Source organism: Methylobacter sp. Wu1 (assembly GCF_036553575.1).
Classification (GTDB): domain Bacteria; phylum Pseudomonadota; class Gammaproteobacteria; order Methylococcales; family Methylomonadaceae; genus Methylobacter.
In genome coordinates, this window is the sequence record NZ_JAZHOC010000062.1 from 1 (window position 1) to 57,671 (window position 57,671).

At 46.5% G+C, this 57,671-nt stretch carries 47 protein-coding genes, 1 tRNA gene and 1 pseudogene (1 of these 49 running past the window's edge); 26 read left to right on the top strand and 23 right to left on the bottom strand.

Going from position 1 to position 57,671, the window contains the following annotated elements:
• A pseudogene (locus tag V2P20_RS12745) lies at window positions 1–345 on the top strand (capsular biosynthesis protein CpsI); the annotation flags it as partial.
• A gap of 279 nt (window positions 346–624) precedes the next feature.
• Here the strand turns inward: V2P20_RS12745 and V2P20_RS12750 are convergent.
• From V2P20_RS12750 to V2P20_RS12840, 19 genes are all read right to left on the bottom strand, one after another.
• A complete protein-coding gene (locus V2P20_RS12750) occupies window positions 625–2,889 on the bottom strand; it encodes a polysaccharide biosynthesis tyrosine autokinase (protein WP_331818878.1) in 2,265 nt (754 codons plus the stop codon).
• 243 nt (window positions 2,890–3,132) lie between these two features.
• Complete coding sequence (locus V2P20_RS12755; RefSeq protein ID WP_331818880.1) at window positions 3,133–4,218, bottom strand: polysaccharide export protein; 1,086 nt, start codon at window positions 4,216–4,218, stop codon at window positions 3,133–3,135.
• Between the two features lie 176 nt (window positions 4,219–4,394).
• Complete coding sequence (locus tag V2P20_RS12760) at window positions 4,395–4,835, bottom strand: low molecular weight protein-tyrosine-phosphatase (RefSeq protein ID WP_331818882.1); 441 nt, start codon at window positions 4,833–4,835, stop codon at window positions 4,395–4,397.
• Between the two features lie 1,902 nt (window positions 4,836–6,737).
• The gene (locus tag V2P20_RS12765) at window positions 6,738–7,877 is read right to left on the bottom strand and encodes a glycosyltransferase family 4 protein (RefSeq protein WP_331818884.1); all 1,140 of its coding nucleotides are present in this window, start codon (window positions 7,875–7,877) and stop codon (window positions 6,738–6,740) included.
• A gap of 345 nt (window positions 7,878–8,222) precedes the next feature.
• Window positions 8,223–8,837: an ElyC/SanA/YdcF family protein gene (locus V2P20_RS12770; RefSeq protein WP_331818886.1), complete on the bottom strand. Its 615-nt coding sequence runs from the start codon at window positions 8,835–8,837 to the stop codon at window positions 8,223–8,225.
• A 169-nt stretch (window positions 8,838–9,006) separates the two neighbouring features.
• Window positions 9,007–10,956, bottom strand: a complete 1,950-nt coding sequence (gene asnB / locus V2P20_RS12775; protein WP_331818888.1) for an asparagine synthase (glutamine-hydrolyzing) — start codon at window positions 10,954–10,956, stop codon at window positions 9,007–9,009.
• Window positions 10,957–10,959: 3 nt separating this feature from the next.
• Window positions 10,960–12,060 carry a glycosyltransferase gene (locus V2P20_RS12780; protein ID WP_331818890.1) on the bottom strand — a complete coding sequence of 367 codons (1,101 nt, stop codon included), beginning with the start codon at window positions 12,058–12,060 and terminating at the stop codon, window positions 10,960–10,962.
• A 362-nt stretch (window positions 12,061–12,422) separates the two neighbouring features.
• Complete coding sequence (locus tag V2P20_RS12785) at window positions 12,423–13,319, bottom strand: glycosyltransferase family A protein (RefSeq protein ID WP_331818892.1); 897 nt, start codon at window positions 13,317–13,319, stop codon at window positions 12,423–12,425.
• Window positions 13,319–14,431: an EpsG family protein gene (locus tag V2P20_RS12790; RefSeq protein WP_331818894.1), complete on the bottom strand. Its 1,113-nt coding sequence runs from the start codon at window positions 14,429–14,431 to the stop codon at window positions 13,319–13,321. The genes V2P20_RS12785 and V2P20_RS12790 overlap by 1 nt, the downstream gene beginning before the upstream one ends.
• Window positions 14,416–15,345, bottom strand: a complete 930-nt coding sequence (locus tag V2P20_RS12795) for a glycosyltransferase family 2 protein (RefSeq protein WP_331818896.1) — start codon at window positions 15,343–15,345, stop codon at window positions 14,416–14,418. The genes V2P20_RS12790 and V2P20_RS12795 overlap by 16 nt, the downstream gene beginning before the upstream one ends.
• A complete protein-coding gene (locus tag V2P20_RS12800; RefSeq protein WP_331818897.1) occupies window positions 15,338–16,468 on the bottom strand; it encodes a glycosyltransferase family 4 protein in 1,131 nt (376 codons plus the stop codon). Before V2P20_RS12800 ends, V2P20_RS12795 begins: the two co-directional genes overlap by 8 nt.
• Window positions 16,469–16,610: 142 nt before the next feature.
• Complete coding sequence (locus V2P20_RS12805; RefSeq protein WP_331818899.1) at window positions 16,611–17,951, bottom strand: hypothetical protein; 1,341 nt, start codon at window positions 17,949–17,951, stop codon at window positions 16,611–16,613.
• A 43-nt stretch (window positions 17,952–17,994) separates the two neighbouring features.
• Window positions 17,995–18,966 carry a polysaccharide pyruvyl transferase family protein gene (locus V2P20_RS12810; protein ID WP_331818901.1) on the bottom strand — a complete coding sequence of 324 codons (972 nt, stop codon included), beginning with the start codon at window positions 18,964–18,966 and terminating at the stop codon, window positions 17,995–17,997.
• A 7-nt stretch (window positions 18,967–18,973) separates the two neighbouring features.
• On the bottom strand, window positions 18,974–20,530 hold the full coding sequence (locus tag V2P20_RS12815; protein ID WP_331818903.1) for a lipopolysaccharide biosynthesis protein: 1,557 nt from the start codon (window positions 20,528–20,530) through the stop codon (window positions 18,974–18,976).
• A 5-nt stretch (window positions 20,531–20,535) separates the two neighbouring features.
• Complete coding sequence (locus V2P20_RS12820; protein ID WP_331818905.1) at window positions 20,536–21,684, bottom strand: glycosyltransferase family 4 protein; 1,149 nt, start codon at window positions 21,682–21,684, stop codon at window positions 20,536–20,538.
• A 1-nt stretch (window position 21,685) separates the two neighbouring features.
• Window positions 21,686–22,726, bottom strand: coding sequence for an acyltransferase (locus V2P20_RS12825; protein WP_331818907.1), 1,041 nt, complete (start codon window positions 22,724–22,726; stop codon window positions 21,686–21,688).
• A 589-nt stretch (window positions 22,727–23,315) separates the two neighbouring features.
• Window positions 23,316–24,596: a Vi polysaccharide biosynthesis UDP-N-acetylglucosamine C-6 dehydrogenase TviB gene (gene tviB / locus V2P20_RS12830; RefSeq protein ID WP_331818909.1), complete on the bottom strand. Its 1,281-nt coding sequence runs from the start codon at window positions 24,594–24,596 to the stop codon at window positions 23,316–23,318.
• 51 nt (window positions 24,597–24,647) lie between these two features.
• On the bottom strand, window positions 24,648–25,682 hold the full coding sequence (locus V2P20_RS12835) for a hypothetical protein (RefSeq protein WP_331818910.1): 1,035 nt from the start codon (window positions 25,680–25,682) through the stop codon (window positions 24,648–24,650).
• 1,481 nt (window positions 25,683–27,163) lie between these two features.
• Window positions 27,164–27,847 (bottom strand): response regulator, encoded by a 684-nt coding sequence (locus tag V2P20_RS12840; RefSeq protein ID WP_331818912.1) that lies wholly within the window; start codon window positions 27,845–27,847, stop codon window positions 27,164–27,166.
• Between the two features lie 803 nt (window positions 27,848–28,650).
• On the opposite strand from V2P20_RS12840, the gene V2P20_RS12845 reads away from it, so the two are divergent.
• Window positions 28,651–29,136, top strand: a complete 486-nt coding sequence (locus V2P20_RS12845) for a hypothetical protein (RefSeq protein WP_331818914.1) — start codon at window positions 28,651–28,653, stop codon at window positions 29,134–29,136.
• Between the two features lie 779 nt (window positions 29,137–29,915).
• On the opposite strand, the gene V2P20_RS12850 is transcribed toward V2P20_RS12845, so the two are convergent.
• Both V2P20_RS12850 and V2P20_RS12855 read right to left on the bottom strand, forming a co-directional pair.
• Window positions 29,916–30,044 carry a hypothetical protein gene (locus V2P20_RS12850; RefSeq protein ID WP_331818916.1) on the bottom strand — a complete coding sequence of 43 codons (129 nt, stop codon included), beginning with the start codon at window positions 30,042–30,044 and terminating at the stop codon, window positions 29,916–29,918.
• Window positions 30,045–30,192: 148 nt separating this feature from the next.
• Window positions 30,193–30,279: transfer RNA gene (locus tag V2P20_RS12855), tRNA-Leu, on the bottom strand.
• A gap of 242 nt (window positions 30,280–30,521) precedes the next feature.
• On the opposite strand from V2P20_RS12855, the gene queA reads away from it, so the two are divergent.
• Together queA and mfd are read left to right on the top strand one after the other, a co-directional pair.
• On the top strand, window positions 30,522–31,556 hold the full coding sequence (gene queA, locus V2P20_RS12860) for a tRNA preQ1(34) S-adenosylmethionine ribosyltransferase-isomerase QueA (RefSeq protein WP_331818918.1): 1,035 nt from the start codon (window positions 30,522–30,524) through the stop codon (window positions 31,554–31,556).
• 132 nt (window positions 31,557–31,688) lie between these two features.
• Window positions 31,689–35,147 carry a transcription-repair coupling factor gene (gene mfd / locus V2P20_RS12865; RefSeq protein WP_331818920.1) on the top strand — a complete coding sequence of 1,153 codons (3,459 nt, stop codon included), beginning with the start codon at window positions 31,689–31,691 and terminating at the stop codon, window positions 35,145–35,147.
• Between the two features lie 231 nt (window positions 35,148–35,378).
• Here the strand turns inward: mfd and V2P20_RS12870 are convergent, their stop codons facing one another.
• Entirely contained in the window at window positions 35,379–36,047 is a 669-nt protein-coding gene (locus V2P20_RS12870; protein ID WP_331818922.1) for an NUDIX domain-containing protein, read from the bottom strand.
• 295 nt (window positions 36,048–36,342) lie between these two features.
• Here V2P20_RS12870 and V2P20_RS12875 point away from each other — a divergent pair, with 295 nt between their 5' ends.
• The 17 genes from V2P20_RS12875 to V2P20_RS12955 all read left to right on the top strand — a co-directional run bounded on the left by V2P20_RS12875 (window position 36,343) and on the right by V2P20_RS12955 (window position 51,910).
• A complete protein-coding gene (locus tag V2P20_RS12875) occupies window positions 36,343–37,200 on the top strand; it encodes a hypothetical protein (protein ID WP_331818924.1) in 858 nt (285 codons plus the stop codon).
• 23 nt (window positions 37,201–37,223) lie between these two features.
• Complete coding sequence (pncB, locus tag V2P20_RS12880; RefSeq protein ID WP_331818926.1) at window positions 37,224–38,399, top strand: nicotinate phosphoribosyltransferase; 1,176 nt, start codon at window positions 37,224–37,226, stop codon at window positions 38,397–38,399.
• A 15-nt stretch (window positions 38,400–38,414) separates the two neighbouring features.
• Window positions 38,415–40,094, top strand: a complete 1,680-nt coding sequence (locus V2P20_RS12885; RefSeq protein WP_331818928.1) for an NAD+ synthase — start codon at window positions 38,415–38,417, stop codon at window positions 40,092–40,094.
• Between the two features lie 13 nt (window positions 40,095–40,107).
• Window positions 40,108–41,145, top strand: a complete 1,038-nt coding sequence (locus tag V2P20_RS12890; RefSeq protein WP_331818930.1) for an NUDIX domain-containing protein — start codon at window positions 40,108–40,110, stop codon at window positions 41,143–41,145.
• A gap of 385 nt (window positions 41,146–41,530) precedes the next feature.
• Window positions 41,531–43,627 carry a type VI secretion system tip protein TssI/VgrG gene (gene tssI / locus V2P20_RS12895; protein ID WP_331818932.1) on the top strand — a complete coding sequence of 699 codons (2,097 nt, stop codon included), beginning with the start codon at window positions 41,531–41,533 and terminating at the stop codon, window positions 43,625–43,627.
• A gap of 11 nt (window positions 43,628–43,638) precedes the next feature.
• Window positions 43,639–44,184 (top strand): DUF4123 domain-containing protein, encoded by a 546-nt coding sequence (locus V2P20_RS12900; RefSeq protein WP_331818934.1) that lies wholly within the window; start codon window positions 43,639–43,641, stop codon window positions 44,182–44,184.
• Window positions 44,185–44,199: 15 nt separating this feature from the next.
• Entirely contained in the window at window positions 44,200–44,604 is a 405-nt protein-coding gene (locus tag V2P20_RS12905) for a hypothetical protein (RefSeq protein WP_331818935.1), read from the top strand.
• Between the two features lie 255 nt (window positions 44,605–44,859).
• On the top strand, window positions 44,860–45,888 hold the full coding sequence (locus V2P20_RS12910; RefSeq protein WP_331818937.1) for a pesticin C-terminus-like muramidase: 1,029 nt from the start codon (window positions 44,860–44,862) through the stop codon (window positions 45,886–45,888).
• On the top strand, window positions 45,885–46,511 hold the full coding sequence (locus V2P20_RS12915) for a hypothetical protein (RefSeq protein ID WP_194970120.1): 627 nt from the start codon (window positions 45,885–45,887) through the stop codon (window positions 46,509–46,511). The genes V2P20_RS12910 and V2P20_RS12915 overlap by 4 nt, the downstream gene beginning before the upstream one ends.
• A 177-nt stretch (window positions 46,512–46,688) precedes the next feature.
• A complete protein-coding gene (locus tag V2P20_RS12920; protein ID WP_331818939.1) occupies window positions 46,689–46,976 on the top strand; it encodes a PAAR domain-containing protein in 288 nt (95 codons plus the stop codon).
• A gap of 140 nt (window positions 46,977–47,116) precedes the next feature.
• Complete coding sequence (locus V2P20_RS12925; RefSeq protein ID WP_331818941.1) at window positions 47,117–47,839, top strand: hypothetical protein; 723 nt, start codon at window positions 47,117–47,119, stop codon at window positions 47,837–47,839.
• 28 nt (window positions 47,840–47,867) lie between these two features.
• Window positions 47,868–48,971: a hypothetical protein gene (locus V2P20_RS12930; protein ID WP_331818943.1), complete on the top strand. Its 1,104-nt coding sequence runs from the start codon at window positions 47,868–47,870 to the stop codon at window positions 48,969–48,971.
• A gap of 2 nt (window positions 48,972–48,973) precedes the next feature.
• Window positions 48,974–49,252, top strand: coding sequence for a hypothetical protein (locus V2P20_RS12935; protein WP_331818945.1), 279 nt, complete (start codon window positions 48,974–48,976; stop codon window positions 49,250–49,252).
• A gap of 238 nt (window positions 49,253–49,490) precedes the next feature.
• Window positions 49,491–49,877: a hypothetical protein gene (locus V2P20_RS12940; RefSeq protein ID WP_331818946.1), complete on the top strand. Its 387-nt coding sequence runs from the start codon at window positions 49,491–49,493 to the stop codon at window positions 49,875–49,877.
• Window positions 49,874–50,635: an ankyrin repeat domain-containing protein gene (locus V2P20_RS12945; protein WP_331818948.1), complete on the top strand. Its 762-nt coding sequence runs from the start codon at window positions 49,874–49,876 to the stop codon at window positions 50,633–50,635. The genes V2P20_RS12940 and V2P20_RS12945 overlap by 4 nt, the downstream gene beginning before the upstream one ends.
• Window positions 50,636–50,818: 183 nt before the next feature.
• On the top strand, window positions 50,819–51,445 hold the full coding sequence (locus V2P20_RS12950; RefSeq protein ID WP_331818950.1) for a hypothetical protein: 627 nt from the start codon (window positions 50,819–50,821) through the stop codon (window positions 51,443–51,445).
• Between the two features lie 177 nt (window positions 51,446–51,622).
• Window positions 51,623–51,910, top strand: coding sequence for a PAAR domain-containing protein (locus tag V2P20_RS12955; RefSeq protein ID WP_331818952.1), 288 nt, complete (start codon window positions 51,623–51,625; stop codon window positions 51,908–51,910).
• 366 nt (window positions 51,911–52,276) lie between these two features.
• Here the strand turns inward: V2P20_RS12955 and V2P20_RS12960 are convergent, their stop codons facing one another.
• Window positions 52,277–52,711 (bottom strand): transposase, encoded by a 435-nt coding sequence (locus V2P20_RS12960; protein ID WP_331818954.1) that lies wholly within the window; start codon window positions 52,709–52,711, stop codon window positions 52,277–52,279.
• A gap of 167 nt (window positions 52,712–52,878) precedes the next feature.
• Between V2P20_RS12960 and V2P20_RS12965 the strand changes: the two genes are divergently transcribed.
• The 5 genes from V2P20_RS12965 to grpE form a co-directional block, all read left to right on the top strand.
• Window positions 52,879–53,577, top strand: coding sequence for a hypothetical protein (locus tag V2P20_RS12965; protein ID WP_331818956.1), 699 nt, complete (start codon window positions 52,879–52,881; stop codon window positions 53,575–53,577).
• A gap of 358 nt (window positions 53,578–53,935) precedes the next feature.
• Window positions 53,936–54,361: a hypothetical protein gene (locus tag V2P20_RS12970; RefSeq protein WP_331818958.1), complete on the top strand. Its 426-nt coding sequence runs from the start codon at window positions 53,936–53,938 to the stop codon at window positions 54,359–54,361.
• Window positions 54,362–54,492: 131 nt separating this feature from the next.
• The gene (locus tag V2P20_RS12975; protein WP_331818960.1) at window positions 54,493–57,003 is read left to right on the top strand and encodes a hypothetical protein; all 2,511 of its coding nucleotides are present in this window, start codon (window positions 54,493–54,495) and stop codon (window positions 57,001–57,003) included.
• Entirely contained in the window at window positions 57,000–57,338 is a 339-nt protein-coding gene (locus V2P20_RS12980) for a DnaJ domain-containing protein (protein ID WP_331818966.1), read from the top strand. Before V2P20_RS12975 ends, V2P20_RS12980 begins: the two co-directional genes overlap by 4 nt.
• A protein-coding gene (gene grpE / locus V2P20_RS12985) for a nucleotide exchange factor GrpE (protein WP_331818967.1) crosses the window boundary here: on the top strand, window positions 57,335–57,671 show its 5' portion. The gene runs 320 nt beyond the window's last position; 337 of the gene's 657 nt are visible here — the first part of the coding sequence; its start codon is at window positions 57,335–57,337; its stop codon lies beyond the right edge, outside the window. Before V2P20_RS12980 ends, grpE begins: the two co-directional genes overlap by 4 nt.

A 57,671-nucleotide genomic window follows, 5' to 3' on the forward strand; every position in this document is an offset into this window, starting at 1 on the left:
GTCGAGGGCATCATCAGAACCCTGGACCATCCCGCCCAGCCCAACCCGGAATGGACCGGCAAACGGCCTGATCCGGGCACCAGCAAAGCGCCGTGGCGGGTCTACAATATCGGCAACCAAAATCCGGTCGAGTTATCGGCTTACATAGAAACCCTGGAAAAAGCCTTGGGCAAAACAGCAGAAAAACAGCTGTTGCCATTGCAGCCCGGGGATGTGCCGGATACCTATGCCGATGTGGAAGCTTTGGTGGAAGATGTGGGGTATAAACCGAATACGCCCATCGAGAAAGGCATTGGGAAATTTGTGGACTGGTATCTGAGCTACAACAACATCTCAGTTGATTAACCAGCGTTTCTCTTGCGAAGATGGCAAGCAAGTAGAAGCAAGGCGGGGCACTATTGATTATTGCACTGATAATCAATAGTGCTAAGGATGAGGCGAGAAATAACTTCCTTGAATTTTATAGAACAACAGGTGTGGGGGCGACTTAAGTCGCCCAGGGCGAATGAATTCGCCCCTACAAGGCCGCTGATTTCGTCGACAAACCTTTTAACAAAATCCTGAAAACGCCTGGTTCGTGAAGTCGCCAGGCGCTGCTCAATTTCGCGCTTAACGCCTTCAGGCTTAATTTAAGGCGCGTCCCAGTTTATAGTTATAGTTTTTATAAAAATCTTTCCCATAACCATAGCCATAACCGTAGTTGTTGCCAAGCGCTCTTTCCGGCAGGTCATTGAGCACGATGCCTTTTACCTGTACTCCTGATTGAGCTAATCGTTTAGTACATTGCTCCAGCTCTTGTTTGGAATGTATGCCGGCTTTAAGAGTGAGCAGTGTCACGCTAGCTAGTCTGCCTACTATGGACGCATCCGTTAAAAGCAGTGAAGGCGGCGTATCGATGATTACATGGTCATACCGTTTGCTAAATACTTCCAGCAACTGTCCGAACCGTTCATGCATTAACAGCTCCGAGGGATTAGGCGGAATGTCGCCTGTGGTAATAAAATCGATATTGCTGGCCTCAATATGACGAATTCCTTTACTTGGCGCTATCACGCCGGAAATTAATTCGGATAACCCTTCTTCTCTTTTGATTCCAAAGGCTTTATTAAGCAGACCTTTGCGCATGTCAGCATCTATTAACAAGACTTTTTTTCCGGCATCAGCCAAAACTATTGCCAAATTAAGGGATACGAATGATTTGCCAACGCCAGGCCTGGGGCCGGTAATCATGATTATATTATTTTTAGCTTCCAGAAAAGCGAAGTGTAACGTGGTGCGCAGACTTCTAAGGCTTTCTATCGCCAGATCATCCTTAAAATCCAGAGCCAAAATTTTGGCTGGACCATTTTTTTGCTTGGCAATTTTGGTTTGTTCAGCACTATGCGGAATAGTCACATAAACAGGAATATTGAGATACTTTTCAATTAAATTGGAGCTGTCAATACCTTTGTTAAGGAATTTCCGTACAAATGTCAGGATAACGCCTATTATTAACCCTGCGATTAAGGAAATCGCAACGATCAATATTTTTTTAGGCTTGATTGGTACTGTGGGCAATATAGCTTCATCAATAATCCGAACATCGCCGACCGCGCCGGCTTTCGCAACTTTCAGCGTTTGCGAATTGTTAAGCAGGCTCATGTAAAGTTCGCTATTGACCTGAACATCTTTTGATAATCGCAAAATAGTCTGTTGAGTCTCCGGCAAGCTCTTTACCTCTCTCTCATATTCAGCGATTTGATTTTGCAGAATATCCATTTGTTTTTGCAGAGCAATAACGGCAGGATATGATTCAGTAAACTTCTGCCGAAGCTCCTCATACTTCTGTTGCAGCAGTGTCAATTGGGTTTTTTTCTCAACCACACCGCTTAAGATGCCTTGGGTTTCCATGGTTAAATCAATCGAACCCTTGTGAGCCTGATAGTTGTTTAAATTGGCCGTGGCTTCCTGCAGTTGATCCTTGATGAATTGGGATTGCTTGTCCAAGAACTCTATTCTTTTCTGGGCTTCCTCCGATTTCTGCTCAACATTTAACCGTACGTAAATATTGGCGATTTCATTAACAATCTTTGCGGCCGCTTGTGGGCTCGGAGATTCCAGCGTTAATTCAAGAATTCCTGTATTTTTAATTTTCTCGGTTACCTCGAACCGCTGTTGCAACTGGCCAATTGCGCTCAATTCCGATTGGCGCATGACTATAAATTGGGTATCCGGTCTGGCTTTTAATTGAGAAACAAATATGGAAATGCTGTCTTGAGTTCCTTCTAGCTGCTGCGTCGCAAATTTACCGACCTCGCCTTCAAGAAGGATTTTTTCCTCGTCCATTAATTTGAAGCGGCCATGTTCACCGGCAACTAAGGTCAATTTCTTATTCAACCAGTCTGATGGAATTTTTAAGGTGTCGACCTGGATAATTTCACCCCCCCAGGCATAGTGGGATTGACCTAATAGCGGGCCGGAAATTTGCTCGGCATTGTTTTGCTGAAAATGTCTTGCAATCGCTTCACCGATAAACGGGAAATATTGGGGCTTGGCAATTATTTCAAGATTAAGATTTTTAACGGCTTCCCCTAATATCATCCTGGATTTGATAATTTCAATTTCCGCCATGATGGGCTTTTTGTTCTCTACCAATCCGGATAATGGTTCCAACTCACCGAGAGACGGCGCGTTTTCCACGATCTGCAGCATGGTATTGCTCTTGTACTCAGGCGTATCAAGAAAAGTTTTAGAGATCCCTATCGTTAATGCAAATAATACTGCAGATATAATTAGCCATTTGCTTTCCATCAGCGTGGCTAATAATTCACCCAAATCAATTTCATCGTTTTCTTCTTCACTGAAAAAACTGGCAGGGGAGGAGCTCTTATTAAATGGTATAGTTGACATTAAATTCGTATTTCTATCTTATGATTTCAAAGTCTATTAAACAGGACTTACGCAGTTTACCCGTTTCACCGTCGAAACAAGCGGTTCTAAAACCTGTGGGGGCGACTTCGCCTAGAGCGCCTACTGTTGGTAGTCGCCCATTTCAGGCCCAAGTGGCGACTGAAGTCGCCCCCACAGGTTTGCGTAAGTCCTGTTAAAAATAGTAGCGAGTTATCTAAATGCGCCGAAATAAAGGCTCTATTTTTAAAAAACGCCAGCTATTCCTAACAAGGCAATAGTCGGTGCAATTTGTAAAACAATCTGATTCCACCGGATACCTTCAGCCCGGTCTACGTAAATCACATCGCGAGGCTGCAGAGGGAAACGATCCGCGAGCAATAACGCATCCGGCGACTTTGCATCTAAATGAAAGATTTCCGGCTTGCCCATGCCGCCTCTAAAGACGAATATCCGCGCAGGATCTGATTTTTCCTGATTCACGCCGCCGGCATCGCTGAGCGCTTCGGTCAAGGTCATGCGGCCCTTGTTCATGAATATACTGCGCGAGCTGCCCTCTGTTTCGCCCAGTACAAAGATTTTGTTGAAGTTGTTATCAGGGACGTTCAACACATCGCCCTGCTTAAGCATGACATTTTGAGAAGTGTCTCCGCCTTCATAAAGGGCGAGAAGATTGATTTTGTAAGTTTTGCCCCCCCGGGTAAGCGTAATATTGCGCATGTCCGCATCGGTCTTGACGCCGCCGGAATTGTTGATCGCTTCAAGGACAGTGAGAGGGATATCCTTCACGGTCTGAATCCCTGGCTGATTGACTTCCCCTACGACATAAACCCGCTGACTTCGATAACTGATCACCCGAACATCCAGTTGCGGGTTTTCAATGTATTGTGATAATTTCTGGATCAGCTCGGCACGGATATCTTCGACGGTTCTTCCCGCGGCTTTTACGACGCCGGCATAAGGGTAAAAAATAGTGCCATCTTCACCGACAACATTTCCTGCCGATTCGGCAGAACGGAATTGGCCGGCCGGAATTGTCAGTTCAGGGTGTTCCCAAACGGTAATGTTAAGAATATCCCTGGGGCCGACGATATATTGCGTATAAGGCTCCTTATCGGGAGTGCCGGGCACGGCATTTGACCCAATCCGGTAATCAAAATAGTGATTGGCAACGTTATTCGGTCCTAAACTGCGATTATTGATGTTTTTTTCTAAATCAACAATAAGCTGCGCCGTAATGGTTTTAATATTGAGTTTTTTAAGCAGCGTTTCATTATTTTCCGTAACCGGTAAATTCACGCTGGATTTATCGGAAAACGGGTTCATATGCATGCCCGGTATAACCGTACATCCGGTGGTAATTAAGACAAGCAGGCTGGAACACAATTTTTGTAACATAATCAGTTTAATTTTTCTTGATGCATGTGAACTTAAATGCATATCTTTACCTGCGCATTGTCATGGTTACAGGTATGCATATTTTTTATTTTATAATAAATAACAATAACTTATAGTTTCTGAATCCATTGAGCCACTCCCTGCTCAATTAATTTCAGCGCCGATTCGAAGACCTTTAGATCCTGTTTGTAAGGATCCGGTATATCAAATCCGCCCCATTCCCCCAATCTGAATACTTTGCCTTTTGCAGTAGGCTCTTCGGCCTCAATAGATGTTTTATGGGACGATTCCATCACCAGAATTAAATCGGACTTCCTGATCATTTCCTTGTTCAGTTGACAGGCCCGATGAAGTGAAATGTCTATGCCTTTGCTTTGCATTAATTGACAAGCCGCAGAATCCGGTTTTTTGCCAACCAGCGCATTAAGACCGGCCGAGCTGACTATGCAGTTTTTTTTATTAATATCATTGAGGGCTTTTCTTAAAAGGCTTTCTGCCATTGGGCTACGGCATATGTTTCCTACGCAGACAACAAGTATATTGCTAAACATGTAATACCTATTTTTGGTTATTATTAATTATGCTGAATACGATTAAATTTTGCTTTTATAAAATAGATATTAGCGGCTTTATATTGTTTTAATAAACAACAATATTATTTAGTTGGGTTGGTCGCATTAATTATTTTTAATACTATTAACTCATGTGAAAAATTGTAAAAAACCTTTTAATGCATTTTTATTAGAAGCTGATGTTACGCACGGTCGGCTTTATCCCGTTTGCCACGCCAATCACCGCTGTTTTAGCATGGCAGGCTGGGTTGATAAACCCCGCATTTGGCGTCTTCCCATCTTCGTAGGGTACGCATCGCGTACCTTGCCGGATTTGCGGTGTGTCGAAAAGCCCTGAACAGGTACGCGATGCGTACCCTACCGTGGATTTCGCCTTGATTTTGCCAAGGTAGCGGAGTAGGCCAGGTTGCCAAACCCAGCGTTTCGGCCACCCATGCCGGGTTTCCGCTAAAGCTACAATCCAGCCTACACAGGCTGTTAAAAGCAAGGAATTCACCTTCGGGTGCGATGAACCCGATTAGATAAAACCGTCGCGTTAGCGATACTTTGCTAAACAGATCTGAATTCAACTTACAGAGCAACATCAGTTAGAAGGTTATAATATGAGCCAGATCGATATATTGAACATCTGTTTATGATCCCAATATTATCGAGGCCAAAGCCAGCCTTGATTAATGCTTGTGGAAGTTGAGAAAATACTAAAGCAGATTGTTGAAATCTGGCTAGGGGAAACTCCTTTGGAATTCTCACAGTTTGGGCAACCAGCTCTACGCCTCTGGCGACACTAGGTCTTGACATTAAGCAGCCAATAATGGCATGGAAAAACATAGAGACATATTATACAAGGATAAATAGGCATTTTGTTTTGGCTAGTCCTCAATTTTTGAAACCGAGATTCCTCTTCAGAAGAGAGATTTTTGATTGGCATTGATTGCAAGCAAATCCATTACCTCTCTAAAACTGCAATCCTTATAATCATAGCTCTCAATTATCAGATTGGTTTTTCTCACCTCTTCAGCCTATGTATAAATGTCTTGCATGCAAAGCGTTTATACAGATACCGGCTAACGGCAACCTAAATAATTGAATTATGCGACTGTGATATTATAGCGAAAAATACAACATATACGCCAATTTTCATTTAAAAGTGATAGATTTGACAAATATGGGCGCCACTCAAAGTTGAGCATGATAAAAGGCATTGAATAGCTGATGTTCCGCATCAGCTGAATTGAGACGGGCTTAAAAAGTACCGTCAATGCGACGGATTCTCTGAATCTATCTGTAGGGTCGAATTCATTCGACCCGAAACGCTTGCAGTAAAGCGACAGTGCGAATGAATTCGCACCTACACAAGCGCATCACTATTCAGCCGACGAGGCCACTGTGAGGATCGGTTTAACAACTTAACCTGCAAGCCGTCTGGCTGCGGCGAATTTCTGCTCGATTGAAAGACATGCAAGAAACATCGCATGCCAGTTAAAGAAAAGCGCCCTTGCTGAGCATGATGCAATATTGGAGGATAAGCCATCCTTCAAATGCCGGAAAATGCTCCAAACGCCGGACGGGATATTTATCCCGTCCGTAACATTCGGGCATGTTCCAAAAAGGCAGGCTTGCCAGTTTGTCCCGAACGTTTCAAACCGACTTCATGGCTTCGGTAAAACGTTCGGACGGGTTTAAAAACCCGTCCGGCGGAAGTTTCAACATAGCGCGACTGCCTTGGTTGCAGCGAATTTCTGCTCGATTGAAAGGCATGCAAGGAAACATCGCATGCCCGTTAAAGAAAAGCGCCCTTGCTGAGCATGATGCAATATAGAGGATAAGCCATCCTTCAAATGCCGGAAAATGCTCAGCAAGCTCCTGCCCAATAATGCAGCTTCAGTTTGACTGCGCTGTTTGCCGTGACAGAATGTCCTGAATAGCCTTCAGGTATTTCTCGATGACAATCCGTTCGTCAAACTGGCGTTCCATTTTTTCACGGCCGCGCTGCCCCATTTCACGCCGCTGCTCATCGCTGAGCGACAGCATAAGCTCCATTTTTTCTGCCAAGTCCCCGGCATCGCGCAGTTTGCAAAGAAAGCCGTTGCGCCCGTCATCAACCACTTCGCGGCAGCCTACTGCATCAGTGGTGATGATAGGCCGGCCCATGGCGGCGGCTTCCAATAAAGCACGCGGCGTGCCTTCTCTATAGGAGGGCAGAACAACACAATCCGCCGCTGCTATTTCAGGGCGCACGTCATTGCTTACTCCAAGATAATTCACAATCCCTTCCTCTACCCATGAATCCATTTGTTCACGGGAAATCGCAGCGGGATTTTGGACATCCACAAACCCAAGCAAGCAACACTCAGCCTGCGGCCAGCGTTTGCGTATTATTCTAGCCGCTTCAACATATTCCCCAACGCCTTTGTCCCATAACATTCTGGCAATCAACAAGAAACGGAATTTCCGATCTGTGCCGGTTAGAGAATGGCTCGGAGCTACCGAAAATTTAGTCAAATCAATGCCGGAACCCGGCAAAAGATCCGTGATTTCAGCCCGAACCAGTCCGCCCGTCGTGAATAATTGGCGGTCATCATCGTTCTGGAAAAATACTTTCGCCGAACGGCCCAGGGCTAAGCGATAAAGTCTGCGGACAAGTTTGACAAGCCATCCGTCTCTGATGAATACAGCCCCAAGGCCTGCAATATTATTAATAACAGGGATGCCGAGCGCACGAGCAGCCAGTGATCCGAACACGTTCGGCTTGACGGTGTAACCCAGATAGACATTGGGCCGCTCACGCATAAACAAGCGCAAGAAGCGCCAAAACAGCAAGGCGTCACGGCCTGGATGCGTGCCTTGGTTATCCATTTCTAACGGCAAATATCGACAGCCAAGATCAGGAAGCTGTAAGGCGTGATCGTCGTAGGGCGCTACGGCGACGACTTCATAGCCTTCTGCAGCCAGGGCGCGAATGAGGCCAGCACGGAAATTTAGTAAATTCCAGGCTGTGTTGAGCGAAATCAGAATTTTCATTAGCCCTTCTTAAATTTTAACCAAACGATGAGCTTAAAATTGCAAAAATGAACTTGATAGGAAGTATGCATTTATAACAGGTGTTATCGACCACCAACCGGAGCGATCAATATGCAACAAAAATAAAATGCATGGATGTCTTACATATAAAACATCTCAGCGATGTTGATTGATGGCGGATTGAAATAATTAAATTATGCGACTGTCCGCATATTATAAAGACAAATATAATAAATTTGTCAAATATGGTTAAAATTGATAAATATAATAATTAATGTCGATAGAAGTTAAGAGGACAATGTCGACTGCGCATTGCGATGAAGAAAGAAACCATGAATGGTATATTCAGTGTGGAAGCGATGCTATGACGTAAACACACTTAATCATTTCCAGCCAAACTGTTTCCAGGGTAGCTGGATCCGACCACCAGTGATTTCCAGGAGAAAGCAAAAAATTATAATCGTCAGAACTTATTACAGTAAATGAAACGTTGCTATGTTTAAACTCATTCGAAAAAGTTAACGAAACCCGACGTGTATGATAGGGATCGGTAACGACCAAAAGGGATTTAATGCCATGCTTAAGGCAATAGGCCTTAACTATGCTAGCATCGGTAAAAGTAGAAGTTGAGCCCGCGAGAATAACAACATTTTTACCATCTAATACGCAATCTTTACAACCATTATGAGTAACATGCGCCCAAGCGCTGGTTTCTTTATCGATTAGTAATAATCGATGAGCAAAGCCCTGATCATACAGATTGAGCCCTTTGCGTAAGCGACTTCCTGGGTCACCGCCCAAGATAACAATCATGTCAGCGTTAACCGGTCTGTTCTCAACTACCAGCCAGTAACCAATATGTAATAAAAAGTAAGCCGCTATAACACAGACTAATACAGTTCCTAAACAAAAACTGACAATAAATTTAAATCCTTTGCAATGCTTACTTGCTGGATACATCAATATAATGTTAATTCACTCAGTAGTGGGTGATTCAATTGTTTAAAAATTTTAAACATATAAGATATTCATATAATTAAATGCTCAAAACGGGGTCAAATTGAGCCTTTTGATGAATACAGCAAGCGAAGCAAGACCAGTGAATCAATAAGCATTCAACAATCAAAAATTAATGTTCAACTTCCAGCCACGCCTGAAACATCAATATATTCCAGAGCAAAACTTGCCCATTGCGTTTGCCTGAGAGATGTTCCCGCCATAGCTCACGTACAAACGGCACATTAAAAAAACCTTCCTGCTGGAGACGATTTTCATCTAATAAACCTTCAGCCCAGCCCCGAAGCGGCCCCCGCAGCCATTCACCCAGAGGGATGCCGAAACCCGTTTTGGGTCTTTCGATAAGCTGTTTGGGTACATACTGGTACAGTACCTGTCGTAGTAACCATTTAGTTTGACCGTCACGAAACTTCATCGATAAGGGCAGCGACCAAGCCAACTCAATGATATTCTGATCAAGAAAGGGCACCCGTGTTTCTAAACTGACAGCCATTGCAGCACGGTCAACCTTGGTCAAAATATCGCCGGGTAAATACGTCATGCCATCCAGATACATCATGTGCAACTTGGCATCAGAAAATGACATGTTGAGTCCGGATTTAACAAGCCAGGTTAAAGGTTCTTTAGCGTTAATAAGCGCTTGTTCCGGATGCTTAATTTCAGATATCAGGCTATAGTACAAATCTTCAACACGATCTGCCGACTCTAGCCGTATCGCCAGTTTGTCGAGTTTTTGGCTCATATTGGCAGGTAAAGCCACAACTTTGCCGATTTGCTGAAAGATGCCTTCCCATGCAGCTGGCCCTATCTTGCTTATCAAGCGGCCTGTCGCTTGCCTAATCCCGAAGGGCACTTTGGAAACCTTCCCCCATTGATCAGCCAGTATATAACGGTTATAGCCGCAAAACAGCTCGTCTCCCGCATCGCCGGATAAAGATACCGTGACATGTTGGCGCGCCATTTGCGCTACTAAAAAGGTAGGGATTTGAGAAGAATCGGCGAAAGGCTCATCATACATACTTCCAAGCTTGGGTATGACTTGCATGCTGTCAGCCGGCGAAACGTAAAGTTCCGTATGGTCTGTTCTAAGATGAGCGGCGACGGCCTGGGCATATTCGGCTTCGTTATAGCCCGCCTCAGAAAAGCCGATCGAAAAAGTCTTGACCGGACGATTAGATTGCGCTTGCATCAACGCAACAATAGTCGATGAATCGATTCCACCTGACAAAAAAGCACCCAAAGGCACATCCGCCATCATTTGCAGGCCAATGGACTGCTTCAATTGCGCATCCAGGGCCGCGATGGCTTCCGTGTCCGAGCCTGCAAAAGGTTGCGCAAGCCCCTTCTCGACAACCTCTTCCAAACGCCAGTATGCTTTTGGCGTTGGTATAGTTAACGGACTGAAATCCTGATTAAGCGGAAGCTGAAGATAGGAGCCAGGCAGCAGTTTATGAATGCCTTTATAAATGGAATAGGGCGCCGGTATATAGCAATGCCTAAGATAGAGGCAAATCACATCACGGTCAATTTCACCGACAAAATCAGGATGCGCTTTAAGGGCTTTCAATTCTGAACCAAACAGAAAAGTGCTATTTTGAAAGCCATAGTAAAGCGGCTTCTCACCCATTCTATCTCGAGCCAATGTTAGCAGCTTCTCCTGTTTATCCCACAAGGCAATGGCAAACATACCCACTGTAGCCTTCAAAGTTTTTTCTATACCCCAAGCTACAAAGCATGCCAATAAGGTTTCAGTATCGGCATGACCTCGCCAAGTAGGTGCTACCTGTTGTTTTTCCAGTTTTGCGCGAAGATCAAGGTGATTGTAAATCTCGCCATTAAAAGCAATCACATAGCGGCCACATGAGGATAACATTGGTTGATGACCTGCGGGAGAAAGATCGAGAATTGAAAGGCGACGGTGGCCTAATGCTAAGTCGCTATTTTTCTCGAGCCAGATGCCTGAGGCATCAGGTCCGCGGTGGTAGAGAGCAGCAGTCATAGAATGAATGACATCGCTCGAAACGGATCTTTTGGTGGAGAAAAAACCAGTAATACCGCACATATCTTATTTGGATAGTTTATCTTGATACAATTGCAGCCACTTTTCGGCAACTACATCCAGGGAATAAAGAGACTCAACACGCGCTCTAGCAAGTCTTCCTAGTTTTTGGCGCTCAATTATCGGTAATTGAATGGCTTTATTAAGAGCTTCTTCAAGAGCAGCGCTGTTACATGCAGGAACAAGAAAGCCTGCGTCACCAATTACTTCTTTAACTCCACCGCAATCAGTCGCAACCACCACACGCTCAGAAGCCATAGCCTCACCAACGACTAAACCAAAACCTTCCCATGCAGAGGAGAGCACAAACACATCACAGGCCGACATTAGAGCTGGCACATCATGACGAATACCTAGAAAACTGATTTTATCAGCAATCCCCAAGGCTGCGGCCATATTTTCCAAGTAAGATTTAAGTGGGCCATCACCAGCAATTAAAAGCTTTGTGTCACTGGCTTTGAATACAAGTGAAGAAAAAGCTTTCAAGAGATTTGGATAGTCTTTTGGTTCATACAATCGGCCTACAGCCAGAATAAGCTGGCATTCATCAGAAATGTCAAGCTGACGTCGCATCTCTGATCTGGCTGAAGGAGAAAAAGAAAAATCCTGGATGGGTATCCCATTGTGCATGGCAATCATGCGCCCGGGCTTCACAGCTTTCTGTTCGATGAAAACATTAACTGCTTCATCACTAACATTCGTTGAAATATCTGCCAACCGGTCGGTCAGCCGATAAGCTGACATGCGAAAGCGGCCTTCCTCGTTAGTGTTGTGTGCACTGCTGATGAGTCTTGGAATGGGCACTATAAGCCGCAGAATGCGCACTGGAATATTGGCATGCACCAAATGACTATTCACCACATCAGGCTTAAAATCTCGTACTAGACTGCGGAGTTTTATAAATGCAGGTAAAAAAGATACAGGGTTCTTGGTAAGGCCAATCTTTATAACACGGACACGCGGATCATTGGGTAATAATTTTGCTTCACCATATAGATAAGCAAGACAGACTTCATGGTCAGCCTGCGCAAAGCAGTCAGCAAGATTAGTTACCAAGCGTTCAGCCCCGCCTACGCCAAGTTCTGTTATTACAAGAAGAATCTTCACAAAATTAAAGCCTTAAATAAAAAATGTATCTACATCAAATCAAATTATCCATCGCCCAACAATGATTTAGCCTGACATACCCTAGAGCCATATTGCCCAGATTGCGGCTGTTATTAGTTGCAAGTCGATATGTAATTATCTGATAACAAGCGGTATAAAATTCGAGTCAAGGCCCCGCTGTCTCAAGTCGCGGCAGATTGTAGGAAGTCAGCAAGATCTATTTGTTCCTGGCCAATTGTATCGAGACAATAGAAGTAATTTTATTTATATCCTAAATGACAAATAAGAACGAGTCGATAAATGTGCTGCTGCGCCCTTACCAATTAACTTCTCACGCCAGAATCCAGTAGCCAATAGATTTATCATTGGATGACAAACCGGTCACACAAGAACATTATCCAGCCGGGCAATGCAAATATGCGAGATGCTCGAAATTCCGATATGGCGATTTTATGTTGGCTATTTGCATGATGCCGGTAGCGCCACCAATTCATTGACGCCCTTACTCGCAAGCGCCAAGGCAGAATCGATTCCAACATTGCGGCATATACCTCCATAGCACTGCATGGAGAGCTAGCTCTAATGCACCGACTGCTGGCTGATAGTCCCTCTGACTGATAGATACATTCTATCCATGGGCTATTGATGAACAATGTTAGGTGAGTCCGATCAAGATGGTACCAAAGCCAGCCTTCAGCCATGAAACGTTCGCCTGGTATATCCGGGAACGGATGCATTTGGAGAGCTGTTCTACGTATTACCTCGGCTGTATCAATCGGGTGTTGAGAACGCAGCCATTCAGAATGACTACAAGGATTAGTTGGCATTTCGAAACTATACTCTATGCCAAGCTCCGGGAATTGTCTCAAGGCACGCACGAGTCCGATGCGAGGGTCATTATTAACCAAGCAAATGGTTTCTAACACTTGATTGATTGATCCATTGACCAAGTAATCGTCACTGTCGACTATCATGACCCAATCACCGTAAGCCCGCTCCGCAGCCAAATTAATTGCGCGATGCTTGCCACCGTTCTTGACAAGCATGAACCTGATCAAGTCCGGGCGCTTGTCAGCAAATTCCGCCAAAACTGCTTCAGTGTTATCCGTAGATCCATCATCAATCACCAGCCACTCAATTGGGTCATCTGGATGAACCTGTGAACAGATTGAATCGAACACTCGAGGTAGCAGATTGGCTCGATTGTAAGCCGGAGTGAAAATTGTCAGTAATACTTTCTTGCCTTGTGTCTGACTCATCACCATCCCTCCGGCATGCGGATAAATGAACCAGTATAAAGTTGCAACATTATTACGTTGATCAACATGATTGTTCCAACAAAATATACCAATATTTTTCGGCTGCGCGTTTCTATGACTTGGAGCAATATTACTAGCGGCAATAGAAACCAGGAAAAGGCGGAAAATCGGTCAGCGAATGGCACAAAAGAAAACAAATGGTAAATAATATTGAGGCTTAAATAGAGCGACAACCACCAGCCAGATCCCATGTAACTGAAGATGGGTGCTTTTTTTCGCAACAGCCATCCGGTAATCAGTGGCAACAACGAGAAGAGAAAAAAATCAGCGCGAAAGCCAGTTCGATAAGCTATCTCCTCATTATTATTGAAGTAAATTTCATGCGTCTGGCGAAGTGAAATTAGTTCTGGAAGAGCTGACATAATTGATTCATTAAGGCCACTAGCCGACAAGCCAACAGCCACGAACAGCAGGCCCAGCACGAGCGCCCAGCGCATTCGGCCACTTGAAACAGATTGACACATTGCTTGATGTAAAACAGTAACCCCAACGCCCAGCCATGCCCCGGAATGCCAAAATGGAGCTAGCAGAAGCCAAGCCCATGCCGTTAGCTTTTGTTGGCGGAAGCCAACAAAAGCCATTAGCAGGAACACGAGGGAGAGTCCTTGGCGTAGTCCACTCGAAGCATATGCAATGAAGAAGGGGTAACCCATATAGCACATCAGAAGGATTGATGCGCCGATTGGTCCGGCAAGCTTGTAAACCGACAGCAGGAACATACCGATGAAGATCAGGAGCGTAGCACCGAATAGCAACCATTGGCTATCACCCAACTGGCCGGTCGTCCAGTTGAGTAATACATAAAGTGGATCTGATTCGCTCTGATAGTTGAACGCGTCCTGTAACTCCATATTGCGCAATACAAGAAAATATTGGTAATAACGCCACGAGTCACCTATCACTGGGCGCAGTAATAGAGCTAGAAATATTAAGGTCGTGGTTATGCCGGCAGTGAGCACGAGGCCAGAGCGAGCATATGCATCCCGCCTTTCCAAAAAATGCACAACAAACGACAAGCTCAGCAAGGCATACGGAATCAGCAGGAAGTGCATTCTATAGCATCCAGTTCTGCATTGAGAGGTAACATTGCCGCCGCATGCCGGCCAGCCACGAGACCTCGAAGTGTAGCTAGCAATGGGCGTAGGGATAGATCCAGTCGACTGTAGGAAAGGCCAAGCATCAGTAGTCGTAATAGCGCAGTTGGTTGATGCCACGGTTTGAGGTGTCTAAAAATCAATATGCTGCGGTTGTGTGCCAAGCCGAACATATATTTTGGCCAATCCTTTGTGACACGACATCCTCCCATCGGCGCTGCAAGATGCAGCAACCTCGCCGATGGTTCGAACCAGGTACGCTTGCCAGCTTTATAAAGGCGAAGCGCGAGTTCGGATTCCTCATAAAGCGCAGCACCAATACTGAGTACTTCGTCAAGCCCTCCGACAGTGTCAAGTGCTGATCGGCGGACAGAGAAGTTACAGCCTTTCCCGTGAATGCACCAGCTTGCTGTGGTGGCACAAAAGTTAGCTATTGGCGTAGCAGTCCACCAGTTGAATGAACCGGTTGGTAGATGGCTGGGTTTGTCGCCTGCTTCGTCAATTCCGCCTGCGACCATGTCGGCCCCTGTCTTGACATGACTCTCAAAATGAGATCGCACAAGATCTGTCCCCGTCCTGATATCATCATCGATATATAGCACCACATCTTTCGCAGCGTGTCGCCATCCAAAATTGCGAGCTTGTGGAAGTCCCTTGAAATTGGCCTTGAAATAACGGATACGCGGTTGATCGATTTGTTTTATCAGATCCAGAACTTCTGCATTGATTTCATCTGATTGATCAACGATAAGTATCTCGTAATCATCAAACTGCTGATTTAACATATCACGCACAGTCTCAACCAGTACTGCGGCGCGATTGATGGTTGGAATCACGACGCTGACACCGCGAAGAGAATTTTTTTCAGGCATTTTTAATATCCAATACGCTCAACAATTTCGATACATAAAGCTCCCAAGACCCTTTGGTCAACGCACGTTGTCTACCGCGCAAGCCCTGTTCCTTGAATGGCAAAATATCTATACTCAGACGTTCCAGGTGCAATCGAAGGGCGCTCACATCGTCTTGTTCAATCAACCATCCTCCTTCGCCTTCCTCCACGGCGTCAGGAATTCCTCCTACTCGGGTGCCAATGACTGGCACCCCGGCAGCCTGGGCTTCCAGAAATACCATGCCGAATCCCTCTACACCGCGTGCCTGAGGGTCTTCCTTTGTGCATAACACAAACAAGTCAGCGCAACCGTATAGCGTGGGCAAGTTTTCATCTGCCACGAATCCAAGCCAGGTTATTGAATTGCTTAGTCCGAGAGAAGCCGCTAGTGCTTTCAACGAGTCAAGATGCGATCCACGGCCAGCCACTACATAATGCAATGTTTCTCGTCGCTCCGCCGGCATTTGCGCCAGCGCGTTAAGTACCACATCGTGACCTTTATAGGCATCCATACGCGATACGCTGAGAATGATTCGACGATCTGTAGGCAACTGAAACTGTTGTTTCGCCAAGAGCTCATTTTCGACAGGTTTGAAACGGGCAGCATCGACACCCGGTGTGATCACTATGGTGTTGGCTTCTGGACTGATAGCTTGAACCAGATGTTCGGTATAGCGACTGTTGCAGATTACAGAGCGAGCCGATGATAGCGTCTTACGCCGCAGCCAGTTTTTGACGAAGTAACGTAGTCCGTCAGGATAGGGCATCACTTCGTTACCATGCGCCATCAATATGCTGTTTGTGCGGCGTGCCAAATAAGCAAGTGCTCCTTCAGGACTCCACACTGTTGGCAATACTGGAATGCCGGAAGGCAGTCTTCGTAAGTAGACAAATGTGGCAATGTCACGCTGCAGCTTGGAACGCGATACCTCTTGTGTGGAAATTTGAGGGCGGGTGAGACCAGGACGTCCGTCTGCTGCAAGCGTCAGCACTTCGATCTGACGACCACGTCGAGACAACTCATTGACAACAGTGCTGACAAGGCGACTAATGCCTCCATCATTGGGAGGATAGTCATAACTTAGTATGGATAATCTAGGCATCAATTTTTGTTATAAGGCTTTGACTTTATTGTTTGAATTGCTCTATTAATAACTGCCCCTCATCAATTAGGGCAACATATGAGCGAGAAATATTTCCTCGGCGGATAGTCGTAACTAAACGTCAAATATGCAGGTTTCAAATTCAATTGTTATGCAGTAGTTTAAATATCTGGGCGAAGTCATTTACCTGGGTTTTTGCAAGGTAACGAGAACAATAGTCAGTTGGCTCTAGCCTTAAATCATCGTTAAAAAACTGCAGCAGTAACTGGGCATTTTCTTCAGTATTACCATCAAGAAATAAACCTATTCCTGCTTTGCTTAATTCTTTTCGAGCTTCGCTTGGATCGGGAACGATTGCTAAAACAGGCTGCTTTAAGGCAATGTAATCGACCATTTTAGCAAAGTTAGTCCACCAATGACTGTATCTACCACTAATCAATAAACACGCTTTTGATTCAACAATAATCTTGTATAACTGCGCCTGAGGTACATGGTCAATGTAGCGTATTTTTTGCTGTATGCCATATTTTATAGCTAATGAATTAACTAGCGGATAATTGATTTCTTTCCTACCAATAATATAAATATCTGGAATAATATCTTTGTCCTCTATTAATTTCATCATATATGAAAAGCTAGCGAAAAACTCTTTTCCATAATCTGACTGAAATTCTCCAGAAAACAAAATATAGTTTTCTTTCACCATTATCTTATCAGGTATATAAGCTTCATCTAAGCCTGTTGGAATAAAAACAAACTCTCGTTCAGCTATATTTAAGAAGTCTCCATAAACCATTGGATAAGAAGATGATAGTACTGTAACAACATCGGCTTTTTCTAAAGTTTTACGTACGAGATTCTTACGGTTTTTATTAATACGATTAGAAGGAGTTAAATATTTACCAATAAGAACAGGATCTCTAAAATCAGCCACCCATTTGTAGCCTTTCTCTTTAAGTGACAATCCAATGTCATTCATCGTATAAGGAATTGAAGTCGTATAAAACACCTGAATATCATGCTGTCGCATTATTTGTAGCGCTTTTTTAATAGCCAAGCCGCGCCATGTCCAATGTGCATCAGGATTGTGAATAGTATTTATAGCGTGTGAATAAATCTGATTTAGTGTTTTTTTAATTTTCTGTGTTAGAGGTAATCTTATCTGAAGGTTAGAGGTATTTTCTCCATCACTCTCTAATCTTAGATCATTTTTAATTGCTTTAAAACTTCTATCCTTGCCACCTAAAGCCATTCGGATACCTCTTAAAGTTGGCTCTATATAACGGGCATAGTGAATTTCAACACTATCAGGAAGATCAGCTAACAAGGATTGATCTTCATTATAAAGATAGTTAATATCAACAGTTAGTACATGCACTTTAAAATTATGATTAGCTAGATATTTAGCTAATTTATAGACTCGAAAAACAGCCGCATGAGTTTGAGGAGCGAAATAGGGTGTGATTAATAATATTGGCTTCATTTTAACTTATTTTTATGCGGAAGTTTCCCATGTAATTTAAATGCTATCGATTATTAATAAAACTTTCACATTTTTCTATTAATTTATTTGCATATTCTATATGCAATTCTTTGTTCTGTATTGGGGTATTAGGAGAGATTGGAGTATTAATATCAAAATTATTTGAAAATTCTCCATTGTCTGTAATAGAAATAGTATTAAACCAGTCAGTTAGGCCATCAAGTCGACATCGTTCACTTTTGTCATTTAAACCGCCATCAATAAATATAACTGGCGTACCAAAAGCTAAACAGGGCAGTGCACAATGAATTCTTGAAGTCACCACAAGCTGAGCATTAGCGTATTTACGTAGGACAGTATCAGCATACATAAGCCTAAACTCTCGAGAATTATCGCCAACAGCACAACTATGAGTAATTTTTTGCACGTTATCGAGTAAAGAAGAGCTAAAAATGCTCTCAATAATCCTTATCCGATCAACTTCGGATTTATCCTTTTTTTTGATTTTATGCTTCACCATTCCAAATAAGCTATCTGGTTTTTGAGAATGCATTTTGTATAATACATCCACAAAATATATTCCTTCTCTTGTATTTTCTGTACAATACTTTTCTCTCTCAAGCGTTAGAGTTAAGCATCCAGAGAACCAAGCAGGAATACCATTTTCCTTCATTATATTAAGGGTGCTAAAATCTCTACACCCGATAGGTGAATACTTTCTCAGATGTTCCATCCCAATAGGGTTAAGCATTGCATTCTTTACATTTTCATTGACATGGAAAGAAATATATAGTGGTAGCAAATCTGAAGATGGTGGCCAATATTCTGGCTCATGTATAAACCAGCCGTTAGAAATTATTTTCGCGGTATCACCTTCATATTCAGATAATCTTCCTTTATTTATCCATCCATCAATCTTAGGAAGATACCGCTTAGCTGCTAAGCTTTGAATATCATCTCCGACATTGAATTTGTTATTTGTTCCTGGCGGATTATCCAATAAATAATATTTCATTTCTATCCTACAAGTTTTTATTATTTAATTTATTATAAATACGTTTTGGTAAGAACTTTTCAAAATCTTCAATCAACATTTGTTTCAAAAAAAACCAAGTCATAATAATAAATGACATAATTCCACTAAAAATTTTTATAATTAATATATTCCACCAAATTAAGTTAATTTCTTTAGCTAGAAATCCACACATCAAAGCTATTATCGACATAATAGCTGTTACACTTAATACTGGTATTAATATTCTATATGTATCTCTTACCCGTAGGTTCGCAGCTTGATGTGCTAAATATAATGTAGGCCAAGGAAGAAAAAGTCCCATTGCTATAGCATATCCTATTGCTATACCAACTGCTCCTCCTTTTATAGTAAAAATAAAAGTTCCAATTAAAACTATTGCATTTGTAACTGTTACCGCTAAGTAAGACTTAGCTTTACCTGAAGCAGTAAATAACCAACCATTAGTGTTATATATTGGCTGGGTAATACTGGCTATAGATAGCCAGATAAGAATAGGCACAACTGGTGCCCATTGTTCACCATATATTAATAACACCATTTCTGGAGCAACTATCGCAAGTCCTGCAGCTATTGGACAACCAATAAATGCAACCATTCTGATAGATTTTCGGTATGCTTTTCCGAACCGCTCTCTATCGTCTTGTAATGCAGAAAGTGAAGGGACCATTAACTGAGATAGAACAGATGTCGCTATCATACTAGGCAGCATCATCAAAAAATATGCTCTGTCATAGTAACCTAACTCAGCAACACCCCAGAATTTACCAATTAGGACGCTGTCAACGTTACGAGAAAAGTATATACAAAGTCCATTTAAGGCTAAAAGTCCACCAAAATTAACTAATCTGTATGTTCCAACTCCTCTTCGTGGCAAGGATGGTAAAAATTTAGAAAAGATAAGTGCTAATACTAATCTTACAAAAGATACAATTAGCGTCTGAAATACAAGAGACCAATAGCCATAACCAGATATAGCAAAGAAAATACCGCTCACTCCACCTAATATTAGAGATGACAACTCAATAATAGTTATAGATTGAAAATCCATTTTACGTTTTAGTAAAGCTAGCGGCTGTACAGAAATACCGCTAATTAAAAAATTACTCCCCAAAACAATTGTAATGTCAACCAGCTCTCGTTTTTTATAGAATGAAGCAATACTTGGAGAAATCAAATAACAAATACCCCATAAAATTAAACCAATAAATATATTTATCCAAAAAAGATTATATACTTGTGCTTGAGTTAAATTTTTAGTTTGGATAGTTGCAGTGCTTAAGCCCATTTCTGAGAAAACAAGCATTAGAGCGGTTAATGTTGAAACCATCCCAATCAAGCCATAATCTTCTGGACTTAGGATGCGAGCAAGTACAGTTGTAAAACCTAAAGAGAATATTTGACGTCCTCCGATCAACAAAATTGACCAAAAAGCGCCTTTGCGAGCAAGAGTGCCTACTTGAGTTGAGCTAGGCTTCTCTATATACATGTCTTTTTGACATAATTTATATTCAGCAATCTCTTCTGTATTTTTTTCTTTAATCATTATCGTCAAAATCCAGAATTGTCAAAAAGCACAATGCTTCTATAAAGTTCTAAATTTTTATCCAGAATTTTGCTTGGTGCAAAATCCCGCAGAATTCTTTTTTTTCCTATCGTTCCTAAATTTTCTCGTAATCGGTCATTCCCTAAAAGCAAGCATATTTTTTTACTAATATCATTAAGATCATCAGGATCACAAAGTAAACCTTCTTCGTTAACAACTAACTCGGGTCCACTTGCGCGTGATGAATAAATCGTAGGAATCCCTAAAGCCATTGCTTCCATTGGCGCTAAAGCAAAAGCCTCTGAGTAGGAGGGATAAATAGCTAGATCCGAATTGACCTGTATGTTTTCCATTTCTGTTTTACTGATATGCCCTGTAAAGCTAATAGAGTCTGCATCCTCTCTCGCCAATTTTTTTATTAATTTTTGGGCTGATTCACCCTGATACAATACATCCTTGCCAATCATGATTAGTTTTGCTTGAGGGTATTGTTTTCTGACAAGTGGCCATGCCTCGGCTAGTGAAAATACCCCTTTCTTTTTTACTAAAGAACCGCTATAGGTTACTGTATGTGTTAACTCATAACTTTTTTTACAACGACTTGCATCAGGCAAGGCAACTGTATTATAAATAATCGGTATATTTTTCCTTACAGAAAACAATTGCTTAGTTTTGTTCGCAGTATATTCACTAACTGAAACAATGGTATTTGCCCGATTTAAAGAGAGCTTTTCCAAGAATCGAGTCATAATAGAGACTTTTTCGTTCATTTCAGCAGCAAAATAAGTCAAACTTCCATGTAATCTAACTATTACTGGAATTTTTAATTTCGGCCATCCCGCGCCCCAACCTTCAAAATCAGGTAATTCAATTAGTTGTATATCACCCTGATCAGCCAATTTTTGGACTAAACGAAATACGCGAATTCTATTTCTATACGCCGCCAATCTTCCTTTGTGTGATGCCAGCCTATACACGGTCAATAAACCGTTATGCTTAGTCGTGCATTGATCATTTTCCAATCCTTGATAAATGCCAATCACTACAACATGACAATTATTGTTGATTAAATTTTCAGCTAACTCACTCGTGAAAATACCGATGCCTCCACATTTCTCCGGAGGGAATTCATTACAGATAAAACCAATTTTCATTTTATATGCCAGAGTTACTATATTTTTTTAGGCACAAACGTTTTCCATAATCCATGAAAGGTTTTTCTATCAAATGGAAACAAATCATTGGCAAAATAAACAAACTTAATAAAAATACACTCCACCCTATCAGAGTCTTACCAAACAGTTCAAACCCTAAATAAATAGCTAACATATGTGACAAATAGATTCCATATGAATATTTTGATATTATCGTACATAGTTTCTTTAGATAAGGGTTAAATTCATCATTAATAATAACCAGTGTAAAGCCAACAAGAATTGCACTTAAAATTTGAATAAAAAAATCATAATTCAACATTCTTGAAAATAGGATCAATCCCAGAATAGGCCATATGTAGATAAAGTTAAGTTGCTTACCTTTAAATTGTTTTTGTGCATAATAGGCAATTACTCCTGGAATAAAACAAAGACCCCATTTGGTATAAGCAGGAATTTGGAAATAACTGAACAGGTTATTTATAGTATCCATTTTATTATTAGCAACAAAAAAACAAAGGCATAATATGAAAAATAAAAAAATACTTCGCCATTTTGAATCTTCGCTTCCAATATAAGTAAAAATTATAGGTAATAATAAATACATTTGGAATTCATAAGGCAAACTCCATAATGGTCCTAAAACGTTTTTTTCAATTGTGAAGTTTTGAACTAACAATATATTCTGTATAAAGCCACTTTTTGATACGTATACAGGAAGAAATCCTATTCCCTTTTCAAAGGAAGAAGGTATATTGCAATAGTAATAAAAAATAACTATTATAATTGCTAAAGGATAAATGCGAAAAAATCGCCTTGTTATAAAGTCAATATACAATTTATTACTTTGTTTTTTTAAACGATCTAGTGACAGCATTAAAACATAGCTAGTCAAGACAAAAAATATTGCCACACCTGTTGAACCTAATAAACTTGGCTCTATAAGTTTGAAGAAGATGGGATTCCCCCACCAGATCAAAGTGTGCGCAAGCACAACTAGGAATACAGCGATAGAACGCCAAAAATCCACTAATGCAAACATTATTTTTCTCTTAAAATTCTGATTAACTAGGCCTAAGTAGCAAGTCACTTGATTAATTTTTAAATTATTCTTTGTTCTGCTGCTTTTGATGATCCAGTTGGGTTTGTCGGCTTCTTCTGTTTTTTCTTTGAAACATCTGATCTGCTAATTAAAACGTAGAAAGCCGTGCTGACCTAGTTGCATTACACTTGATAGTGCCGATCAATTTTAATTAGCCATTTATTGGCTAATGCAAAGGAGAGTTCTTATGCGCACTTTGTCAGAACAGTAAGATCTTATAAGTCATATAATTGTATAGGTAGGTAAAAATCATTTATTCATCTACTGATGTCATACACCTAACTTTAACTTTCCGACCATGCACGAAGTGTTTCACTTTAGTAGATAATTGTGTAATCAGTAAAAGTGAACTAGACACGGGCTGAGGTAACTCAATCATGAAAACGAAATTGCAGCCTTGTGCAGTTTATCGTCTGGTTTAGGATCGAACTTACTACACAAGAGCTTGCTTTTTGTTGGCTAAAAACGAGTTGAAGGGCAGTTTACGCTTAATAGTCAATTAGGGGCACATGCTTTTGAGCTTCATAGATTATAGCCGCCCATCCACTTGATCCGCAGGAAACAGGTATTTCACATCGAACAATACGCAGTTTGCCTTGCCTAAAGCACGAATTTTTTCCACGCCCATTTCAACAAACTGTTTGTGCGATACCGCCAGGACGATTGCGTCATAGTGGCCTTTAGTCAATTCGCTAACAGGTGTGATTCCATATTCGTGCTGCGCTTCGGCGGCATCGATCCAGGGATCATAAACATCCACTTGAGCATTGAGCGCTTTGAATTCGTTGATGATGTCTACGACTTTGGTATTGCGCAGGTCAGGGCAGTTTTCCTTGAAGGTGAGGCCCATTACCAGGATTTTGGCATCGACAACATGAATGCGTTTTTGCGTCATAAGCCGCGCAACCTGGTCAGCCACGTGAGCACCCATGCCGTCATTGATGCGCCTGCCGGACAGGATGACTTCGGCATGGTAGCCGAGTTCCTGCGCTTTGTGCGTCAGATAGTAAGGATCGACGCCAATGCAGTGTCCGCCTACCAGGCCGGGCCGGAAAGGCAGGAAGTTCCATTTGCTGCCGGCTGCTTTTAATACTTCTTCGGTATTAATACCCATGCGGTTGAATATGAGGGCCAGCTCGTTGATGAGCGCGATATTGACGTCGCGCTGGGTATTCTCGATGACTTTGGCGGCTTCCGCCACTTTGATGCTGGACGCCTTATGCGTGCCCGCAGTCACGACGCTGGCATAGAGTGCATCGACATAGTCGGCTATTTCCGGCGTGGAGCCTGAAGTGACTTTTTTGATGGTGGTGAAGCGATGCTCTTTGTCGCCGGGATTGATGCGTTCGGGGCTGTAGCCGGCAAAGAAGTCGACATTGAATTTAAGGCCGGAAATTTTTTCAATGACCGGGATACAGTCTTCTTCGGTAGCGCCGGGATAGACGGTTGATTCGTAAATCACTACATCGTTTTTCTTGATGACTTTGCCGAGCGTCTCGCTGGCCTTGATAAGCGGCGTGAGGTCAGGGCGGTTGTGTTTGTCCACTGGCGTGGGTACGGTGACAATAAAAGTATTGCACTCCCGAAGTGTTTCCAGTTTCGCGGTATAGCGTAATTTGACAGCCAGCTTGAGTTCATCATCGGAAACCTCGAGAGTCCGGTCTTCGCCCGCCTGGAGTTCTTCAATGCGTTTTTCGTTGATATCAAAACCCACAGTAGGGTAGTGGCGGCCAAACTCGACAGCCAGCGGCAGGCCGACATATCCCAGGCCAATGACTCCAATTACGGAGTGATTTAAGTCTTTTTTCATTTAAATACTCGGTTTATTTTTCTGAATAATTCTATAAAGGCTTTTTGATGCTTAAAAATTAGCCTCTTTGAGTGTTTTTTCTTCTAAATGCCTGGAGCCCTTCATGACTCTTGAAGAAAAAATTACCGCCAGATAATAGGTGATGAAGAGGCTGATAAAGAGGTAAAACATGAACCAAGCCGGTATATTGAACAAAATGTCTGCCGCTAGGCCAAAGGTCGTCAATGTAACTGAAAAGAACAGTATGATGGCGAGTGTTTGATTGACCCCGAAACCAGCATCGATCAGGACATGGTGAATATGATTGCGGTCCGGGTCGAACATGGATTTGCCTTCAAAGAAACGCCTGAGCATGATGCAGACAGTATCAAGAACAGGGATCGCGATAATCCATAAGGCCGTGACGGGCGAAATGATTCTATCCTGACCTTGTGAGGTAGAAATAATCAGCCAGCAAATAGTGAAGCCAAGCAACATGCTCCCTGCATCGCCTAGAAATACAGATGCTTTTTTCTTGCCGAATATGCGCAGGTTAAAAAGTAAAAAAGCAAGAATGGAAGGAATGATTAATAATAGCGGGATGCTGATATTGCTGGAAGGAAATAGCGCTTCCAATATTGCAAAAATAACAAAGATCAGCAAAGCCATACTGCCTGCCAAGCCGTCTATGCCATCAATCATGTTAAACGCATTGATTCCGCCTACCACTGCAAAGACTGTAAATAGGGTCGAGAACGCGCCTAATTGGATTTCTCCGAAACCGAATAAATTATCCAGGCTGGTAATTTCATAGCCGGCCCATTTGATCATAATCAATGAAGCTATAATTTCTATAACTAGCCGGATTTTAAAGCTTATGTTTTTGAAATCATCCGCAAGACCGCATAAAATAATCAGCCCTGCCGCTGCAAGGTAAGCTGTGTTTGCCTGCCCGATCAGATTCTGCATTGAGAAGACGCTGAGGTAGATTGTTAATCCGCCGATTAGCGGAATCTCTCCCTGATGTTTTTTTCGAGAATTTGGCTGGTCGGTTAGCCCCACTTTGGCGGCAATAGGTCTAAGTACTACGATGGCTAATAACGTCATGAAAAAACATAAAGTTACGCTAAACCAAAATAAATGAGTATTAAACACTTAGACTACTTCCTGACTTTACTAAGACCGGCACATCCTAATTCAGAAGAGAAATTTTACTGGTATTGCTGCATAAGCAGGCTGTAATTTTCTTCTAAAAATAGGGAGGCTTTGATTTGTATTTTTATATGAATTTGTTTCCGCACGCTTTCTTGCATATATGTCTATGCTCGTATGCATTTCAGCTGATATCTAATGGAGATACTGTAAAAATGGTTGGAAATGTGCGGTTCGCTAGTATTAAACAATAAATATAGCATTTTTGTCAATTTTTGTTGGAAATTAATAGATATAACAAATATAGCTTAATAAATTGATAGTGCAAGAAAAAAGGGTGGGTAATTCAGTAGATTGCCCGGTTGCAGCGGGTTTCTGCTTAAGGTAAGGAATAAAAATCTTTTCAATCAAAGGTTTCTAAACCCTAAAATCAGTTGATATTTGATAATTATCTTTCATTTAAGATTGTTGTTCGCTTTGGGGTGAAGATGAGATATCAGGGTGGGGTTGGGCAATGGGGTGCTTTTTATTAGTTTTCGCTGTTTTTATAAACAAGTATTCAGATTGCCGCGTTTTCTAAAACCGGTTTTATGCTGGATTTTATCTTGATCAGTGATCAATATGGTGATGCCGGTCAAAAACCTAAGTTTATATGCCTGTTTTATAAACTGATATTACGCTGTAAGTTGAATTCAAATCGGTTTAGGGCGAGTTACTTGCTTTTACCAGCCTGGGTAGGCTGGGTTGGAGCTTTAGCGGAAACCCGGCATGGGCGGCCGAAACGCCGGGTTTAGCAGCCCGGCCTACTCCGTTACCCTGTCAAAATCAGGGCGAAATCCACGGTAGGGTACGCATCGCGTACCTCTTCGGACTTGTGGTGTGCCGAAAAGCCCTGAACAGGTACGCGATGCGTACCCTACGAAGATGGGGGGACGCCAAATGCGGGGTTTATGAACTCAGCCTGTCGCTGTCCCTGGTTCCCACGCAGGAGCGTCACTGCCATTAAGTTAAGACTTGTTTCGTTCGCCCTGAGCTTGTCGAAGGGTGAGCGGAACAAGTCGTTAAGCCATTCATGGTTCGACAAGCTCACCACGAACGGCTTAACTTAACGGCATTGACGCAGGAGCGTGGGAACGAGGAAAAACCTGTGGGGGCGACTTCAGTCGCCTCTTGGGCCTGAAATGGGCGACTGCCAACAGTAGGCGCTTTAGGCGAAATCGCCCCCACAGGTTTGCGTAAGTCCTGAGCTACTATCTGCAGCAGCGGTTACAGGATAATATACGTGGTACGGGATCGGGGCTTTGATGTAGCGGTCGATCTGAGAAAATTATCAGCGGCCATGAATTAGCCGAAGGCAATCACCGGCATTTCTGGGTGCCGACCGGGCGGTTTTCTGGCGTTATCTGGGCTGGTGACTTTCTTTGTAAAAACACCGACTACTGCGCTTCCATTTGCAAATGCCGGCCTAAGGGAAAAGGGCTGGTAACCCTTTGCAGCAATGCCAGCTTGGCGCTTACATAGCCATAGAGTGTGTTAAAGGGCATTGGTTTGTAAAATACTGTCACGCCTTTGGGTAAAGGGCCTCTGCTGTCGATATCAATCTTGTTTAATGTGGTGACTACAATGATGTCCATCGTGTCGAACCAATGATCCTTTCTAATGGTATTTATCATTTCTAAACCGTCTACTCCAGATATGCACAGATCAGTGATTAGAATGTCAGGAGAGTGTTTTGCGATTTCAACAAATGCGGATAATCCATCATTAACAAAGGAGAGATTGATGGGCATATTCGATTCCGCAACGGATTGCTCATAATGCTTTTGTAAGGACGGATTATCTTCTATGAGGAGGACGGATAGGTTCTTGGATTGATCAAAAAAGGTATTGGGTTGCTGTTGGTGGGTTTTCAGAAAATCTTCGATAGAACTGCCAAGAATCCGGCGATGGCCGCCTGCGGTTTTCCAGGCTTGCAGCACCCCTCGCTCAACCATTTTCTGCACGGTGCCTAATGACAATCCCAGCATTTCAGCAACCTCGCGCGTATTGTAATAGGCGTCGCTTTCAAGGCTTGCATTAACATTAAGTTGTTTTTTGCTGAAATCGAATTGTTTTTTCATAAACGGATTAAATTTAAATGCTTAAAAATAGTCGTCTACTAATATTAAGGTAGAAGGCATTGCCATTGATTTCTATATTAAGCAAGATTAAGTAAGAAAAATCTTTGCGCTCTCGATAATTGATCGTTTTTTAGCGCCAAGCTGCATGAGCTAGCGGATTGTATTCTTATGACATATTTATTAAATTTTATGAAAATGGCATTAGATTGCATATACGTTATATTACTTATTTCGCCGATTCAATTTTGATATTGCATATATTGCACGCAATGTGAGTGCTCGAAATATAGTAGTTTTAGAGTATTAATTGAATCTTAAGATTAGGCAATGTTAGTACATTGTCCGTTGATTTAAATTGACTTGTATCTCAAAACGGCAATTTGTTCTTGACTATGTAAAATTTCTTCCTTGTAGGGGTTGGGAATATAAATGGTGTTGGAAAAAACTGAGAAAATTGCAAAAATGCGAGATGAGCAGGGGCTGTCGTTTTTAAAATTGCTTTCTGCCTGGGCTTGCTTTGAGCTCGCTTCGGAGGTATGGAGCATGGTTCCCACATTATTGCTGTCTGGTATGTAGTTCAGGACTTACGCAAGCCTGTGGGGGCGACTTCGCCTAGAGCGCCTACTGTTGGCAGTCGCCCCCACAAGTTTTAAAACTACTTGTTTCGGCGGTTGAACAGGCAAACTGCGTAAGTCCTGTAGTTTTTATCAATTTTTATAAATAAATAAAGAATATTAATTTTGTTTGTAAGGCGTTTTTTATTGGCTTATAATTTTATGAATTATTTATATGTATTGTTTTAGATGCTGGGCATATCAGACTCTTTCTTCACCGAATTGCTTAACGGTTCTTTGAGTAAAGTCGCACCCAAAAAACGCCGTAATCTGCTGCTCGCAAGTGCGGTCGGCATTGTCATCGGAGCTATTAATAATATGGCTCTCCAAAAACTTAATGTACTCGGAATCGACTTTGCTCTGCCGGTACAATATTCATTTTTAGCCTTGACGGCTGCCGTCGTTGCATACTTCTTTTTAGTCTTCATCGGGTATGGTTTGGCTGAGTTCCTCATTTGGCGGAAGGATTGCAAAGATTGTCTCGCCAAGCTAATGCGAGAGTCTCAAGAAGGGTTATACGAAGATCGGGCGGAATGCGAAGGGCTTCATCAAAGCAGCGCTAGAGCTGAATGGCTGCGCGACTGGTACGGGCCAATTGCTTTTTTTAAGCTTGCATTCGAGTTCGTCGCGCCTTTAGCAGCGGGAGCATTAGCTGTATACATGCTGCTGTTTTAATGCCTGTATCTCCTGGTGCCAGCTGGGCCTGCGCAAAATCAAATTCTTAGCCATGCTTTGTATCTTCGTATTTGGAGGAATACAAGGCTGAGCATTTGCAAGCTAACAATCCATTGCTGTTTCTCGCGTATTATGGATTCTGGTCTGGTGAGTGCGCATCTCGTAAGCGGGATTCCTTTGGCCGGTTGGGCCGCCTTCCAAAAAAGTCAAGCAATTGGGTGGGATTTGCAGGACAATCGCGCTATGTCTTTTTTCCGAAGATCAGCGCGACGCGGCTAAGGCTAAGGTCCAAGCGCCGGACGGGATATTCATCCCGTCCGTAACGTTCGGGAATGATCCAAAAAGGCAGACTTGCCAGTTTGTCCTGAACGTTTCAAACTTTATGGCTTCGGTAAAACGTTCGGACGGGTTTAAAAAACCCGTCCGGCGGAAGTTTCAACATAGCGCGATTGCCCTGGTGGGATTTGCCTCGTCATTGTCCTGTCTGACGTACAAATAACGGTTTTTTGAGTCTAATGCTGCTCTTGGTGTGAGCAATTTATTGTACGGTAGGGAAGGGTGGGGTTCTGAAGATTATCGGATCGGCTTGAATGTCTGGCGAGGGAATTGCTGGCTGAAAATTTCGAACTTTAAAGCGCCTGTGTCACGCCTATAGGATTCGGTTGAAAATAACTTTTCGGTTTGTGTTGATGAAATCAGCGCTCATGTAGGGGCGAATTTATTCGCCCAAGGCGACTGAAGTCGCCCCCACACTTGTTGCTCGTCAAAATTTAGGGAAGTTATTTCTCGCCTTTAACGCCGTTGGGTTTGATGAGCTGATACAGTCCGCCGCCGTCATTAAGTTGCTTGTCTTTGGCTTCCAGCTTGGCGTTGAGCAGTGCGGTGTTGATGAGTAGCTGTCTTGCCATGCAGTAACTTTTTTTGCCGCTTTGGAGTTACTGCAAAAATTGTCGAGTGTTACTGTGTTTTATTGTGTTTCGTTGGGCAATAAAAAACCCGCTAAGCCTTACGGCTTGCGGGTTTTTGTGGTTCTTTGCACTGCACGGAACCAAAAATTGGTACCGAGGGTCGGAATCGAACCGACACTGAGTCACCCCAATTGGATTTTGAATCCAACGCGTCTACCAGTTTCGCCACCCCGGCAAAGAGCGCACATTATATGCGGGCATTTTAATCATGTCCAGTTTATTTTTTAATTTTTACCTGATGTTACGCGCGCATCGATCTCTGTGCTGTTTTAGCGCCCTGTAGGTGCGAATTTATTCGCACTGCCTAGACTGGTACACGCAGGCGTTTACCTCGGTCGAATGAATTCGACCCTACAACTGCATAACATCAGTTTTTTAAGTATATTCGTCAGCTCAAAACTGATAACATCGCGCGCCATGAAGAAAAGTGACTTTAATTACTATTTACCCGAACATCTGATCGCCCAAAAACCCTTGCCTGACCGCAGCGCCAGCCGTCTATTGTGCATGGACAGGGAGTCAGGCCGGATAGCCGATAGGCAGTTTGCCGATTTCATTGACTTGATCAATGAGCGTGATCTGCTGGTTTTCAACGATACCAAGGTTATCCCGGCGCGGCTGTTTGGCAGGAAGCAAACCGGCGGCAAGGTCGAGGTTCTTGTCGAGCGCATGCTCGATGCCCATCATGCCATTGCCCATGTTCGGGCCAGCAAATCGCCGAAAGCGGGAGCGGTGATCGAATTGGATGAAGGCCATCGTTGCATTGTGCTGGGTCGGGAAGGCGATTTGTTTCAACTGGAATTTCCGGGGGCGAATTTATTCGAATTGCTGGAACAAATCGGTCATATGCCGCTGCCGCCTTATATTACGCGCGCCGATGACGAATCCGATCTGACCCGTTATCAGACGGTTTTTGCCAGAGAGGCGGGTGCGGTCGCGGCGCCTACGGCAGGCCTGCATTTTGATCAGGCTATGATGGATAGGATCAAAGCCAAAGGCGCGCAAACGGCTTTTGTGACCTTGCATGTCGGCAGCGGCACGTTTCAGCCGGTCAGGGTGGAGGACTTATCCGAGCATTTGATGCACAAGGAGTTTTTCTCCGTAGCTTCAGGCACTGTCGATGCGGTGCGTCAGGCTCGGGAGCGGGGCGGCAGGGTCATTGCCATCGGTACGACAGCGGTCAGGGCGTTGGAATCGTCGTCCCGAAGCGGCCGGCTTGAACCCGGTTTCGGCGATACCGATCTGTTTATTACGCCGGGCTATCAGTTCAAGTCCGTCGATGCGATGCTGACCAATTTCCATCTGCCTGAATCGACGCTGCTGATGCTGGTGTCCGCTTTTGCCGGTTATGAGTCTATTATGCAGGCTTATCGGCATGCCATCGATCAGTCATACCGGTTTTTCAGTTACGGGGATGCGATGTTTCTGGGGGAGATTAAGGAATATGTATAAGCTATCCTACTCAAGTGGGCAGATGATTTTCCGATGTAGGTGCGGATTCATCCGCACAGTGCGAATACCCGCAAGGGGCACAAGTGAATTTGCACCTACACTACTGATTTATTTTATGATTATCGTTATGTAATGGCTAACAATCCCGATTTGATTTTTTCTCCCGGCGTTCCTCAAAAAGATAATCCATTCCTGGTCTGGTCCGGCCTGGCCGGTTGCGGCGATGCGCTGGCATTGGCTTCCGCGATTAAAAACGAAAACCGCCTGTTTGTCATTGTGACGCCGGATAATCAGACGGCCTTGCGTCTGGAGCATGAGCTGGCGTTCTTTTTAGGAAGCGAGCATCCGATTCTGCATTTTCCCGACTGGGAGACACTGCCTTACGACGTGTTTTCGCCGCTGCCGGAAATTATTTCGGAACGGCTGAAAACGCTGGCGCTGTTGCCGCAGGTCAAACGCGGCGCGCTGATCGTTTCGGTGACGACCCTAATGCACCGGCTGGCCCCGCGCGAGCATGTTTTGGCGCACAGTTTTGTGGTCAAGGTCGGCGATATTTTCAGTTTGGAGCTGAACCGGATCAAGCTCGAAAGCGTCGGCTATCAATGCGTGCCGCAGGTTTTTCAGCATGCCGAATTTGCCGTGCGCGGTTCGATAGTCGACTTGTTCCCGATGGGCAGCAAGGTGCCGTTCCGGATCGAACTGTTCGACGAGGACATTGAATCGATCCGCACGTTTGATCCTGAAAGCCAGCGCTCGCTGGAAAAAATAGAGCAGATCGAGCTGTTTCCGGCGCGCGAGTTTCCATTGACCGATGAGTCGATCAAACATTTCCGCCAGGCTTTCAGGGATTGTTTCCCTCAGGCTTCACCTAAAAATAATTTGTATCTCGATGTCAGCAAGGGCATTACGCCGGGCGGCATCGAATATTATCTGCCGCTGTTTGTCGAGCAAACCGCAACCTTGTTCGATTATCTGCCCGCTTCGGCGACTTTGGTCATGCCGGCGGCTTTCGCCGATCTGTCGCAAGCTTTTTATGCCGAAGCCGAAGAACGCTTTCAGCAAAGAAAATACGACGTCGAGCGGCCATTGCTGGCGCCCGAGCTGTTGTTCCTGTCGGCGCAGGACCTGGCGCAAAAAACGGCCGCGTTTGCCCGCATTACCATTGAAAACCAGGCTGTCGTTGAAGGCAATCGGCTCGATTTCAACTGCCATGTGTTGCCGGATTTGACAATAGACGCCAAACTGAAAGAGCCGGCACAGGCTCTCCAGCAGTTCGGCCGCGAGTTTGCAGGCAAAATACTGTTTGTGGCCGAGTCGGCCGGCCGCCGCGAAGGCCTGATCGAAAAGCTGAGGCAATACGGTATCAAGGTCAGACAGGTAGATAGTTGGCAGGAGTTTCTGCGCAGCGAGACATCGCCGTGCATCGTGGTCGCGCCTATGGATCACGGCCTGTGGCTGGACAATCCGCCTATCGCCGTCATTACCGAAAGCCTGCTTTCCGGCGAGAAGGTGCAGCAGCGGCGCCGGCGGCGGCGATCGGCGGCCCGCGAGCTGGAAAATATCGTCAATAACCTGAATGAGCTGACGATAGGTTCGCCGGTCGTGCATCAGGAGCATGGCGTCGGCCGCTATATGGGACTGCAGACGTTGGAAATCGGCGGCGTTCCGGCCGAGTTTCTGATGCTGGAATACGCCAATAACGACAAGCTGTATGTGCCGGTTTCGTCGCTGCATGTGATCGGCCGCTATACGGGCATGAGTCCTGAAGAAGCGCCTTTGCACAAGCTGGGCGGCGATCAGTGGAGCAAAGCCAAGAAAAAGGCCATCGAGCGCATCCGCGATGTCGCGGCCGAACTGCTGGAAATTCATGCCAAGCGGGCGATCAAACAGGGTCATGCGTTTGATGTCGATAATGTCGAATACCAGGCTTTTGCCGACGCCTTCCCGTTTGAAGAAACGCCGGATCAGCAAACCGCCATTGAAGCCATTCTGGACGATATGGCCAGCCCGCAGCCTATGGACCGCGTGATCTGCGGCGATGTCGGCTTCGGCAAGACCGAAGTTTCGATGCGCGCGGCTTTTATCGCCGTGCAAAGCGGCAAGCAGGTGGCCGTGCTGGTGCCGACGACGTTATTGGCGCAACAGCATTATCAGAATTTCAGGGACCGCTTCGCCGATTGGCCCGTGCGTGTCGAGGTCATGTCGCGGTTTGTGACGCCCAAGCAGCAGAAGGAAATCACGGACGAGCTGGAGCAGGGCAAGGTCGACATCGTGATCGGCACCCACAAGCTGCTGTCGAACGAGATCAAGTACAAGGCGCTGGGCCTGGTCATTATCGACGAGGAACACCGTTTCGGCGTGCGCCAGAAAGAGCATTTCAAGAAACTGCGCAACGAACTGGACATGCTGACGCTGACGGCGACGCCGATTCCGCGCACGTTGAATATGGCCATGTCCGGCCTGCGCGATATTTCCATTATCGCCAGCCCGCCGCCGAATCGGCATGCCATCAAGACTTTTATCAGTGAATGGATAGATTCGCAGATCAGGGAAGCCTGCCTGCGCGAGATCAAACGCGGCGGCCAGGTTTTCTTTCTGCATAACGACGTCAAATCGATGGAGAAAATGGCGCTGGAACTCGGCAGGCTGGTGCCGGAAGCGCGCATCGAGATCGCGCACGGCCAGATGCCGGAGCGCGAGCTGGAACGCATCATGCTGGATTTCTACCACCAGCGCTTTAACCTGCTGCTTTGCAGCACGATTATCGAAAGCGGCATCGACATTCCCAGCGCCAACACCATTATCATCAACCGCGCCGATAAACTGGGCCTGGCGCAGTTGCACCAGCTGCGCGGTCGGGTAGGGCGCTCGCATCATCGCGCTTACGCCTATTTCGTCGTGCCGCCCAAAACCTTGTTGAGCAAGGATGCGGTAAAGCGGCTGGAGGCGGTTGAGGCTTCGGGCGATCTGGGCGCCGGCTTCATGCTGTCGTCGCACGATCTGGAAATCCGCGGCGCCGGCGAGTTGCTCGGCGACGATCAGAGCGGCCAAATCCAGGAAATCGGTTTTACGCTGTATACCGAGCTGCTGGAGCGCGCGGTCAATGCGCTGAAATCGGGCAAGCAGCCGGAACTCGATGCGCCGATGGATACGGGGCCGGAAGTCGACCTGCAGGCGCCGGCTTTGATACCGGAAGATTACCTGCCCGACATCCATGCCCGGCTGGTGCTGTATAAACGCATAGCCAGCGCCGAAACGCAGGAGGATCTGCGCGAGTTGCAAGTGGAAATGATAGACCGGTTCGGCCTGCTGCCGGAGTCGGTGAAAACCCTGTTCAGCGTTGCCGAATTAAAGCAGAAGGCCGAAAAACTGGGCATCAGGAAAGTCGAAGCCAGCGCAGCCGGCGGGCGTCTTGTTTTCAGTGCGGAGCCTGTTATCAATACCGAGCAGCTGATCACCTTGATACAAACCGAGGCCCAGGTTTATAAATTCGACGGCGCCGATAAGCTGAGGTTTGTGAAAACGTTCGCTGCGACGCAAGAAAAGCTGGAATTTATTTCAGCGTTGCTGCAGCGATTGACGGTTGGCTAGGCGGTGGGCGGCGTTTTATAGCCAGGACTTACGCAGTTTGCCTGTTCAACTGCTGAAACAAGCGGTTTTAAAACCTGTGGGGGCGACTTTGCCTAGAGCGCCTACTGTTGGCAGTCGCCTTTTTCTGAATGGGCGACTAAAGTCGCCCCACAGGCTTGCGTAAGTCTTATTGTTAATGCCGATAGGGAGCGATGGTCCATTTGCAAAGGTGCTTCCCCGTTAGTCATTCAGTCATAACCCACTTTCGAGCGTTTTTAATTTATCAAGATAAAGGGATTTCAGTTTATAAATCTTGGCGGGCCGATAGGCACCCTGTCTGGATAATTGCCCTGCGACTTCTTCAATCACATCCATTTCCGCTATTTTTCGCCTGAAAGACACTTTATTGAGTTTTTCATTAAGACAAATTTCATAGATCTTTTGTAAAGCCGGCAAGGTAAACGTCTCGCCTGCCAAAAAACAGGGTAAAGAAGAATACTGCGCTTTATTTCTGATGCGGCTGACAGTAGCTCTTATAATTTTCGCATGATCGAAAGGCAGTTCTTTCAGTTCATCAATGTCGGCCAATGACGCCAAAGGGGTATTCGCCGCTTCAATTATTTCCAGAGGCACCAAGGCAAAATAAACCACAGACACCGACCAGCCTCTCGGATCCCTGTATTTACCGGAAAAAGTTTCCAGTTGCTCCAGATAAGGCGGGCGTATGCCCATTTTAGTCTTTAAAACCCGTAGCGCACTATCCAGACAGTCATTATCTTCCTGCTCATGCACATACCCTCCGGGCAGCGCATAGTGACCTTGAAAGGGCGGGTTTTCGCGTTTCAGCAACGCCACATGGAGCGTGCTGTTTTTTATGGTCAACAAGACCACATCAATGGTTTGGATGATGTTTGATTTCATAATAAAAACATAGTTAGTTTCGTTTTTATACTAAATAAACAATAATTATTGTCAATATATTAAAAAACTGATGTTGCAGTTGTAGGGTCGAATTCATTCGACCAAGGCAAACGCCTGCGTATACCGCCCTCTGTAGTGCGAATGAATTCGCACCTACAACGCACTAAAACAGCACATAAATCGATTCGTGCGTGACATCAGTGTAAGGGTATTTTTAAGCGTTTGCTGGATATTTAGTTGCAAATTGAAACTAAGTAAACTATGCTTATCTCAACTGCTAAAGGAGAGAGGCATAATGAAAAAGAACATTCAACTTGTCATTATTGACGCGCAAAATGACTTTTGCGATTTGCCGGAAGGCTACCGCCCGACGATTCAAGGCGTCAAATATACACCCTCGCTGCCTGTAACCGGCGCGCATCAGGACTGCCTGAGAATAGCCAGGCTGATTAACGAGGGCGGCGCAGGCATTACTGCGATCGAGGCTTTTATGGATACGCACCAGTATCTGGATATAGGGCACGTTTCTTTCTGGATGGATGCCGACGGCAATGCATTGACCGAGGCAGCCAGGATCACCTTGAATGATGTGATTGAAAAAAAATACCGTCCGCGCATGGCAGGCGTGACGGAAAAAGTCATGGCCTATTTTGCGCAGCTGGAAGCAGCAGGGATCGAAAGCATTTCTGTATGGCCGGTTCATTGCCAGATAGGGTCATTCGGCCATAACATACATGCCGATATCCTGGCCGCGTGCAGCACATGGGAAAGTCGGCAATTGAAGCCTGTCGATTATATCCAGAAAGGCGAAGACCCCTGGTCAGAACATTATTCGGCATTGCAAGCGGAAGTGGCAGATCCGGAAAAACCTTCCACTTTACTGCGCCGGGCTTCCATTGATAAGTACCAATCGGCAGATCTGGTGCTTTTTACAGGCGAGGCGAGCAGCCACTGCGTCAGCAAGACTATTTGGGATGCGATGAATAACCTCGGCATTGAATGCCGAAAAAAACTGGTGGTGCTGACGGATTGCATGAGCGCAATCCCGGGCTACGAAGCCAAAACGCAGGATACTTTCAACAATCTGGCGGCCATGGGGCTGCGGCTGGCTACTTCGGCAGAGATCCTGCCCGAATTAATGGCAAACAAATAACAAGAACATAAGGAAATAAAAGGATGATAGTGAAGAGCCTGTTAGAAAACGATATGTACAAGTTCACCATGTGGCAGGCGATGCTGCATAAAAATCCTGGCGCTATGGCGAAATACAAATTCTTATGCCGAAGCACGCCTGAATACCCATTGTTGCAATTGGTCGACGATGTCAATAAGGAATTGGATCACCTGTGCAGCCTGTCTTTTCAAAAGGATGAACTGGACTATTTGAGATCCTTGCAACTCTTTAGCAGCGATTTTATTGCCTTTCTCGCCATTTTCAGATTTCAGAGGGATTTTATCAGGGTCGCTGTAGATAAAGACGCATTGATGATCGATGCCGAAGGCCCGCAAATCCATATCATGGGTTTTGAAATATTTTGCTTATATATCGTTTCCGAACTGTATTTCCGGCGCTTCGATCAGGCGGCATTGCTTCAGGAAAGCCGCAACCGGCTGCAGCGGAAAATCGGGCTGGTTAAAGATCATCAATTCAACAGAAAACATCCTTTTGAATTTTTCGATTTCGGATTAAGAAGGCGTTGGTCAGGGCTGTGGCAGGATGAAATGGTCCGGACATTAAAAGCCGAACTGCCCGAGCACTTTAAAGGGACCTCCAATGTTTATCTGGCAAAAAAATACGGCCTCACGCCGATCGGCACGATGGCGCATGAGTATCTGCAATCCTATCAGGCAAGTTCTTGCAATCTGCGTGATTTCCAGAAAAATGCCCTGGCCGACTGGCTGAAAGAGTTTAATGGCTCCCTGGCAACCGCACTGACAGACACGATCAGCATGGATGCTTTTTTGAATGATTTGGACCAGGCGCTTGCTGTCTCGTACGAAGGGTTGCGCCATGATTCCTCATGCCCTTTCGAGTGGGGCGAAAAAGGGCTGGCGCATTACGCAAAACTGAATATTGATGCCAGCACGAAACGCTTAGTTTTTTCCGATGGTCTGGATTTTCCGCTGGCGTTGGAGTTATACGAGCACTTCGCCGACCGCATTAAAACCGGCTTCGGTATCGGTACTCATCTTACTAACGACGCTGGGGTCAAGCCATTGAATATTGTCATGAAACTGATGAGCCTGAACGGCCGGCCCGTTGCCAAGCTGTCCGATGCGCCAGGGAAGACGCTCTGTGAAGATGACGTTTACGTGGCATATCTGAAACAGGTTTTCAATTACGCCGCGTAAATCAGGAGAAAAGGAATGATCAAGATTGCAATCAACCAAATGAACTCAACCGTTGCTGACTTTCAAGGCAATACGGCAACCATGATGGAAGCCATGAGGCAGGCGGATCAAAGCAGATCCGATTTACTGGTGTTCCCGGAATTGTCGGTATGCGGCTATTACCCTTACGACCTGATCGATGAACTTTTCTTCCAGGATCAATCAGAGCAGGCCTTGACGGATCTGCTGGCGTTTTCAAAACAGGTTCCGTCACTAACGACCATTATCGGCACGGTCCGCAAAAATTCGGGGCAAGGCAAGCCTTTTTATAACGCCCTGGTGGCGATCAAAAACGGGGCCATTGTGACCGAGTATTACAAACAACTGTTGCCCACCTATAACGTCTTCGATGAAAGACGGCATTTTGAACCCGGCCCCGTGGCGCCTTGCGTCATCACGGTCGGTAATACCAAAATAGGGCTGATCATTTGTGAAGATGGCTGGAACGACAGCGAGACGGAATACAGGGAAAATCCCTTTAAACAGTTGACGGCGCAAAAGCCCGATCTGGTCATCAGCATCAATGCCAGCCCGTCCAATATCGGTAAACGCGAGCAGCGCCATGACATCATGTCCAGCGTGGCCGCGCGTTATGAATTGCCTTTGCTGTACGTGAATTCGGTGGGCGGACAGGACAGCCTGGTATTCGACGGAGCGTCATTTGCCATGGACCGGAGAGGGGCGCTTGTTTTCGAAGCGGCAAGGTTCAGCGCTACCCAGGAATACCTGACTTTTGATGTCAAGGAAACCGGCTTCCAGTCAGGCGCCGGCGCTATTAAAGCGATGTCCGACAGTGAACTGGCCTTTAATCAGATTGTATTGGGGCTAAGAGATTATGTGCGCCGGTGCGGCTTCAGGAAAGTGGTCGTCGGCTCTTCGGGCGGCATCGATTCGGCCTTGACGCTGGCTTTGGCGGCGGAAGCATTGGGGCCGGAGAATGTAGTGGCGATCACCATGCCTTCTGTTTTTTCAAGCGCGGGCTCGGTAACGGATTCCGAAGCGCTGTGCGGCAACCTGGGCATTGAATTGATTGTCCACCCCATCAAGGCTTTGGTGGAGCAATATGCCAGGGATTTCAGTTCGGCTTTTGCCAGAACCTTGAAAGGTCTGACTTTGGAGAATCTGCAAGCCCGTATTCGTGGTACCATTTTAATGGAGTATTCCAATGAATTCGGGGCTTTGTTGTTATCAACAGGCAATAAATCCGAGATATCCGTCGGTTATTGCACGTTGTATGGCGACACCAACGGCGGCTTGAACCTGATTGGCGATCTTTATAAAACCGAGGTTTACCGGTTATCCCGATATATCAATGACCGTGCGGGACGCGAAATGATACCTGCGGACATTATCAGCAAAGAACCTTCTGCAGAGCTGGCGCCTGATCAGAAAGATACGGACAGCTTGCCGCCTTATGAGGTTTTGGATGAAATTTTGAAGTATATAATTGAAGGCAAGCAATTATCCAAAGCTGAGTATCAACGGGTAAAATCTTATGTGGATCAGATCAATGAAACAAATCAAGGGCTGGTCAATAAGATTACAAAAATGATTGCGCGGAATGAATACAAACGTTTTCAGGCGCCGCTGATCATCAGGATTCGGGCAAGAGCGTTCGGCAACGGCAGGCAAATGCCAATCGCAGCAAAATATTAAAAAATATATACGCATGAAAAAGAAATTTAAAGTAGCCGTCGTGATCGGCCGCCATCAGATCTCTCACGTCGGGCATGAATTATTAAAGCGCAAGGCGTTGGAGATCGCGGAACAGGTGGTCATTATCATTGGTTCATCCTTCCAGTCGCGGAATCCAAGGAATCCGTTTAAATGGACAGAGCGCCGGGAAATGATACTTTCGACATTATCAGAGGAAGACAGGGCGCGCACAGTCTGTGTCCCTATCCGTGATTACTACAATGATGAGCGCTGGAATACCGAAGTCAAAAGGATTGTCGGCGAGTACGCCGCTCAGGATATTGCGCTCGTCGGTCATAAAAAAGAAACCGATATCGATATCGATACGTACTATCTGGATAACTTCCAGGAATGGAGTTACCTTCCGGTTGAATCGGATATCAAAATAGATGCCTCGGAGTTGAGGTCCATCTATTTTGAAGCGGAAGAGGTTGACGTGTCGCTTTCAGCGATATCCGACTGGATATTGCCGCCTGTTAAACAGTTTCTGAAGGCGTGGTCGCTGAGAGCCGAGTACCGCGAGCTGGTGAAAGAATATAAACAAGTGAAGCATGAGCAGGACTTATGGCGCGGAAGCCCTTATCCCGTTATTTTCAGTACCGCTGATGCCGTCGTTAAAATAAACAATTCCGTGTTATTGGGCAAAAGAAAGCATTGCCCGGGCAAGGGATTGTGGGCTCTGCCTGGCGGGTTTGTCGAAAAAGATGAACGCGTTTTTACAGCGGCCCTGAGAGAGTTGAAAGAAGAGACGCAGATAGGCCTGATGCCTGTAACGCTGATCAATGATTTTAAGGCCGTTAAAGTGTTTGATCATCCCAAACGGTCCTGTCGCGGGCGCGTGATTACCCACGCCCACTTCTTTGATTTGAGAGGCGCCAAGTTTCCGGCTATTAAAGCCGCCGATGATTTGGAAGAGGTGACCTGGATAGCGATTGATCAGCTCAATGATATGGAAGAGCTGTTTTTTGAGGACCACTTTCACATCCTGAATGAGTTTTTAGGTTTGCGTTGAAAAAATAATACGCCTCGCCTGATTTTGGTTATTCGAGGCTGGGCGGCAGTTTTTCTGCATGGCAGTTGCTTCCTTGATATCGCTATGCAATCATTGCCGCCCCTTACCATTGATGTAAGGCTGAGGCGATATTGTCCGCGCGAACGGAAATATTGTCGCTGATATACATCCGGCTCAGGTGAAATCTTTTCTTTAGTGTCCCGTGCGGGCATCGGGAAAGGGAAGATATTAGTGGCGCCGAAGCAATCGGCATTGACTTTTATCCGCAATCCAATAACATTGGCCGGATATGGAGAAAATGGTATAAACGGCAAAACTGGCATCGGCCGTTTATATGCGGACGTTCAGTATTGGATGCATCTTTGTTTCAGGAATAAAAACAAACATGGCGGTTACACAAAAAAATCGGAAGATTCAGGTCTTTACCTCGCTTGGTGAAGATACCTTACTGTTTTACCAGATGCACGGCCGGGAGGGCTTGAGCGAGCCGTTCGAGTATCGCGTGGATCTGGTCAGCGAAGACCGGGCCATCGACCCCAAAAAAATCCTGGGCGAACCCATCGTCATCAGGCTGCAGCTGGAGACCGGCAACTGGCGTTACTTTCACGGCTATATCAGCCGCTTCGGGCAAGGCAGCGACCTGAATGGCTTGGCCTGTTACCACGTCGCAGTCCAGCCCTGGCTGTGGTTCCTCACCCGCACCTCCAACTGCCGGATCTTCCAGAACCAATCCGTGCCCGAGATTATCAAGCAAGTCTTTCAGGATCACGGCTTCAGTGACTTCAAAGTAAAGTTGAGCGGCAGCTATGCCACGCGCGAATATTGCGTGCAATACCGCGAGACCGACTTCAACTTTGTCAGTCGGCTGATGGAATACGAAGGTATTTACTATTACTTCAGCCATGAAAAGGACAAGCATTACCTGGTCCTGGCCGACTCCGGCAATGCCCATGATCCGTTTCCGGGCTATGACAACATCCCTTACCACGTCGACACCGGCTCGACGGACCGTACCCGCAAGGATCACATTCAGGCCTGGTCCTTCACGCACGAAGTCCAGCCGGGCGCCTATGAACTGACCGATTACGACTTCAAGAAGCCGAAAGCCGACCTGCGGGTCAAAGCCCTGCTCATGGAATCCCATGCCCGGGCCGGCTATGAACTCTTCGATTACCCCGGCCGCTACACGGAAACCGGCGTCGGCGACAACTTCGTCCGCCAGCGCATCGAGGAACAGCATGCCCGCTTCGAACGCGGCGAGGGCAGAGGCAACGCCCGCGGCCTGGCGGTCGGCTGCCGGTTCAAGCTGAAAGAATTTCCGCGCCAGGACCAGAACCGCGAATACCTGGTGATTTCGGCCAATTACCAGCTGCAACTGGATGAATACGGATCCTCCGGAGCCGCTGCCGGCGAAGACAAGCTCTTTGACTGCAGCTTTACCGTCCAGGACAACAAGCGGCCTTACCGCGCCCCTCGCAGCACACCAAAACCCCATGTTCAAGGTGCGCAGACCGCTTTCGTAGTGGGGCCTACCGGCGAAGAAATCTATACCGACCAATACGGCCGGGTGAAGGTCCAGTTCCACTGGGACCGCTACGGCAAGGCCGATGAAAACAGCTCCTGCTGGGTGCGGGTGTCGCAGCCTTGGGCCGGCAAGAGCTGGGGTATGATCGCGCTGCCCCGCATCGGCCAGGAAGTGCTCGTCGACTTCCTGGAAGGCGATCCCGACCAGCCCATCATCAGCGGCCGCGTGTACAACGACGGCTCGATGCCGCCGTACAAACTGCCTGACAACGCCCACATCAGCACGATCAAGACCAACTCCACCAAAGGTGGGGACGGCTTCAACGAACTGCGCTTCGACGACAAAAAAGGCGAGGAACAGGTGTTTATCCATGCCGAGCGCAATCTGGATGTGCGCGTTAAGAACGACAGTCTGGAGTGGATCGGCAACGAGCGGCATCTGATCGTCAAAAAAGACCTGCTGGAGCAAATCGACGGCGACAGGCATTCAACGATCAAAGGCGACAGCAACGCGGCGGTGGTCGGCAGCCTTTCCCTCAAGGTCGATCAGGACATGCAGGAAAAAGTGGGCATGAAGCACGCGCTCGACGCCGGCCAGGAAATCCACTTGAAGGCCGGCATGAACGTCGTCATCGAGGCCGGAGCCAGCATCACCTTGAAAGCCGGCGGCGGCTTCATCGTCGTTGGGCCTTCCGGCGTGACGATCTCCGGCACGCCGGTCCTGATCAACAGCGGCGGTTCGGCCGGATCGGGTTCGGGCTGTGCGCCGGATGCGCCCAAAGCGCCCAAGGAAGCCGACCAGGACAAAGCCGGCCAGGTTAATGAAGCCAAAGCCGCCTCGCGGCCGCCCAAGCCGACCGTCTACGGCCCCTCCGCTCAGGTACTGAAAGAAGCCGCTGAGAGTGGTGCACCGTTCTGTGAAAAGTGCGCGGAAGCGGCCGCTGGCAATAAAGCTTGAGGGCCGCGAACATGACGATCAATCCGCAGAAAGCCGAACTTTTACAGAAAAACCTGGTGCGCCAGCTGTTCGACAGCCCGAACCTGCAGGCCTACGCCATTCTGGACGGCGCCTCCAATCCGGCGCTGCTCGATCATCTGTACGGCGAGCGCCCCGAATTCGCCTGCCTGTACCGCGGCGAACTGGCGCCGGACATCGCCGAATGCGCGCCGTATCTGGCCCGGCTGGAGCCGGGCACGGCGTTTACCGAGTGGGTGACGGGGCAGGGCTGGGGCAGGCACTGGGGCATATTCGCAGTCGCCGATTGTGACTTCCGCACCCTGCACCGGCATTTGCGCAAGCTGAACATGGTCTACGACCGGGAACTCCATAAATCCCTGTTGTTCCGCTATTACGATCCGCGCGTGCTGAGCGCTTTTTTGCCGACCTGTAATGCCGAGCAGAGTGCCGAGTTTTTCGGGCCGGTGAAAACCTGGTTTGCCGAAACAGACGAGGGCAAGAACCTGGCCAGTTTTTTTCGGGACAGACAAAATTTACTCATAGATACGTTAACCTGAACAACTCGGATCATTATGTTCGTCATAACCAAATCACAAAAGCAGCAATTGTCCGACCAGTTTATCGATCGACAGACTGATCGCTATGTTCGAGACGCCGTCGCAGCATGGTTAGCTTTCAAACCGCAGTGGGAAAGTGAATTTCAGGCAGGACATGTTCTGGAATTGGAGCAAATCTACAATATTGCCAATTGGCTGTTTGACTGGGGGCAGTCAAATGGATTTACCCGACAGGCAGCTTATATTGCATTGACCGTCCTGGTTCTCAAAGCAATACATTTAGGTGGAGATGATCGATATATAAACAGAATGTTGGCAACCATTAAAAGCTATGGCGATGAAGAAGAGGAAATAGAGGCCGCTTTGATTTGGCTTGACTATGCCGTGGGATCAAGAATCGGCCTGCCGGCAAAGAATTAATAATCTGGAAGAATCCTTGTCTTGAACGGGTGAATTTAGCTGAGTATAAACAAATTGCCCCAGCGGGTCCAAAAGCTAAAGTCCGGCATTTCTCTGAACCACTATCTTTTAATAATTACAAAAAGCCAGCCAGTGGATGCGGTCATGTGTATGGTAGGCATTAAATAGACGTCAAGGCGGATTAAGTTTTTACCATAAAACCGGCGCCGGCTTGCAGGATGAAACCGAAAATAAAAATACAGCAGGAATTAATTTATGGCTAGATCAAGACGATCAAGACGAAGGCTTCCACAGCCGCTGACGGAAGAAGAGCGGCAGAACCTTCAACCGGTGGCCGTCGAGTGGCAAGAGAGGCTGAGCACTATGACTCCGGCAGAACAGGCAGAAGTTCTGTTAACTGCAAACCGGATTCGTCCAGGCATGATTTCTGATGGCGTTTACCAGCCATGCCCGGACGAAAAGAGACCGAGCAAATTAAACTGTGTCACTGCCACCGTTAAAATGGGCATTAGCGAGGCGGCGAAGCAAAAAATTTTGGACGACGCTCAAGCGGAGACTGGCGTAACTATGCGAGCCGATATTGATAAGCTTTTAGGCTGGGAGGAAAATTATGGCGGCGCTTATGTACCTTGGGCTCCGGCATTCGAGCGAAGAAGTGTTGATCTCGGCACTCGTTCTATTAATGTTTTACAGCCTTCCACAGCGCGTGATAGAGGATCACTCAGTGGTTGGAGGGTTGGTGAATCTTTAAATCGTTCCGGTGTTACGGTGGCTGCGGGGGTCGATCTGGGGCAAAAATCAGAGAGAGAAATTAATGAATTGGTGGATGGGGGTGTTTCAGGCGCCGGGCTATTGGATGCCGAACAAGCTCAGGCGCTTAAGGACAAATTAAAGCCGTACGCGGGCAAAACCCGCGCAGAAGCTTGCCAGTACCTGCGCATGCACCCGCTGACCTTGAGCCAAAACGAAGTGGATACCTTGAATTACAGTTCGATAAAATCGAAGTTGAAAGAGGCGTCGAGGCAATATGATAGGCGGCGCGACTTAGTAAATGGCGTTGCATTCAGCGAACTTGATAGCGTTGAGCAAACAACCGTTTTTTCGAAAGTTTATCATACAGGCCAGATTCAAGAGGAACTGGCTAAGGCAATTTCAATCCGTGACCAGAATGAAATCTTTACTCGACTAAGAGAGAGGGATAGAGAATATCCTTATTTAAGAGCCCATTTCAATGCTGGAAATCTTTTAACAGAGGATACCTTGCTACAGGGAAATAATCCATGAATCCAGGCAAATTTCTTTTTACGTTATTTATTATTTTGTTTCATCTCACCATTCAATCTGCCGAAGCCGGAGAATCTGAAAACATGCTTGAGCCCAAAATTGCCGGTCGTTGGAAAGTGGCCGAAGTCTACATTGTAAAACGCGACAACAAGCTGACGCCATATGACATCACGAACTTGTACTGGAATGATGTTGGGGTTGCTCTTTTACCTATTGGGCTAGAGATCAGCTTCTTCCCGGACCGAGACCCGATCACGGGAGAGGCGCTTTCCATTATGGAAATGCATACCATGGGCGACAAGACCTTGTGCAAACATCAGACTTTCGGGTACAGCCATACCCCTGGGGCTTGCGATCAATTTCCTGAAACCATCAGAAAAGAATTTACTCTGTGGTTTCAGCGCGACCCGAGTTATCTTGAAGAATTCAAGATCGTAGGCGCCAACAAGGATGACATTCTTTACGAAGTGCGCATAGGTAATGACTGGTTCGCCCAGTTCTTCGTATCGCATGATAATCAAACGATGTGGTCCAACCTGACTCTCGAAGAACTTAAAGACGGCAAACGCATGCCCGGAACAGATGCATATGCCGGCTACCAGCGCTGGGTCCGGTTGAAATAGCTGTAGCCAAATACTTTCATTACTCGGCTAAAGTTATATCGGACTTTGACAGCTCCCGTATTGGCATTGCCGAGTACATCAAGCAGTCCTGAATAAATTGATTTCGCCCATGATTTGATAAGCTCGCCTTTAACAAAATCAACCATTTACCGTTTATCCCGAGTTTAAGGAGTCTCTATGCCCCCCGCCGCCCGAATTTCCGATATGCACACTTGCCCGATGGTCACCGGCACCGTTCCGCATGTCGGCGGCCCCATAGCCGCCGGTTGCCCGACTGTGATGATTGGCTATCTGCCGGCCGCCCGCGTCGGCGATACCTGCGTCTGCGTAGGACCGCCCGATAGCATCGCCCAGGGCTCGGCCACCGTCATGATCGGCAATATGCCGGCCGCGCGGATGGGCGATATGACCGCGCACGGCGGCGTGATCGTAGGCGGGAGCCCTACGGTGATCATCGGAGGATAAGCAGAGATGGTGTTCCTGAAGCGAAATCAATTATGCGCCGCACCATCGCTTAGGCTTGTTGCGCTTAAAGGATTGCGCTTTACCACTCTGGCGCGTGATCATCTTACCTTTTCTCGCCAAACCAAACACAGGTTTAGCGCATGATTGTTATCACTCCCAGTCAGATGCAGCAATTCAATACGGATGTAAGGACCCGGTTTGCCGCCAGATTAACCGGGCAATTAAGGCCCGACTATCCGGAATTGTTTCAGATCCTGCCCCAAGGCTTAGCTCAGCGAATGGTGGCTGGCAAGATTGATTATGCTGAAGAACGCTACGAAATTCATTATCAAAATGCGCTGACAATCTACCTGCATTACTGCTGCGCCATTGGTCCATCCTTCGATTTGCAGCCTGAAATTCAGGCGGTGCTGGATGATTTGTCATTGTACCCGGACGATATTCCTGATCTGCTGCCTGACCTGATTAGCGACGCAGCATGGGCAGATGCGGCTCGGGAAGCAAATCGGCGCGACTGGTTTACCTCGGACCCTGCGCGGTTGTCCGACGAAGTGGCCGCACGCACCTGCTGGGCCATGGCGGCATTAGCCGCGCAACAATCCAGGCCCCAGGCCCCTCCTGATGAAATGGCATTGAATACCTTTATTGGGCAGTCCATGCAGATGGCGCGTCGACATCGGATCGTTGATGCTGCGGGTATGACGGCGTTTGCCGTATGTCAGAGTTTGTTGGGAAAAGACTTTTATCTAATGCATGCCAAACCCTGGCTGGCCCCTGTTTTCAATGATCCCGCCATTCTGCCAACACTGCGCGGCGCCACGCTGGCGGGTTGCGTCGAGCTGGAATGGGGGGTCGAACTTTGAATAACCAAGCAATCATGGAAGGAATATCATGACAAGTGACAACCCGGCAGTAAATTTTGTCGAATACATGAAAGGGGTTGGCGATTCAGCCGTCAACATTGCTGAAGAAAGCGCTTATGGAGTCTATGACTTCGGGCAGGTGGCTGTAGGCGGCGCTAAAATTGCCGCCAAGGAAGGCTTATCAGCCATAGGCGCAAATGAAGCCGCCGCCAAAATTATGATCGAGGATATCGAGCCCTTGAGCGCTCTGGGTAAGGCGGCCGCCCAAGGTGGTTATGAAGGCTTGGGAGATGCGGTTAAAAGCATGCCTGGCAATATGGCTCATGCGGTGGCTGACGCTGTCCGGAAGGGTGACATGCGGGCCTTGGGCGGTTCGGTGACGGATGCCGTGTTGATGGCTGAGGGTGCTCGAGCGGGCGTAGTGGGGGCTGCTAAAAGTGCAGGTAAAGCCGGCGCAGCTTTGAAGCCTGCTGTCAATGCCGCGGCTGAAGCAGCAACAGAGGCCGCTGGCAAAGCCAAAGCTGCCCTTGGCAAGGCCAAATCATTGGGTAACCCGGAAAATGCCAACAGTGCTGTGGCCACATGTGCCAAGAAAAATAATGTCGAGTCTCGGAAAGCTAATGAGCAGGCCAGAACTCCGAGACCTTCGCCAGACGAAATAAACCTTGCTAAATCTCCTGGTAACTCAGATGCGCATATAGCAGCACGAAATAAAGTTGCGAAAGATTTTTTAGAAAAAAATGGGTATAGCAAAGAGCAAATAAAAGAGGCGCTAGGTAGTTCAGATGGTTTAATAGTTGGCGGAGTAGATTTGAGTAAGCCTGTTGGAATCATGTCATTTCCGCCGCCAGAATCTATGTCGCAATACGTCAAATCACATGGTTATCCTGGAAATTGGTTTGACCCCAAAGGTTTTCAAACACCTGACTCATTGGGCATTAGCGGAGAGGGACGAAAACTTGTTTCTTTCAAAATGCCCGAAGGACAAGGTTTATTGTCATATTCCAAGCCAATAATTGATACTTGGACTAATCCAGCAAATCCAATAAAAACAAGTGGTGGTGGGCAGCAACTTTTTGTTAGTGATTCAATTAAAAATCAAGTTATTTCTATCAATAAAATAGGTGGTTAATTGTGGATTACAAAGAACTTTCATTTCGTGCGGAGTTGGCTATTGATAAATTGGATAATTTTATCCGCAAAGTCGGCTCTACTGCCTCCTTAGAGTCGATTAGGCAACAAATGATTTTTATACGAGACAAGGCGCATCAAGGAAAAAACCCATTAGATGAATTAGAAAGTTCTAGATATTTCACATACAGAATTTTAGCTTCTAAAGAATTTGCTAGCCCGGAGGAATTAGAAATCAAAAAATATATAGATCACGTATCCAATATTTTAGATCCAGACTGACTGGTTTCATTATAGTTAACCGAATCCTGCAGTGATCTAATTTCAACGGACACCGACGTGCGCGAAGAAAAACGGTGTGTATTGATAAGAGGGCGCTCCAGATAACATATAGGCCTGTAGATGAGGACTAAATGGAAATACGGTCTCAGAAGCATCGGGTTTGCCTTTGACCCGGCGGGTGTCCACCCCAACACGTTGGAAAAGGCCTGATGTTAGCCGCGGCCAGGCCAGTCAGCTGATGCAGAATTATTACGCCAAGGGCGAGCTGCTCACCACCCTGCAGGATGCCACGGTACAGCGTACCGTCATGGTGGCGGGTGTTTATGCGGGCGGCGCACCCGCCGCGCTGGGCATGGCCGCAACCAGTGGTCGCGCTCTGAAAGAGAATGGTACGCTGACCTATGGCGCCGCCGGCCCTATGTATGAAGTGCCCGCGCTTGCCAATGCCCATGAAGTGGCGCAAGCCACTGCAAAAGGAGAAGGCATTCAGGGCATGAGCCCGGGGATGCTTGATCCACTGCCCCTGCGCAAGATTGAACTACATGACATGGACTATGCCATCGCCGGCATGGAACAACAAAAAGCGGACGATTTGGCCGTTATTGACAGGAGCCTGAACCAATGAATTTCAAACACGCAATCTCCCGGCTGTGCCTGCTGGTTTTAACCCTGCTCGGTATCGGTTGCTCCCAAGGAAACAACATGAATGACATAGACTACAGCAAAGATTTTTCCAACCCCGCTGAAATTGAATTGATCAAGGCCGTCATGAACGGTGACGCCAGTACGGTCAGGCGGCTTGCGGCATCAGGCGTTAACTTGAGTGCTGTCGGCAAATATGAAAACACACCGCTGCGCACTGCACTGGAATGTCGACAGAAAGAAATTGTTGCTTTGTTATTGCAACTGGGCGTGGATCCCAACTTTACTACTCCCGGCAAGGCAGTTTCAGCTATCGTAGCTTTGGAAATCGAAGATCCTGATTATCTGAATATGTTATTGGCGCATGGACTGGATCCAAATCTCAAGGAAGATGGAGAACCGCTAGTTTTCGCGGCTATCCGTGAAGGCCAGTGGTCGCATTTCAAAACCCTGATCAACAAGGGCGCGGATATTCAATCCAGGAGCAGCAACAATTCGACACTTGTTCTGGATCTTGTTAGCGTATCGCAATACGATTTAGCCAAAGCGTTAATGCTTCATGGGGCGGATTTTACATCACCAGATAACACGGGTCTGACCGTTCTCGAAAGATTGGTCAACGATCAGACCCGCCTGTGCGCGGACCCCCGTCATCCCGCCTGTCTAAAACGCGCAGAATTGCTGCAGATGCTGAAGGAACGGGGCGTTGACGTCCCTCCCGGCTTGCCCGGCATGTCATAGATCCTTCAGCCTTGGCATAGTTTGGGTCTGAATGATAGTTTTCTCTTTTGCCTGTCAGTAAAGGGTTAAAGCTCTTGTTGGGGATTCCGGGAAGATATCCAATAAGAGCTTTCTTAATTTACAGCCTCATTGCAATTCTGAAAATCTTTTAACCGAGGATAGTTTACTACAGGGAAATAACCTATGAGTCCAGGCAAATTACCTTTTATATTATTGATTGTCTTGTCCCACTTCACCATTCAAATTGTCGAAGCCGGGGAATCTGAAAACATGCTTGAGCCCAAAATTGCCGGTCGTTGGAAAGTGGCCGAAGTCTATATTGTAAAACGCGATAACAAACTGACGCCCTATGACATCAAAAATCTGTACTGGAATGATGTAGATACTGCACTTTTACCTATCGGACTGGAAGTCAGCTTCTTCCCGGACCGGGACCCGATCACGGGAGAGGCGCTTTCCATTATGGAAATGCATACTATGGGCGACAAGACCTTATGTAAACATCAGACTTTTGGGTACAGCCATACCCCTGGGGCTTGCGATCAATTTCCTGAAACCATCAGAAAAGAATTCAACCTGTGGTTTGAGCGCGAACCGGATTCTCTTGAAGAATTCAAAATCGTAGGCGCTAGTAAAGATGACATCCTTTACCAAGTGCGCATAGGTAATGACTGGTTCGCCCAGTTCTTCGTGTCACATGATAATCAAACGATGTGGTCCAACCTGACTCTCGAAGAACTTAAAGATGGCAAACGCATGCCCGGATCAGATGCATATGCTGGCTATCAGCGCTGGGTCCGGTTGAAATAGCTGTAGCCAAATACTTTCGTTACTCGGCTAAAGTTATATCGGACTTTGACAGCTCCCGTATTGGCATTGCCGAGTACATCAAGCAGTCCTGAATAAATTGATTTCGCCCATGATTTGATAAGCTCGCCTTTAACAAAGTCAACCCTTTACCGTTTATCCCGAGTTTAAGGAGTCTCCATGCCCCCCGCCGCCCGAATTTCCGATATGCACACCTGCCCGATGGTCACCGGCACCGTTCCGCATGTCGGCGGCCCCATAGCCGCCGGTTGCCCGACGGTCATGATCGGCTACTTGCCGGCCGCCCGTGTCGGCGATACCTGCGTCTGCCTGGGACCGCCCGACACGATCGCCCAAGGCTCGGCCACCGTCATGATCGGCAATATGCCCGCTGCGCGGATGGGCGATATGACCGCGCATGGCGGCGTGATCGTAGGAGGGTGTCCTACGGTGATCATTGGGGCATAGGCTTGATAACCAACAGTTTTGACGAATTTATCAATGAAAAGCTTCGCCGTTCGAAATCAATATTGGTCGGAATACGCTGAAACTTGTTAAGCAAAACGGATGCCCGAGAAAAAGATTCTGAATTAGCCGATAAAGCGACAACTAAAATGTGAATTAAGAGCTAATTCGTAAAAAATTCCAGAAAAACAGAGCCGCCGCAAGTTTGCCGAAAACATGCCCCATCAGTCCATTGTAAGAACGCACTTTACTGGTGCATTCAATGCCTGTTTTTGCTTCAATCCAGGCAAATAAGGCTTCAATCCGTTGCCGAACGCGAGAAACCGCAGTGGGCAGCCATTGATCCAGGGGTTCCAGATAGCGTTGCCCTTATTGTTTTTTAACCGGCGTCAGGATAGTCAGGTTCTGGGTTTGTCTGATGGCTTCGGCATCGGGCCGCTGATAAGCTTTATCGCCATACAGTTCATTGTTGTGCAAGTACGGCCGAATCTGATCAAATACCTTGCCATCATGGTCACTGGCGCCCGCCACACCGATATGCTCAGGTATTGGCAACGAGCCTGATTGGCGGCGCCCTATGACATGCACCCGAACGCCATAATAATGCAGCTTCTTTGTTGAGCAGTAGCCTGAGTCAGCCAACGCTTTCGCTATACAAGCTTCAAACCGGCGACCTGGCTTGGCCAAGGCCACCGGGAAGGAGTCAATCAGCCATACTTGCCCTGGATTCTTGGCCTCTTGTTCTTGCTGAATCAGTGCCAATAAGGGCGCAAACACATCGGCCACCCGATTCAAGCGCTGCACATACGTCACATAACTGGATAATCTGGGGAATCAGGCGCGTAAATGCCGATCCGCATAGGTTTGTTTTATCTCCGGATGCTTCGGCTTTTTAAAGCTTCATAGTTTACACTGCCTGTCAAGGCATAACATATATTGAATTCAAGTGTCTAAAATTTAAAAAAGATTCCATGGATAATTCTCTAATTTTTCGAAAACAAGCCATTACAGCTATTCTTCTTTTGAGCTCTTTTGCGCTTTCACCTGTTTTTGCACTTTCTATCGAGCATCCTGCTGAGGAAAAAGCTAAAACGAGGGTTGAGGACCTTCGTCAGATCTTGCAAAATAATTCGCTCCAAATTCCAGCTGATCATAAATCTATTTATGGAGTCACTGGCGATCTCAATTTCGATGGGAAAGAAGATGTAGTGATTGTTTCTAAGAAGGGGGATGTCTGTTTTTTACTGATTTATTTTCAAGAAAATAAAGACAGGAGTTTCCGAAAGGTTTTTGAAAAGTCAGACCTCCCTGAGTCAATCGAACCCTTCTTGGGCCCCCTCGGTTTTACGGGAATCCCTGAGATATCTAATAATGTACTTAAAATTAGCTTTGAATTTTCAGGGGGCAGTGGAGCGACTTTCTATGAGTATAAAGCCAGATGGGATAAAAAGGATACTTTTCGTCTGATTGGCTATACATATCATCAAATCGGTTGTACCGTTGGTGAGGAAACCCAATGTATCGGCGAAAAAACTGATATCAATTTTTCAACTCGGAAAATGATTCGCAACAAGAAGACTTGCCAGTTTCCTGCTAATTATGTTATTCCAACGCTGACTGAAGTATCAGGTCAGCTTGATGAACCTGAATGTGAATTAATAAAAAAATAAGACGATTTATGGTGGTCCTGGACCAGGCCGGTTGTTCTTCGCTACGTTTCCTGATTGCGGTCGTTGCGGGTGTATGCGCGAGCTTCCAGAGACTATGGGTCTGGTAGACAACATTTTCAATGAGTTTTTAATGAACAACTCCATGGTTGACTTTGAATATCCTTGTTACATTTTTATTATTAACTGCTAATCTTGTCCAGGCAGAGGTCACTGCGCCATCGTTCAACTGTAAAAAGGCAACAACAGCGGTTGAAAAAACAATTTGCGCCAACGACACGCTAGCTCGACTAGATCGCAAGCTGGGCGAAACATGGAAAAGTTTTATCGACGCGTCTAATCATGTGCCTTTAAATCCCGTTTGCGCCAGGATCAGGCCCTATGGGTCAAATCGCGCGATAAATGTCAAAACGATGTCGATTGTATTACAAACGCTTACCAGCAACGTCTCGCCGCATTCGGTGCAGATAAAAAGCTATCGGTGTTTGCCGGCCAATACGAAAAAAAGGATATCGGCATAATGACCGTTTATCCGGCAGAAAATAAAAATTATCTGATAGCTATACAGACAGCCGACCCAGAACAAGGCGCTTGGACTTGTGAGATTACGGGCACCGCGACTGAAAACGGCAATCAATTACTAGTAACTGTCGGCAGCGACCATTTTACAGCGCGATTAACAGATGCAGATGCCATCACTATCGATCCGAATACGGAGGCCTTTAAGGCAGCAGAAAATAATTGTGGCCTAAATGGTGGTTTTTTCTATACCTACCACAAAATTTAATGACAAGTAGCTGGTTTTGTTGACATTTCACCGCAGCCAAACAGCATGGGTGGAGAATTTCGCAGGGTTTATTGGAAAGATGCTTTATCATAATTCATTTCCGTTGCTCATCAATCTCTGCACGCACAATCATGCCAATCAAAAACAGACAAATGCCGGTTTCCGGCATGGCCGAGAATAGTCTTGAACAGCAGGCGCTGTTCCAGGCAAATGCCGGTAAATACAAAAAAGCGATTGAGCTGTACACACATTTATTGCAGAGCGCCGACAACAGCGAGTGGCGTCGGCAATTGGCTTATTGTTACCTGCAAAGTGCCCTGGCGTTTGCTGCAAAGGGTCAGCACAAGAAAGCGCTGGCTTTGTGGGAAAACTACAGCCAATATGCCCAGCCGCCTTATGAGAAATATGATCACTACATTACTTGGCTGATTAAAACCAAAGACTCAGCCCGGGTTCAGTCATGTCTGGCGCAGTTATCCGTTCGGCAATTGGATAAAGACTATCCCGAACTGGCCGCCTTGCTGGGCTTGCTGATTATTACCGATCACCCTGAATTTCAGAAGGTTTTGCCGCAAGACTCCGACTTTATCACGCATTCAGCGAGCGCGCAGACGGCTTTGCAGGCCTATCAGGAAAACAACCTGAGCGGCATGGATGAAGCGCTAAAATATCTGCCTTACCGTTCGGCATTCCGGGATTTCCGCACATTGCTAAAAGCGGCGGTTACAGTATCCGTTTCGCCTGCGGAAGCGCAGGCATTGCTGGCCAAAATCCCGGACCACTCGCCCTATGCGCAAGCCGCCGGCCTGCTGCTGACCTGTACCCGAAAAGGCTCGGCGTTGGCCCGGGAGATGGCAAGGCTCAATCCTCAGCAACGTGAGCTTGTCGGGGAAATAGCAGGACTGAAGCAAGAGCAGCGCGAGCTTATCGGGCAATTAAGCGGGCAAAAAAATGACGGGTCAGACCAGATGAAATTTGATCTGGCTCTTCACTACCGATCGCTCTGCGGTTCGGAACTGGCGCAGCGCTTCTGTCTCGCCATGCTGGTCCGGCATCCATCCGGTCAACAGGACTTCAACAGCGCCTTCGGCCCGATCGGTGAATTTGAACAAAACCGGCTAATGGCGCTGGCCTGCGAGCGTGAAGACAACAGCTACGATGCCGAATATCATTGGCGGCAATGCATGGAAGTCCTGGCAAGGGAAGGCGCCGGCAATGCCTTGAAAATAGCGTTGATTTTGCGTCATCTTGCGGAAAATCAGCCGGATGCCGAGGAAAAAATCCAGTTGCTGATTGAAAGCCTGGAGCATGATCCTGACGATCAAGGCAGCTATCTGCAGATCCTTGGCTACTACAGTCAATTCCCGGACACAGCCGGCACCTTTAAACAATGGCTGGGCAAAACCCTCGCCCGCTTCCCGCAGGACCTTGACGTGCTGACTCTGGCGCTTCAGGCGGCCGTGCGCGATAAGGCCCATGAAGAAGCTGGTCAATACGCACAGAAAATACTGACCATCGATCCGCTCAATACGGTTGCCAAACAAGCGCTGTTTTCGAGCCATTTAGCGCATGCGCGCAATCTGCTGCAGAGCAGGGCATATCCGTCGGTTGAAAATGAAATTCAGCAAGCGGAAAGCCTGAAATTGGGTAAAAGTTATATCTTTCAGGCTCAGCTCATGCGGGGGCTTTTGGTTTTTGCGAGCCAGGATAAAATACAGGGTCTGCAACACATAAACGAGGCGCTGAGCCAGCTCAATACGGACCCGGTCAATATGCATTTTCAGGCCGCCATGGAAGCGCTTTTAACGGGCCTGCCTGTCGCGACGCTTCTGAGGGAGTTGCCGCCCGCGAAGGATTATTTACTATCGGCGCAGGAACTGGCCCGGTTGATCGATCGGCTAAAGCGGTACGATCAGGAATCCGGCACACAGGAGCAACTGCACAAGGCGCTGGAGAAAATCAAGGCCGCCCTGAAAAAATCGCTGCAGCAGCAGGATTATGCTGAAAGCCTGCTGCTGGCGTTATGCGAGACGCTGGACGGCATTAAGCACTTCGAATTGTTGCGCCATTGCTCGAAACGGGCGCAGTCCAGCTGGCAAAAGCCTATCTGGATCTATTACGGGATTTATTCCGAGACCGACGGCGACCCCGAACGCTGCTCCTTTATTGACCGATTGCGCCTGGAGGACAATCGCGAAAAAGCCAGGCTGGAAAAGGATCATCGCGTCGCAATGCTGATCGGCCATTATCTTGATGGCTATCGCCAAGCGCATCCGGTGAAAGCGATGCGCTTTCTCGACAATCTGTTTTCTTCGGCTGAACAGAATAATCCGGAAGATCCGTTTGAAAAGCTCTTCGGCCATTTGTCTTACGAGACATTCCACAAGCTCAATAAAAAGCTGGCATCCTTATCCAAGAAAACATCGCCGGAACGGCTTGTTCAAGAGCTGAACAGTGCGAATGGCGACAAAGTTCTGCAAGCTATCATGAAAAATCCTGATCTATTCACGGCGCTGATGGTAGTGAAAGCGGCAGATGCTTTAGGCATCGCCATCAATGTCAGCGTAGAGGATGTCCTGGCGTGCTTCAATGTAAGCAAAAAATCCGGCTTTTCTCTTTTTAATCTCGGTAAATCATTATGAAAACTCCTTACGAGTTGCTGGAGGTTGCACCTGATGCAACCGATGCTGAAATCAAGCAGGCTTATTTAGAGAAAGTTAAAGACAATCCGCCTGATCGCGATCAGGAACGGTTCCAACTGATACATAACGCCTATCTGTCGGTTAAGGACCATAAAAGCCGGCTGAGCCAAGCCTTATTCGATGTCCCGGCCGCTGACTTCGATGAACTGCTCGATCAGGCCCTGCATGTAACGCAAGCCCCATTGGTCAGGCCGGAATATTTTAAACAACTGCTGCGCGCAGGCCTTGATGAGACAATGCGCCTTGACGCCAAACCTCATGCCGGAAAATCATGACCACAGACGCACAGAAAAACGAATTGCTCGAAGACTTCCGCAATTATCTGGAACAGAGCCGGCTTGAATCGTTTACTGCACAGGAGCAGCCCGACCTGCACACCTTGTTGAGCGAAATGGCGGGCTTGAAAACGGAAGTCAAGGCCGAATCCAGGCAGTTTAAAAGCACGCTGGATACGCTCAGCTCGGCGCTGGCCGCCGTGCAGGAGGATAACAAAACCCTGGCGGCGGAACTTGCCGCGCATGCCGAACGAATGGAGCAACAGCAGCGTCAAATCATGCGTGCCGTACTGCTGGATATCGTCGAAATCTATGACCGGCTGGCCGCAGGGC

Coding starts and splice junctions, on each gene's coding strand:
- V2P20_RS12910 (WP_331818937.1), top strand. CDS start 44,860: ATGGCTAGATCAAGACGATCAAGACGAAGGCTTCCACAGCCGCTGACG.
- V2P20_RS12835 (WP_331818910.1), bottom strand. CDS start 25,682: ATGACGTTATTAGCCATCGTAGTACTTAGACCTATTGCCGCCAAAGTG.
- tssI (WP_331818932.1), top strand. CDS start 41,531: ATGGCGGTTACACAAAAAAATCGGAAGATTCAGGTCTTTACCTCGCTT.
- V2P20_RS12890 (WP_331818930.1), top strand. CDS start 40,108: ATGAAAAAGAAATTTAAAGTAGCCGTCGTGATCGGCCGCCATCAGATC.
- V2P20_RS12950 (WP_331818950.1), top strand. CDS start 50,819: ATGAGTCCAGGCAAATTACCTTTTATATTATTGATTGTCTTGTCCCAC.
- V2P20_RS12770 (WP_331818886.1), bottom strand. CDS start 8,837: ATGTATCCAGCAAGTAAGCATTGCAAAGGATTTAAATTTATTGTCAGT.
- V2P20_RS12815 (WP_331818903.1), bottom strand. CDS start 20,530: ATGATTAAAGAAAAAAATACAGAAGAGATTGCTGAATATAAATTATGT.
- V2P20_RS12755 (WP_331818880.1), bottom strand. CDS start 4,218: ATGCATATGAACCCGTTTTCCGATAAATCCAGCGTGAATTTACCGGTT.
- V2P20_RS12955 (WP_331818952.1), top strand. CDS start 51,623: ATGCCCCCCGCCGCCCGAATTTCCGATATGCACACCTGCCCGATGGTC.
- V2P20_RS12765 (WP_331818884.1), bottom strand. CDS start 7,877: ATGAAAATTCTGATTTCGCTCAACACAGCCTGGAATTTACTAAATTTC.
- V2P20_RS12905 (WP_331818935.1), top strand. CDS start 44,200: ATGTTCGTCATAACCAAATCACAAAAGCAGCAATTGTCCGACCAGTTT.
- V2P20_RS12750 (WP_331818878.1), bottom strand. CDS start 2,889: ATGTCAACTATACCATTTAATAAGAGCTCCTCCCCTGCCAGTTTTTTC.
- V2P20_RS12900 (WP_331818934.1), top strand. CDS start 43,639: ATGACGATCAATCCGCAGAAAGCCGAACTTTTACAGAAAAACCTGGTG.
- V2P20_RS12930 (WP_331818943.1), top strand. CDS start 47,868: ATGACAAGTGACAACCCGGCAGTAAATTTTGTCGAATACATGAAAGGG.
- V2P20_RS12795 (WP_331818896.1), bottom strand. CDS start 15,345: ATGCCTGAAAAAAATTCTCTTCGCGGTGTCAGCGTCGTGATTCCAACC.
- tviB (WP_331818909.1), bottom strand. CDS start 24,596: ATGAAAAAAGACTTAAATCACTCCGTAATTGGAGTCATTGGCCTGGGA.
- V2P20_RS12920 (WP_331818939.1), top strand. CDS start 46,689: ATGCCCCCCGCCGCCCGAATTTCCGATATGCACACTTGCCCGATGGTC.
- V2P20_RS12975 (WP_331818960.1), top strand. CDS start 54,493: ATGCCAATCAAAAACAGACAAATGCCGGTTTCCGGCATGGCCGAGAAT.
- V2P20_RS12945 (WP_331818948.1), top strand. CDS start 49,874: ATGAATTTCAAACACGCAATCTCCCGGCTGTGCCTGCTGGTTTTAACC.
- V2P20_RS12785 (WP_331818892.1), bottom strand. CDS start 13,319: ATGAGTCAGACACAAGGCAAGAAAGTATTACTGACAATTTTCACTCCG.
- V2P20_RS12850 (WP_331818916.1), bottom strand. CDS start 30,044: ATGGCAAGACAGCTACTCATCAACACCGCACTGCTCAACGCCAAGCTG.
- V2P20_RS12820 (WP_331818905.1), bottom strand. CDS start 21,684: ATGAAAATTGGTTTTATCTGTAATGAATTCCCTCCGGAGAAATGTGGA.
- V2P20_RS12825 (WP_331818907.1), bottom strand. CDS start 22,726: ATGTTTGCATTAGTGGATTTTTGGCGTTCTATCGCTGTATTCCTAGTT.
- pncB (WP_331818926.1), top strand. CDS start 37,224: ATGATAGTGAAGAGCCTGTTAGAAAACGATATGTACAAGTTCACCATG.
- V2P20_RS12965 (WP_331818956.1), top strand. CDS start 52,879: ATGGATAATTCTCTAATTTTTCGAAAACAAGCCATTACAGCTATTCTT.
- V2P20_RS12870 (WP_331818922.1), bottom strand. CDS start 36,047: ATGAAATCAAACATCATCCAAACCATTGATGTGGTCTTGTTGACCATA.
- mfd (WP_331818920.1), top strand. CDS start 31,689: ATGGCTAACAATCCCGATTTGATTTTTTCTCCCGGCGTTCCTCAAAAA.
- V2P20_RS12925 (WP_331818941.1), top strand. CDS start 47,117: ATGATTGTTATCACTCCCAGTCAGATGCAGCAATTCAATACGGATGTA.
- V2P20_RS12805 (WP_331818899.1), bottom strand. CDS start 17,951: ATGAAGCCAATATTATTAATCACACCCTATTTCGCTCCTCAAACTCAT.
- V2P20_RS12845 (WP_331818914.1), top strand. CDS start 28,651: ATGCTGGGCATATCAGACTCTTTCTTCACCGAATTGCTTAACGGTTCT.
- V2P20_RS12810 (WP_331818901.1), bottom strand. CDS start 18,966: ATGAAATATTATTTATTGGATAATCCGCCAGGAACAAATAACAAATTC.
- V2P20_RS12800 (WP_331818897.1), bottom strand. CDS start 16,468: ATGCCTAGATTATCCATACTAAGTTATGACTATCCTCCCAATGATGGA.
- asnB (WP_331818888.1), bottom strand. CDS start 10,956: ATGTGCGGTATTACTGGTTTTTTCTCCACCAAAAGATCCGTTTCGAGC.
- V2P20_RS12790 (WP_331818894.1), bottom strand. CDS start 14,431: ATGCACTTCCTGCTGATTCCGTATGCCTTGCTGAGCTTGTCGTTTGTT.
- V2P20_RS12940 (WP_331818946.1), top strand. CDS start 49,491: ATGCAGAATTATTACGCCAAGGGCGAGCTGCTCACCACCCTGCAGGAT.
- V2P20_RS12840 (WP_331818912.1), bottom strand. CDS start 27,847: ATGAAAAAACAATTCGATTTCAGCAAAAAACAACTTAATGTTAATGCA.
- V2P20_RS12760 (WP_331818882.1), bottom strand. CDS start 4,835: ATGTTTAGCAATATACTTGTTGTCTGCGTAGGAAACATATGCCGTAGC.
- V2P20_RS12875 (WP_331818924.1), top strand. CDS start 36,343: ATGAAAAAGAACATTCAACTTGTCATTATTGACGCGCAAAATGACTTT.
- queA (WP_331818918.1), top strand. CDS start 30,522: ATGAAGAAAAGTGACTTTAATTACTATTTACCCGAACATCTGATCGCC.
- V2P20_RS12885 (WP_331818928.1), top strand. CDS start 38,415: ATGATCAAGATTGCAATCAACCAAATGAACTCAACCGTTGCTGACTTT.
- V2P20_RS12915 (WP_194970120.1), top strand. CDS start 45,885: ATGAATCCAGGCAAATTTCTTTTTACGTTATTTATTATTTTGTTTCAT.
- V2P20_RS12980 (WP_331818966.1), top strand. CDS start 57,000: ATGAAAACTCCTTACGAGTTGCTGGAGGTTGCACCTGATGCAACCGAT.